This is a genomic window from Rhodococcus maanshanensis NBRC 100610 (assembly GCF_001894865.1).
Lineage (GTDB): Bacteria > Actinomycetota > Actinomycetes > Mycobacteriales > Mycobacteriaceae > Rhodococcus_G > Rhodococcus_G maanshanensis.
The window spans coordinates 1-53,847 of sequence record NZ_BCXA01000001.1; the positions used below are offsets into that span (position 1 = coordinate 1).

The following is a 53,847-nucleotide window of genomic DNA, read 5'->3' on the forward strand; positions in this document are numbered from 1 at the left end:
ACCTCGCCGAACGAACCTTCCGATGCGTGGACTGCGGTTACACCGACGGTCGCGACCGGAACGCTGCCAGGGTGATCCTGGCTGTGGCAGAACGCGGCCACACAAGTGTTGACGACCTCAGACAATCTGATCACCCCCTTCGGGGTGGATGATCCGGTTGCGGTCTGAGCTTGAAATCTTCTGTCCTAGGCAGGGGAAGTGTTAAGTCAGGCGGTTTCGGGCTCCACGTACCGGGGGAACACAGGCGACGGCGCCGGCAGCGGATTCCCCGCCGCGATCCGCACGCCGAGGCTCGCGAAGTCGCGGGCGTCCTCGGCCTGCCCGAGCAGGTCCAGGATCTTCGCCCCGGAGTCCGGCATCACCGGCTGGACCAGGATCCCGACGATGCGCACGACCTCAAGGGTCACGTAGAGCACCGTCGCCATCCGGGCCGGGTCGGTCTTGCGGAGCACCCACGGCTCCTGCTGGGAGAAGTACCGGTTCGTATCCGCCAGCACCGCCCAGATCGACTCGAGCGCCAGGTGCAGGGCCTGACGGTCGAAGTCCGCGCGCACGACCTCGAGCAGCGCCTCGGCCTTGGCCAGCAGCGCGTTGTCGTCGTCGGTGAGATCGCCGGGGGTGGGGACCTGGGCGTCGCAGTTCTTCGCGACCATCGTCAGCGACCGCTGTGCGAGGTTGCCCAGCTCGTTCGCCAGGTCCGCGTTCATCCGGGTGACGATGGACTCGTGGCTGTAGTTGCCGTCCTGGCCGTAGGAGATCTCGCGGAGCAGGAAGAAGCGCAGCGCGTCGAGGCCGTACTGCTCGACCATCTCGAGCGGGTCGACGACGTTGCCGACCGACTTCGACATCTTCTCGCCCTTGTTGTACAGGAAGCCGTGCACGAAGATGCGCTTCGGCAGCTCCAGGCCCGCGGACATCAGGAACGCCGGCCAGTACACAGCGTGGAAGCGGGTGATGTCCTTGCCGATGATGTGCAGGTCCGCAGGCCAGAACTTGCGGAAGGACTCGCCTTCGGTGTCCGGGTAGCCGGCGCCGGTGAGGTAGTTGGCGAGGGCGTCGACCCACACGTACATGACGTGCTCGGGGTGACCCGGCACCGGCACGCCCCAGTCGAAGGTGGTGCGCGAGATGGACAGGTCCTTGAGGCCGCCCTTGACGAAGCTGACGATCTCGTTGCGCCTGGTGTCGGGCGCGATGAACTCGGGGTGCGACTCGTACAGCGCGAGGAGCTTGTCCTGGTAGGCGGAGAGCCGGAAGAAGTAGGTGGACTCCTCGGTCCAGACCACGGGGGTGCCGGTCAGCATCGAGACCCGGGTCCCGTCCTCGAGCAGTTCGGTCTCGGCCTCGGTGTGGTAGGCCTCGTCGCGCACCGAGTACCAGCCCGCGTAGGTGTCGAGGTAGATGTCGCCCGCCTCGACCATGCGCTCCCAGAGCACCTTGCAGACGGCCTCGTGGTCCTCGTCGGTGGTCCGGATGAACCGGTCGTACGAGACGCCAAGGGCCTTGTCCAGCGCCTGGAACTCGTCGGAGTTCCTGGCCGCGAGCTCGCGGACGGGGATGCCCTCCTTGGCCGCGGTCTGTTGCATCTTGAGGCCGTGCTCGTCCGTGCCGGTCATGAAGAACACGTCGAAGCCGTCGAGGCGCTTGAAGCGCGCGAGGGCGTCCGAGGAGATGTACTCGTACGCGTGGCCGACGTGCGGGACGCCGTTCGGGTACGCGATCGCCGTGGTCATGTAGAACGGCGGCCGGGTGGCTTCGGGGCGGCTGGGTGCGGGTGACACAGTCATGGTGCGCCTACTCTATCTGCGTGCCAAGAGACCGTCCGGCCCCGGACCTGCCAGAGCCGCTCGCGCCCCTGATCGACTCCCACACCCACCTCGACGCGTGCGGCGCCACGGACGCCGCGTCGGTGGCCGAGATCCTCGACCGCGCGGAGCGGGTCGGTGTCGGTCGCGTGGTCACGGTGGCCGACGATCTGGCCGCCGCACGGTTCGCGGTGGACGCCGCGAGCTGGGATCCGCGGGTGTACGCGGCGACCGCCATCCATCCGACCAGGGCGAACGTGCTCGACGACGCGACAAAGGCCGAGATCGAGCGCCTGGCGGGCGATCCGCGGACGGTCGCGGTGGGGGAGACCGGGCTCGACTACTACTGGCCGGGCAAGCTGGAGGGCTGCGCCACCGTCGAGGAGCAGGTCGAGGGGTTCCGCTGGCACATCGACCTGGCCAAGCGGCTGCGCAAGCCGCTGATGATCCACAACCGGGAGGCGGACCACGACCTGCTCGCGGTGTTGCTCGACGAGGGCGCGCCGGAGACGGTCATCTTCCACTGCTTCTCCTCCGACGCGAACATGGCGATGGCATGTGTCGAGGAGGGCTACGTGCTCAGCTTCTCCGGCACGGTCAGCTTCAGGAACGCGCGCGAGCTGCACGAGGCCGCGAAGCTGGTGCCCGACGACCAGCTGATCGTCGAGACCGACGCGCCGTTCCTCACCCCGCACCCGTTCCGCGGCGCACCGAACGAGCCGTACTGCCTGCCGTACACGGTCCGCGCGCTGGCGCACACGCGTGGGCAGGACCCGCTGGAGCTGGCCCGGGCGTCGACCGCCACCGCCCGCCGGGTCTACCGCATCTGACGCCGAGTGTGCAGTGGGGGCACCTCCCTGCACGAAGTGCTTGGGGGAAGGTCGCATCGCCCGAGAGCGACCGGCGGAAACTGCACACTCGACGAGTAGATTGGGCCGCACAGGTGACGACGAATGCACGGGCTCACGAATTCGACTCCCGTCGACCGCGGCGTCGACGTCGTCGCCGTGCACGTCGCAGCATGGGAGATCGAGTGCTGCGCCCCGCCGCCCGAGGTGGGCCGCGAGGCGAGGTGGGTGCTCGCCTTCACCGCGGACGACGCCGAGCCGGAGATCTTCCACCGACCGGTTCGCTGGGACCGCATCGGCAGCAAGCTCAGTGCAGGCGGCATCAGCGCCTACTGGCGGGATGCGCCGGATGACCTGTCCGACCATCCCACCGGGCTGCGCGGGCGGTTGTGGGGGACGGTGCACGGCGCGGACGTCCCGGATGGATTCGTCGGTACCACCGGCACGGTGATTAGCGTGTATCTGCTGGACGAGCTGTACCGCGAGGACGAGGCGGGCGTGTGGCGCCCGCTACCGGGGACCGAGGTGCGGACCTCGGTAGGGAAGAGTCCCAGTTGGTTCGGTGGCAGTGGGACATTCGTGTCAGGGATGGACTGCCGCAAGCAGACCGGGGTGGTGATGGAGCTGGCGGTCTCGGGCTGACGCAGCCGCCGAGTGTGCAGTTGTTTGGGCATCGCCCGGGAGCGACCGACGACAACTGCACACTCGGCGAGCGGCGGGGGTTCGGCTTACAGCACCTTCTTGAGGAAGTCCTGCGTGCGCGGATTCTGCGGGTTCCCGAACAGCTCCGCGGGGGTGCCCTCCTCGACGACGAACCCGTCGGCCATGAAGATCACCCGGTCGGACACCTCGCGGGCGAAGCCCATCTCGTGGGTCACCACGACCATCGTCATGCCCTGGTCGGCGAGGTCGCGCAGCACCTGTAGCACCTCGCCGACCATCTCCGGGTCGAGTGCGCTGGTGGCCTCGTCGAACAGCATGATGTCCGGGTTCATGGCCAGCGCCCTGGCGATCGCCACACGCTGCTTCTGTCCACCAGAGAGATTGGCGGGCTTGGCGTTCGCCTTCTCGCCGAGACCCACCTGCTCGAGCAGTCTGAGCCCGGTGGCCCTTGCCTCCTCCTTGGTGGCTCGCTTGGTCTGCACCGGCGCCAGCATCACGTTCTCCAGCGCGGTCATGTGCGGGAAGAGATTGAAGTGCTGGAACACCATGCCGATGTGCTGGCGCACCTTGTCGATGTCGACCTTCTTGTCGGTCAGGTCGTAGCCGTCGACGATCACCGTGCCGTCGGTGATGTCCTCGAGCTTGTTCAGGCAGCGCAGGAAGGTGCTCTTGCCGGACCCGGACGGCCCGATCACGCAGACCACCTCGCCGTTGGCGATGTCCACGTCGATGCCCTTGAGCACCTCGTTGTCCCCGTACGCCTTCTTGAGGCCGGAGACCTGAATCTTGGTGGTGGGCGACGCAACCGGCGTCGCTGACGACTCCGTCATGCGTTGATCCTCTTTTCGAGCCGGTCGGACAGTTTGGTCAACGCCATGATGATGACGAAGTAGAAGATGCCGACGATCAGCCACATGTTGAAGGACTCGAAGTTCCTCGCGATGATGATCTTGCCGGTCTGGGTGAGCTCGGCGATGCCGATCACCGACAGGATCGAGGTGTCCTTGAGGGTGATGACCGCCTGGTTGACGAACGAGGGCATCATCGTGCGCACCGCCTGCGGCAGGACGACCTTGCGCATCGAGGCCATGTAGTTCATGCCGAGGCTGCGGGACGCCTCCATCTGGCCCTTGTCGACGGACTGGATGCCACCGCGGATGATCTCGGTGATGTAGGCGCCCGCGTTCAGGCTCAGTGTGATGACGCCCGCGGTGAACGCAGGCATCTGGAAGCCGAGCGCGGCCGGGATGCCGAAGTAGATGAAGAATGCCTGCACCAGCAGCGGGGTGCCGCGGAAGATGTCGACATAGGTGACGCCGATCGCGCGCAGGAACTTGCTGTGCGAGACCCGCAGGAACCCGAAGACCAGACCGAGCACCAGCGCGATCGCCAGCGACACCACGGTCAGCACGATGGTCATCCACAGGCCCTTGAGCAGCTGCGGGTAGGTGTCCTTGAGGAGCGAGAAGAAGTTGTTCCCGCCCTGGGCCTCCTGCGCACCCTCGCCGAGGTAGGTGTCGAGGATCTTGTCGTACTGCCCGCTGGCGCGCAGGTTCGCGAGCCCGGCGTTGAACTTCTCGATCAGTTCGGCGTTCTGGCCCTTGGAGACCGCGAACCCGTAGGAGTTGCCCGCCTCCTTCTCGCCGACCGCCTTGAGGCCGTTGCCCTGCGCGATGCCGTACAGCAGCACCGGGTAGTCGTCGAACACCGCGACCGAGTTACCGGTCTTGACGTCGTCGTACATGCTGGCGGAGTCGTCGAAGGTGACGGTGGTGAAGCCGTACTTGTCCTTGATGGACTCGGCGAACATCGCGCCCTCGGTGCCGGTCTTGATCGCGACCCGCTTGCCCCTGAGGTCCTCGTAGGACTCGATGTCGTCGTTCGACTTCGCGACCGCCATCTGGACGCCGGAGTCGAAGTAGGGATCGGAGAAGTCGAAGACCAGCTTGCGCTCGTCGGTGATCGACATGCCGGCGATGACGCCGTCGACCTGGCGCGACTGCAGCGCCTGGACGGCGGCGTTGAAGCCGAGCGGCTTGACCTGGTAGCGGAACCCCTGGTCCTCGGAGATGGCCTTGAGCAGGTCCATGTCGATGCCGACGAAGTCGCCCTGCTCGTTCTGGAACTCGAACGGGGCGAACGTCACGTCGGTGGCGATGACGTAGGTCTTGTCGGGGTCGGATTGCGCGTTGGCGGTTCCGGCTCCGAGGACGAGGGCGAGCAGGGCGAGGATGCCGATCACGACGGGTAGTCGGTCGAGTCTTCGGCGCGATTGTGTACGCATCCGCGTGAGCATTCCTGGTCACGATTGCGGGAGCAAACGACTCGGCCCTGTGTACCGATTTGAGACCTTTGTTTGCACTGGTCAGAGCCTCGCGGTTGCCAGGAGTCCCCGTGCTCGTTACCGTACTGTGATCGAACCGCGTCGGGAATACCCCCGACGACCGTCGGCCCTCAGGACTCCTCGTGTCACCTTTAGCTCGGATCAACAACGCCAACTCCCCGCTGCTGCGCGTGGTCGTCGGGGCCCTGCTCCTCACCCTGATCGCGGGTGGACTGCTCGCGGTGTTCCGCCACAAGACGGTCACCGTGGACGTCGATGGGGAGACGATCGCGTTGAGCACCATGAGCACCGAGGTGGTCGACGTCCTCGCAGACGCCGGCTACTCGGTCGGCGACAAGGACGTGGTGGCGCCGGCCGCCGACTCCGCCGTCGCCGACGGGTCGACGGTGGTCCTGCGTCGCGCCCGAGAGCTCGCGCTCACCGTCGACGGCGAGCCGCGCACCATCTGGACCACCGCGCTGACGGTGGACGAGGCGCTGCAGCAGCAGCGACTGGCAGGCGATGTCCACGTCTCCGCCTCCCGCTCGCAGCGTCTGCCGCTCGACGGCGCCGCACTCGACGTGGTGAGCCCCAAGCTGGTCAGCCTGATCGACGGGGCCGCGGCTCCTGCGGAGCTGCGCCTGGCCGCGCCGACCGTCGGTGACCTGCTGGCCGCCAAGGGCGTCCCGCTCGAACAGGCGGACACCGTCGTGCCAGCGCCCGAGACCAAGCTCGCCGAGGGCATGCAGATCGCGGTCACCCGCACGCGCACCGAGAACGTGACCGAGACGCTGCCGCTGGCACCGCCGGACCAGCGCATCGAAGACCCGACGATGAACATGAGCCGGACCATCGTCGAGAACCCCGGCGCCCCGGGCGTGCACGACGTCACCTTTGCGGTCACCAAGGTCAACGGTGCCGAGACCGGCCGCCAGCAGCTCGATGCCGTCGTCACCGCCCCCGCCCAGCCGAAGGTGGTCCGGGTCGGTTCGAAGCCCGGCACCGAGGTGCCGCCCGTGACCAACGGCGCCACCTGGGACGCCCTCGCGCAGTGCGAGGCGACCGGCAACTGGCACATCAACACCGGCAACGGCTTCTACGGCGGCGTGCAGTTCGACCAGAACACCTGGGAGCGGCAGGGCGGGCTGAAGTACGCACCGCGCGCCGACCTGGCCACCCGCGAGGAGCAGATCGCCATCGCGAGCAGGACGCAGGCGACCCAGGGCTGGGGCGCGTGGCCGGCCTGCACGTCCCGCCTCGGTATGCGCTGAGTGTCGGATTTCGCGGCAGCTCGGCAGAGGCGATAGGTTCATCTCGTGACAAACCCCGAGGTGAACCCCCTGTGACCAGCCCCGAGGTGGACCCCGCCGAGGGGAACCCGCGCGGCCAGGCCGCCCTGCTCGGCCCCATCGAGGTGCGCGCGCTGGCCGAAGAGCTGGGCGTGCGCCCCACCAAGCAGCTCGGCCAGAACTTCGTGCACGACGCCAACACGGTGCGCCGCATCGTGACCACGGCAGGCGTCGGGCGCGACGACGTGGTGCTCGAGGTCGGCCCCGGACTCGGTTCGTTGACCCTTGCTCTGATGGATGTGGTCGCCTCGGTGATCGCGGTGGAGATCGACCCGGTGCTCGCCGCCCGGCTCCCGACGACGGCGGCCGAGCGGGCTCCGGAACTCGCGGACCGGCTCACCGTGGTGGGCGCCGATGCCATGAAGGTGATGCCCGCCGACCTGCCCGCCGCGCCGACCGCGCTGGTCGCGAACCTGCCGTACAACGTGGCGGTGCCCGTGCTGCTGCATCTGTTCTCCGAGTTCCCCAGCCTGCGCACCGCCCTGGTGATGGTGCAGGCGGAGGTCGCGGACCGGCTCGCCGCCGTGCCCGGCAACAAGATCTACGGGGTGCCCAGCGTCAAGGCCCGGTTCTTCGGCGAGGTCCGGCGCGCGGGTGCCGTCGGCCGCCAGGTGTTCTGGCCGGTGCCGAAGGTGGAGTCAGGGCTGGTGCGGGTGGACCGCTACGCCGAGCCACCGTGGCCGATCGACGAGGAGCATCGGCATCGGGTGTTCGCCGTTGTCAATGCGGCCTTCGCGCAGCGCCGCAAGACGCTTCGTGCCGCGCTCGCCACCTGGGCGGGCTCGCCCGCCGAGGCCGAACGCCGACTGGTCGCGGCGGGGATCGACCCGTCCGCCCGCGGTGAGACGCTCGATGCGGCGGCCTATGTGCGACTGGCGGAGGTCGAGCCGCTCGACCCGATCGGATGACGCGGCGCTGACGTCGGAAGTGAGCTTCTTCGGAGCTCGCGTTCAACGAATTGCCAAGTGCGGCAGCGGTATGCGAAACGCGTTGGGCGGCATAGGTGTGGCCCATGCTCGGTGACCTGGTGTTTCCTGCCGCGTAGAGGCCGTCGATGACGGCGTCGTCCGTTCGCAACGCCCGGCCGGTGCTGCCGGGTGTCGATGCCGCCCTGGTTCCGAGATGCGTCGCCGCCTGGTCGTTGCGGGCATCGAACCGTGCGCTCGAGGTGAGGTCTTGGACGCCGCCGCTCTCGTGAGGCCGGCGACCGTCGAATAGTTCGGTGATTTGTTTGTGTTGAACGAATCATCATTTGCCGCAGGGATATTCGAATGCTGATGTGGGTCGGTGGCTTTGCCGGTAGGTTACCGCGCAGCGCCGGATCGGTGCTCTGACGGGTGGGTGAGATGCATCGTCGGGTAATTCGCTGGCGAAAGGGCTTCGTTATGGGTTCGGTTGAAGGATTGCTCTGGTACTACCTCATGGGTGGAAGTACGGACCCTGAGGGAATGGGGCCGTACCAGGGCTAGGTGTTTGCCCAGGCGGGTTGGTCGAGAGATTGCGACGACACGCTGTAGCTGGTCGGTGAACAACGAAGGACTCCCGTCGTGAAGTGGAGCTGCTATTACAGCCGCTTCACGAGGGCGGGAGACTCTCGTGGCTGCCTCGCACTGACATCGGAGCCGGCTCCATTGGCCCCCGTTGCGTTTAGCAAATTGCCAAGTGCGGCAACAGTATCCGGTCGTTCGTTCATGTGCATCACAAACTGATCGGAGTTCGAGATATGCACAGTTCCACGGCAGGTCGTCTTGCTTCCAGATTGTCGCCTCGGCCGTGCTGGTCGGTGGCCTCGCCGTCGGGGCAGGTGCTGCGTCCGCGGCACCCGCCGAAGCCCTCCCACCGGGAGGGTCCGTTGCCGTGGGCTTGCCCGACGGATCGGTGGATGGCTTCTTGGCGAACCCCCTCTATTTTCTCTTCAATCCGATCTTCGGGCTGGGTGGGAGTAGTCGGCCCTGCCCCGCTACCCCTGGTTGCGGCCAGATGTGAGGCTGAGTCGAATTTCACCCCGGTCGTGACCATGGCGCGGCGCTGACTTCCTAGACCGTGTTTCGAAAGTGGTTCCAGCGGTGGGAACCACACCAAGGCAGGCGTGTCGTGACAACTGAGAAACCGAGTTTCTGGGGAGTCCTGAGCTGTGTGGGATGTGCGTCCCCAATGGGTAGGCAAAACTCCGATGCAGGGTTGATCGAACCTGAGTCGTGTGGGGGCTCCAGTCGGTAGGGTCCGGCGCAGCGCCGGGTCGGCGCGGCTGACGGCCAAAAGAATTCGTCGTCGGTTCCCACTGCGAATGGAGTTGGAATGTCTCGTTCGATGAGGCGGCGTATCGCGTCGACCGTCACTGCGGCGGCGCTTCTGTCCGGTGGTCTGGCGACTGGTGCCGGCACCGCATCGGCAGAGAGCCCTCTGGACACCGGGAGTGCGGTCCTCGGGAACTTGATCTACGCGCCGATCGGTTCGGCCGATGTGGGCAGTGATCTCGCTGAGCTCGCGATTGCAAATCCGTACCAGACGATCATGGTGATTCTGGTCGGTGGGTCCGTCGCCATCGACAACATCGGATAGCCACGGTGTGCGAGTGTGGAAGCCCTGGCTCCCACACTCGCACACAGGCGCGGAGCGCCTACTTGAACCGGCGCAACCGCAGGCTGTTGCTCACCACGAACACGCTCGAGAACGCCATCGCCGCGCCGGCGAGCATCGGGTTGAGCAGGCCGGCCGCGGCCAGCGGGATCGCCGCCGCGTTGTAGGCGAACGCCCAGAACAGGTTGCCGCGGATGGTGCCGAGTGTCTTGCGGGACAACCGGATCGCGTCGGCGGCCGAGCGCAGGTCGCCACGGACCAGCGTGATGTCGCTGGCCTCGATGGCCGCGTCGGTGCCGGTGCCCATCGCCAGCCCCAGGTCCGCCTGGGCCAGTGCGGCGGCATCGTTCACGCCGTCGCCCACCATCGCGACCACCTTCCCGCGGGACTGCAGCTCCTTGACGGCGTCGACCTTGTCCGCCGGCAGGACCTCCGCCAGCACCGTGTCGATGCCGACCTGGTCGGCCACGGTCCGGGCGGCCGCCGCGTTGTCGCCGGTCAGCAGAACCGGTTCGAGACCCAGCCGCTTGAACTGCGCGATCGCCTCGGCGCTGGTGTCCTTCACCGCGTCGGCGACGACCAGCACGGCCCGTGCCGCGCCGTCCCAGCCGACCGCGATCGCGGTCTTGCCCGCGTTCTCCGCGGCCGCCTTGGCCTCGCTCAACTCCACCGGCAGGTGCAGCGACCAGTCCTCGAGCAGCGAGGTCCGGCCCGCGACGACGGCGTGCCCGTCGACGACGCCCTGGACGCCGCGACCCTCGACGTTCTCGAAGCCCTCCACCGACGGCAGCTGACCCTTTGCATCGGCCGCGGCGGCGTTTGCGATGGCCTTGGCGATCGGGTGCTCGGAGGCGTGCTCCAGGGCACCGGCCAGGCGCAGCGCCTCGGCGCGATCGGTGCCCTCGACCACGACCACGTCCTCCAGCGTCATCTTGCCGGTGGTGACCGTGCCGGTCTTGTCCAGCACGATGGTGTCGACCTTGCGGGTGGACTCGAGCACCTCGGGTCCCTTGATCAGGATGCCCATCTGGGCGCCGCGCCCGGTGCCGACGAGCAGGGCCGTCGGGGTGGCGAGGCCGAGCGCGCAGGGGCAGGCGATGATCAGCACCGCGACCGCGGCCGTGAAGGCGACCGACAGCGGGCTGCCGGTTCCGATCCAGTACCCCAGTGCGGCAACGGCGATCGCGATGGCGATCGGCACGAAGACCCCGGCGATGGTGTCGGCGAGACGCTGCACCTGGGCCTTCCCGTTCTGCGCGTCCTCCACCAGGGCCGCCATCTGGGCCAGTTGGGTGTCGGCCCCGATCCTGGTCGCCCGGACGACGAGCCTGCCGCCTGCGTTGACGGTCGCACCGACCACCCCGTCGCCCTCGGCGACCTCGATCGGGACGGACTCGCCGGTCAGCATCGACATGTCCACCGCGGATCGGCCCTCGACTACCAGGCCGTCGGTGGCGATCTTCTCTCCCGGTCGCACCACGAACAGGTCGTCGACCGCGAGTTCCGTTGCGGAAATGCGGGTCTCGACGCCGTTGCGGAGCATCGAGACCTCCTTGGCCCCGAGTTCGAACAGCGCGCGCATGGCGGCCCCGGCCCGCCGCTTGGACCGCTGCTCGAAGTAGCGGCCGGCGAGCACGAAGGTGATGACGCCGGCGGCGACCTCGAGGTAGATGTTGGCGGCCCCGTCCGTACGCCCGATGGTGAGCGAGAACGGGTGCGTCATCCCGGGTTCGCCCGCGGTGCCGAAGAAGAGCGCATAGAGCGACCAGAGGAACGCCGAGCCGGTGCCGATGGTGATCAGGGTGTCCATCGTGGCGGCGCCGTGCTTGAGATTGGCCCAGGTGGCCTTGTGGAACGGCAGCCCCGCCCACACGATGACCGGTGCGGCCAGCGTGAGCGAGAGCCACTGCCAGTTGGTGAACTGCAGCGCCGGGATCATCGCCATGGCGATGACGGGGACGGACAGGATCGCCGAGACGATCAGCCGGGTACGCAGGGCCGCGAGGGCCCTGGACTGCTCGTCCTCGGGCTCGGTGTCGGCACCGGTGTCGCGGTCGGCCGAGGGCGGCTGGGGGACGGTGGCCGAGTATCCCGCCTTTTCGACCTCTGCGACGAGGTCGGCCGAGGTGACCGCGGGGTCGAAGACGACCTTGGCCTTCTCGGTGGCGTAGTTGACGGTGGCGCTCACGCCCTCCATCTTGTTGAGCCGCTTCTCGATCCTGGCCGCGCAGGAGGCGCAGGTCATCCCGCCGATGGCGAGCTCGATGCTGGCGGTGCCGGTGGTCTCGGGAGCGAGGTACTCGGTGGTCATGTCAGTGGCCTTCGTGGGTGGAGACCGTGAATTCCGCTGTACGGACCACGTTCTCGTGCTGGAAGTCGAGGAACAGGCGGTAGGTGCCGTCGGACGGCGCCTGCGCGTGGAAACGGACGTCTGGTCCGGGCGGGGTGACGCCGTCGCCGGGCTCGCCCTGCGGGTGCACGTGCAGGTAGGCGAGGTCGCCGGAGCGCAGCGCGACCAGGTGCCCGAAGGCGCCGAGGTACGGCTGCAGATCGGTGACCGGCTTCCCGTCGCGGGCCACGGCAAGGGTCAGTTCTCCGCCTGCGGTGCTGAGATCGCCGGACAGGGTGACCTGGTAGCCGTCCACCTCGGCGACCCGGGCTTCCCGGGGCAGGGGGGCAGGCGTGAAGTCGCCCGCGACGTCGACGTTGCGGCCGAGCGTCAGCTGCGGGCCGCCGGTCGGCTGGAAGTCGGCGAACACGCGATAGGTGCCGCCCCGCGGCCAGTTCCAGTCGATGGACCAGGTGCCGTCCGCGGCCCGGACCGGGTGGACGTGGCGGAATTCGCTGGTGTCGCTGCGGACCACGATCAGGTGTAGCTGCTTCTCGTGCAGGTCGTCGTACTCGGTGACCGCGGTCCCGGACGGGCCGAGGACCCGGAAGGTCAGTGCGCCGGGGGTGTCGGCTGCGGCGGGCGCGGTGACCTCGGACAGGGTGTAGCCCTGCTCGGAGACCTGAAGGCCCGCGGGGGCGGTGGTGACGGCGGTGTCCGCGTCACCGTGTCCGCCGTGGGTGGCGGTGTCGTGGGTGTTCGACATGTCGATCGGGCTTCCTGTTGCCGCGCCCAGCCCGAGGGCCGCCGCGAAGATCACGGCGAGCCCTCCGGCGTAGGCGGTGAGTTTGATCGGGGTGTTCATGGCCGTCCCTATGCGGGAGTGGCCGAGTAGCCGGCCTCGTCGACGGCGCCGAGTACGGCCGATTCGTCGAGCGGGGCGGAGCTGGTGATGGTGAGCCGGCCGGTGGGGACGTCGACGGCGATGTCGGTGACCCCGCCGAGCTTGCCGACCTCGGCGCGGACCGAGCCCGCGCAGTGGCCGCAGGTCATGCCGGTGACGGTGTAGTTCGCGATGGTCATGTCGCTCTCCTCTGTGTGTGCCTCATACCAATGGGGGGTATGGGTTCTTGCATGGATGAAGGTACCCCTGGGGGGTAGTTCACGCAAGTCCCTGTCGGGTGTTGCGTGACATACCCATGGGGGGTATAAACCGAGGACGCGGCATTCGCCGTGACAGTCATCCGGAGTATCAGGAGGAGTGGTCGAGATGGATCGGACACAGGTACCGACGCAAACCCGAAAATGGTTGGCGCTGGGGTTGATTGCGCTAGCGCAGTTCATGGTCATCATGGACACGTCGATCATCGGGGTCGCGCTGCCGGAGATGCGCGAGGATCTCGGCTTCAGCCAGGGAAATCTCACCTGGGTGTTCAACGCGTACGTGGTGATGTTCGGTGGGATGCTGCTGCTCGGCGGGCGGCTGTCCGACCTGTATGGCGCCCGCCGGATGTTCAGCCTCGGGTGGCTCATCCTGCTGGTGGGATCGGCGGCCGCGGGTCTGGCGGGTGACGTGCCGACCGAGCTCGTGGGGCGGGCGGTACAGGGCGTCGGCGCCGCGCTGATCGCGCCTGCCGCGCTCACCCTGCTGATGATGCTGTTCGGGTCCACCCCGCGGGAACTGACCAGGGCGCTGGCCGTCTACGGCGCCGCGGCGCCCGCGGGCGGAACCGCAGGCGTGTTCCTGGGCGGACTGCTCACCGAGTACGCCTCGTGGCCATGGGTGTTCTACATCAACATCCCGATCGCGGTGATCGCGCTCGTTGCGGCGCCCGCGCTGCTGCCCGGCGGTCGCGGCGGTGCGACCGGCGGCGTAGACCTGCTCGGTGCGCTCACCGTCACGCTCGGCATCGGGGCGGCGGTGTTCGGCATCGTCCGTGCCCCTGAGGTCGGCTGGGCCGACGCGCAGACGTGGGGGACACTGCTCGCCGCCGCGGTGCTGATCGCGGGGTTCGTGGTGATCCAGGCCCGCCGGCGCGAACCGCTGGTCCGGCTCGCGATCTTCCGGACCCCCAACCTGGGTGCCGCCAATCTCGCGCAGTTCCTGCTCGGGGCCGCGTGGATCCCGATGTGGTTCTTCCTGAACCTGTATCTGCAGCAGGTGCTCGGCTACTCGGCGTTTCCCAGCGGCGCCGCCCTCATCCCGATGACGGCGCTGATCATGATCGGCATGATCGTGCTCGCGCCTCGGCTGATCGCGAGGTTCGGGCCGAAGCCGATGGTGGTCTCGGGTCTGGTCCTGCTGGCGGCGGGCCTGGCCTGGTTGTCGCTGGTTCGCCCGGATGGCAACTTCTGGGTCGACGTGCTGCCCGCGTCGTTGGTCTCGGCGCTCGGCATGGCGCTGGCCTTCATTCCCTCGCTTGGCACCGCGATCTCGAGCGCGCGGCCGGAGGAGGGTGGACTGGCGTCGGGCATCGTCAACACCAGCTACCAGCTCGGCTCCGCGCTGGGTCTGGCCGCCGCGACGGCGGTCGGCGCGGCGCTGGGGGCGAACGAGCTCGGGGATTCCGGCGCCCTCACGGACGGGTTCTCGGCTGCCTTCCTGGTCGCGGCGGCGGTCGCGTTGGCCGGGGCCGCCCTGGCCGGGCTGACGTTGCGCGGTTCGCGGGCGTCCGCGCCGGACGTCGAGTCGGTGACGGTCTGATGGCCCGGGGAGCGGTCCGGCTGGACGACCCGAGGATCAGGGCCGTGCTGCGCTGCGCGGCGGGCTGCCTGCTGGTCTCGCTGCGGGTCCGGCTGGATCGGCGTTCTGTCGGTAGCGCTCGCTGAGCGCCGGTACCGATCGGCTGCTCGCTGGCGCTCCTGCGGGACGTGAGTCCGCGCAGGAGCGTCAGCGTCCGCCGTCCCCGATGGTCGGGGGTGGATGGTGTTATCGGAGTACGGGAGTCGCCGACCACTGCGGATCACGGCCGAGGAGTGCGGCCAGCCGGTCGAGCGCGGGGGCGTCCGGGTCGAGGGGGCGGGCCGGGGCGAACAATGCGCCCGGCCCGCGCATGTCGGGCGAGTCGGGGTATCCACCGGCGAACTTCAGTGCGGTGGCCACCCGGCGTTCCGCGGGACGGTAGTCGATACCGATCGCCCTGCTCAGGTCCCAGCCGTGGGTGAGGACGTCGACGAAGTGGACGCCGATGGCGATCGAGCCGGATGCTGCCCCGGAGTTCGCGAGCGGAATGCTCCGATCGAGGACCGCGTCGTCGGTCAGGACGAAGGTGAGTTCTCTTGCGGCAGCGCCGAAATCGGCACGGGGGTCCGGAGTCGCCGGGGCGTCGCCGGTGAGAGGCGCGCTGGTGTCGTCGGCGGTGCCGGACAGGTGGGAGCACATCGCCCGGGCGTTGGCGTTCAGGTGGGAGATCACCGCACGGACATCCCACTCGTCGCAGGGGGTCGGGAGATCGAGCTGTTGTTCGCTCAGTCCGGCGATGATCCCGCCCGTCAGGGCGAGTGCCTCCAGGTAGTGCTCGCGCAGGTCCATGAACCCTCCTCTATAAGTACGAACGATCGTGCGGTTATTTGACCATGCGATCGGCGGGTGGATCAAGGGGGGCGAATGCGGCTGACCGGGTGCCGCGCGTTCAGCTCCGGCGGTAGCGCTCGCTCAGCATCGCGTGGTGCTCGGCCTGCTGCAGGCATTCCTCGCGGACCTCGGGCGGGCTGAGCACCGTGAAATCGACGCCGAACGCAGCGAGCCAGCCCGCGATGCCGCTGGCCGAGTCGCCGCGGAGCTCGATCACACACCGGCCGTCGTCGACCGCCTCGACCGCGCCCCAGAACTCGTCGACCATCGGCGTGATCTGCTCGATCGGGGCGTCCAACAGCACCCGCGCCGTGACCTGGCTGAACGCGCGGCTGATGCCGCGGGAGACGAACGCGGCGGCGTCGCCTGCCGGCAGCTCGCGCGGCGTGAACCGGGGCCCGCTGGGCGTTTTGGGCGTCATCCGGTCCACCCGGAACGATCGCCAGTCCTCGCGCGTGAGGTCCCAGGCGACCAGGTACCACCGCGCGCCTGCCCGGACCAGGCGGTGTGGTTCGACCTCCCGCCTGCTCTCGGTGCCGTCCGGGGTGCGGTAGTCGAAGCGCAGCCGCTCGTGGACGTGGCAGAGCGAGGCGATCGCGGAGAGCACCTTCGCGTCGACCGCGGACCGCGGCGCGCCCTGCGGCACCACGTCGATCCGCAGCGCGTCGAGGCGGTGCCGCAGCCTCGAGGGCATCACCTGCCGCAGCTTGGTCAGTGCGCGCAGCGACGAGTCGCCGAGGCCCTCGACCGATCCGGTGGCGCCGGACTGCAGGCCGAACGCGACGGCCAGCGCCTCCTCGTCGTCCAGCAGCAGCGGCGGCATCTCCGCGCCCGCGCCGAGCTGATACCCGCCGCCGACGCCAACGCTCGCGTTGACCGGATAGCCCAGGTCGCGCAGCTTGTCCACGTCGCGGCGCACCGTCCGTGGCGTCACGGCCAGCCGTTCCGCGAGGTCCGCCCCCGACCACTCCCGCCGCATCTGCAGCAGCGACAGCAGTCGGAGCAGTCTTGCCGAGGTTTCCCGCATGGCTACACCCTGCCAGCTATTGCGGACACTTGTGGTCCGCAATAGCCGGGGGCCGCCGGCCGATCAGCGCCGATGGGGAGGTTCTCGGGTCCACGCGCCGAGTGAGCCCCCGACAACCTCCCCTTCGATCGTGCGGATCACTGGCTGAAGACCGGGCGTGCCAACCGTTTTCCCCTGGAACGCCGAACGGCGCCGTCGGAGTGATTCCGACGGCGCCGTTCGAAAGCCGAGGCCGTTACCCCTCGAGGGAGCTCAGCGTCCTGGCCATGCCCCGCTCGACCGCCGCCGCGATGTAGGGCCGCAGCTCGGCCGCGGGCACGATCGCGTCCACCGAGCCGACCTCGCGGGCCCGCTCGATGTTGTGGATCGCCTCGAATTCGGCGGCCACCTCGCCGAGCTTCGACGACCGGACCGCGGAGCGCTCGGCGGCGAGCTCGACCCGCAGGCGGGTGCGTTCGGCGTTGTCCTCGGTCTCGGCCAGGCGCGCTTCGAGGTCACGGACCGCGGGATCCGCCGCGGTGCGGGCGTTGACGTCGCGGGTGAAGACGACGGCCGCGGCCGGCGCCCCGCCGAGCACCGAGGCGAAGGAGCCCTCGACCGCGAGCACCTCCATGTTCTCGTTCAGCGCGCCGGAGAACACCACGAACGCGCCGCCGTGGTACCGCGAGACCACCACGAACACGATCGGTCCGTCGAAGTTCACGATGGCACGGCCGATCTCGGCGCCGTACTCGAGCTGCAGGTTCCGCAGCGACTCCGGGGAGCCGTCGAAGCCGGACAGGTTCGCCAGCACCACGACCGGGCGATTGCCGCTGGCCGCGTTGATCGCGCGGGCCGTCTTCTTCGACGAGCGCGGGAACAACGTGCCGGACGTCCACTGGTCGGGTCCGTCGGTCGGGAACCAGCCCTTTCGGGCGATGGCGCGCGACTCGATGCCGATCACGGTCACCGCGTTGCCACCGAGGTGGGCGTCGAACACCACGGAGGTGTCGGCGTCGGCCATGTCGGCCCACCGTTCGAGCACCGCGTGGTCCTGGTCGACCACGGAGCGCATCACGGTCCGGATGTCGAAGGGCTTCTTGCGGTCCGGGTTGGTCTCCGCCGAGAAGATCTCGCCGACCGTGGTGAACTCGCTCGACGGGTGCACGTGCGGGAAGGTGCGGACGTCGCGGTCGATCGGGTCCGTGGACTCGGCCTTGCGCGGGAATCGTTCGCCCGCAGCGAGGTACGAGTGCTCGTAGTGCGTGAACAGGACGCCGATGGCCGCCGTCAGGTTCGGCGCCCAGTACTGCGCCTGCCCGTTCGGGCCCATCACCCGGTCGTAGCCGCCGATGCCGAAGTTGTCCTCCGCGGAGACACCACCCGAGTAGTCGAGTGACTGCTTGCCGGTCAGCACCATCGCGCTGTCCGGGGTCATCACCAGGATGCCCTTGGTGTGCATCAGCATCGTCGCCTCGGCGTTCCAGTAGGGCTGGGCGCCGACGTTGATCCCGGCGACGATGACGTTGATCTCGCCGCCGTTCTGGGTGAACGTGATGATCCGGCGCAGCCCGCGCGAGACCCAGTCCATGTTCTCGGTGCCGGATTCCATCGAGATGGTGGCGCCGGAGGAGAGGGCGAACCACTCGACGGGCACTCCGAGACGCTCCGCCATGTCGATCGCGGCGACCACCCGGGAGCACTCGGCCTCGGCCACGGTGCCCAGCGCCTTCGTCGGATCACCGAACAGCGCGACGCGGGTCATGCCCTCGGGATGCCGCTGGGTAGGCGTGGTCACCAGGCCGACGATGATGCCCGCCGAGTTCCGTCCGTGGGGGCGGTCGACCGGGACCAGCACGCCGGACTCGTCGAGGTCGTACTCGACGAACGTGCCGCCCGCCGACAGGGCAGGGATCAGCTCGTAGGGGTACACCGTGCCGCGGGCCTTGGAACGCTGCACCTTCTGCGTGTACGCGTCCAACGGCTTGAGCGGCTCGGTCGGCGGCTCGGTGACGGCGACCTGCAGGCCTGCGCCCGAACGGTACGAGAACCGAACCGCCACCTGGCGAGGCGCCTCGTTGGGCGTCTCCTGCAGGCGACCGATGATGGTGAGCTGCTCGAGTCCGGCGCCAACGGTCAGCGGCGCGACGTGCTGGGCGATCCGGGCGATCCGGTCGGCCGACACCTCGAACTTCGGCCACACGTAGAGCACAACGCGGTTGTTCTCGATGCGCTTGCTGCCGCGCTCGGCCTGGACCCGGCGGATGCCGTCCAGGCAGGCCACGACGGCCCGCTCGATGGCGGGCGCGGCGGCGATCTCGCCGTCCGCGTCCAGCTGCAGCGTCAGGTCCCGCACCTGCGCCATCGCGATCAGCCGCTCGTCGGTCTGGTTCTCCTTGGCGACGAGGCGGTACAGGTAGGTGTCCGCCGGGGCGGGCAGGCGGGTGCCGTCGAAGTTCTTGAGCCGCCACATGTTCAGGCGCTGAGCGGTGAGCGGGTGCATGTCGCGGATGATCTTGTCCTCGACCAGCCCCGAATCCGGCTCGGCCGCGGGCCGGAACGTCACGACGCGCTGCGCAGTGATGTCGCCGGGGGTCGCCACCGTGACGGTGATGCGGCGCCAGGACGCCGCTGCGCCGTGCTCCCGCAACACCGTGCGCAGCGACTCGGCGAGGGCGTCGCCGTCCGCGGGTGCGTCCGGCCAGACGAGGTAGAGGTCGATGACCTGATTGACGGGGGCAGGCCCGACCGCGGCGTCGACGGCGGCAAGCGCCTCGTCGAGGCGGGCCCGCTCGGCGGCGACCGAGACCAGGCTCAGCTGTTCGCCCGAGAGCTCGAAAGTGCCGGTGACGCAGGGCAAGCCATGGCCGTCGAGGGCCTTGACGTCGTGCAGGCCGCGGATCTTGTAGTACTGGCGGGTGACGACCTCCAGCAGGTCGCCCGGCAGCGACAGCGGGTCGGCGAGGAGACCGACCAGCGGCTCCGGCGTGTCCACCAGTGCGTCGATCCGCTCCGCGCGGTCGATCGCACCCGGACGCTCCGCGAGGTACTGCAGGCTGCCCCGCACGCCGTCGTAGACCTGCTCGCGGGCCTTGCGGATCGCCGGCTCGTCGAAGATCCGGAACTGCAGGTTGCGGGCGACGTCGCCGACGACCGGGTAGCGCAGCTGGGTGGCGAGGACGAGGCGGTCGAGCACCTCGGCAAGGGCGGGGTAGCTGTCCGTGCTGACGCGGCCGTCGTGCAGCCACTGCGCGAGTAGGCCCGCGACGATCGGGACCTGGGTCTCCATCCGCTGCTGCGCGACGAAGATCCGGTAGACGGCCTCCTCGAGCTCCAGCGTGCGCTCGAGGTCGTTGACGTCGTAGTGACGCAGCGATCGGGAGAGCTTGGCGCGGAAGGAGTCCGGCATCCCGTGGACGTCCACGTCGAGTGACTGCAGGAACGAGTGGAAGTGCTCGCGCGGGCTGTGCACCCGCTCGACGGTGTCCTCCTCGTCGACGGTCGGCCGGTTGCGCGAGAGCTCGCACAGGTCCGCGAACGTGGTCAGCAGGTTCAGCTCGGCGGCGACGAGCGTGTTGTCGGACTCGGGGAGCGACTCGCGCAGGGCGAGGTACTCGGCCAGCAGCGCGCGCGAGCGGGCGGCGTCGACGTCGAATCCGGTGATCATCGCGCTCAGCGCGTCGAGCCGCGCCAGCGCCTCGGTGAGGTCGTCGCGGTCGTGGGCCTCGGGGGCGACGAACTCGACCCGCGGGGCCTGGGTGGTCACCGTCTCCTCGGCGACCTGATCGACGCGCAGCAGCGGCGCGCCCGCGTCCACCTGGGCGTTGACCACGGCCAGCACCTCGCGGACGGTGCCGGCGTATGGAGCCCGGATCGCGGTCTCCATCTTCATCGCCTCGAGGACCACGAGGGTGTCGCCTGCCTCCACCTCGTCGCCGACGGCGACCGGGAGGGCGACCACCACGGCGGGCGAGGGGGCGCGCACGACGCCCGCCTCGTCCTGGCTGATCTGGTGGCTGATGCCGTCGACCTCGACGAGGTGATGGGCGGGGCCGGTCACCGAGACGATGTGGAACCGGCGGCCGCCGACCACGATCCGGCTCTCGAACTCGCTGAGCCGGTCGACGTCGACCTCGATCTCGCCGCTGTCGCCGTCGATCCGGTAGCGGTGCGGTCCGATCTGACCGACCACGAGCTGGTAGGCCTGGCCCTGGTAGCTGAGTTCGACGGGTCGTCCGACGTTGTGCTTGGCGCGCGGCCTGCCGCCGCGGGCGGCGGCGAGGAACGCGCCGCGCTCGTGGGCCTCCTCGGCGTCGTACACGCCGACGGCGGTGGCCAGCAGCGCCACGGCGGCGGCGGGCGTCGGGCCGTTCGCGGTGCCCGCGCCGGTGCGGTCGAGCCATCCGGTGTCCGCGCTGGCGGTGATCACCTCCTCGCGGTCCAGCAGGTCCAGCAGGAACGACTTGGTGGTGGTGCCGCCGTCCAGGACGACGGTGGTCTCACGCAGCGCGGTGCGCAGCCGGGCGAGGGCCTCGGACCGGTCCCGGCCCCAGGCGATGACCTTGGCGACCATGGAGTCGTAGTCGGGCGGGATGACATCGCCCTGGGCGATGCCGGTGTCCACGCGCAGTCCGGAGCCGAGCGGGAACTTGAGCAGGCGCACGGTGCCGGGTGCAGGGGCGAACCCGTTGTCGGCGTCCTCGGCGTTGAGCCGGGCCTCGACTGCGTGGCCGAACTCGGGCGGGCAGTCACCGACGAGCGGGTCGCCGCCTGCCACCTGGATCTGCAGCTTGACCAGGTCGATGCCGGTGGTGGCCTCGGTGATCGGGTGCTCGACCTGCAGCCGGGTGTTGACCTCGAGGAAGGTGAAGACCTGCTGGGAGGGCTGGTACAGGTACTCGACGGTGGCGGCGCCGCAGTAGCCGGCCGCGCGCACCAGGTCCGCGGAGACGCCGCGCAGGTGGTCGGCCTGCTCCTTGCTCAGCAGGGGAGAGGCCGACTCCTCGATGACCTTCTGGTTCTTGCGCTGGATGGAGCAGTCCCGCACGCCGGGGGCCCAGACGTTGCCGTGCGCGTCGGCGATGACCTGCACCTCGACGTGGCGGGCCTCGGTGACCAGGCGCTCGATGAACACGACGGGGTCGCCGAAGGACCGCTCCGCCTCGCCCTGGGTGCGCTCGAGGGCGAGCTCGAGCTCGTCCTCGGCGAAGACCTTGCGGATGCCACGGCCGCCGCCGCCGGAGCGGGCCTTGATGATCAGCGGGTAGCCGATGGCCTGCGCGTGCCTGCGGGCGTCGGCGCGGGTCTCGACGGGGCCGCCGGACCACGGCGCGACCGGGACGCCGACCTTCTCGGCGAGCAGCTTGGCCTCGACCTTGTCGCCGAGCAGACGCATGGCGTCGGCGGAGGGGCCGATGAAGGTGATGCCGAGGCGGGCGCAGAGGTCTGCGAAGGCCGGGTCCTCGGCGACGAAGCCCCAGCCGACCCAGACGGCGTCGGCCCTGGCCTCGATCAGGGCGCGCTCGAGCTCGGCGTGATCGAGGTAGGGGGTTGCGGCCGTGGTGGACGGCCGCAGGGTGACGCCCTCGTCCGCCTGCCGGACGAACATCGCCCGACGCTCGGCCTCCGTGTGCAGCGCGATCGTCGTGATGCCGTACGGGTGCTCGGCATTGAGCTCGCGCACTGCCCGGATCAGGCGTACCGCCGCCTCACCCCGATTGACCACCGCTACACGTTTGAACATCCTCGCCCACCGTTTCTCGAATATGTGTGTCGACTGCGCCGCGCCCACGCGACCGTCCGCCGTCCCGAACCCCATGAGGAGTGCCGAAGCGGTGTGCAGTCCGGACCGGTTGGCCTGGGACATGCCCGACCGAGTGCGGTTGGGACCCGAAACCTCGTGTGGAAACGAAGTCGAGGCGCGAGCGAATTCGATCCGGTCACGCGTAATCCTCGCCCGGCCTGGCGTCCCAAGTCGACCCTGCCGGTACGCAAGCATGCAGTATTTCCCCGACATTGTCATGTCGCGTCCGTCGCCGCCGATGGATCGATCAATGTCGTTGCAGTGCAGCGAGATTCGATTCGGCTTCGATGGGGTCCGGAGGGCGAATCGGTACTACCAACCGGTAATAAGATTGATACTGGCGAGTAGGTATAACGCGTACTCGCGAGTAGGAAATCATTTACTCGCGAGTAGGGTTACCGGCAGGCGAAGTTTCCATATTGAGAAAGATGCTGTTACGGCGAGTATCGATTCCCTGGCGAGAACACATGATCTTGATATCTGCAGGTGAATGGATTGTGGCCCCGCGTGCCAAATCAAGTTGATCTTGGCGGGCGTCCGGCAGGCCCTGGACCTGGACATTTGCTCAAGTGGAATCCGATTTCCGAATGATGTAGAACGGGTCTCAAGCGCTACTGGTTCGTGATCTTTCTCACAGAATAACTGTGAGAAATCGACACACCTGGAACGCCGGAATGACAGGTCCCCGGGGGACCGGATCCGCACGGTTCCGGGCACGGGATTTCAGGAAAGAGGCGTCAATGCTGCTGCCGATGTCACCCACCGACTCGATGTTCTTGCTGGGCGAGTCCCGAGAGCATCCGATGCACGTCGGGGGTCTGGCGCTGTTCACGCCGCCGGAGGGTGCGGGGGCGCGGGACGTGCGGGCGATGCTCGACGCGGCCTTCGCCAGGGGCGAGGTGTCGCCGTTGCTGCGCAAGCGGGCGCGGCGATCGGTGACCTCGCTCGGTCAGTGGGGCTGGGAGACCGACTCCGAGATCGACCTCGGCCACCACGTCAGCCACGAGGCGCTCCCGGCGCCAGGCGGGGTCACGGAGTTGCTCGAACTGGTGTCCCGCCTGCACGGCGGGCTGCTCGACCGCAGCCGCCCGCTGTGGGAGATGCACCTGATCGAGGGCCTCGAGGACGGCCGGTTCGCGGTGTACACGAAGATCCACCACGCCCTTGCTGACGGCGTGTCCGCGATGAAACTGCTGCGCAGCGCGCTCAGCGAGGATCCGGAGGCCCGCGAGATGCCCGCCCCGTGGGAGCCACTGGTGCGGGAGCGTCCCGCGCTCACGCTCGTCCCGGACGTGTCCGAGGGGGCCGTGGTCGAGCCCTCCAGGAGTGGCCCCCTCGACCTGGCGTCGGCGGTCCTGCGCGTCGCGCGTGGCGCCGTCGGCGAGGCCGTCGGCCTCCTGCCCGCGCTTGCGGGCACGGTCGACCGGGCCAGGAACGACCGCGGCGGTTCGCTCTCCTTCGCCGCGCCCAGCAGCATCTTCAACGTGCAGATCGGGGGTGCTCGGCGGTTCGCGGCGCAGTCATGGCCGATCGAGCGGCTGCGGCTGGTCGCGAAATGCGGCGACGCCACCATCAACGACGTGGTGCTGGCGATGTGCGCGGGCGCGCTGCGCGCCTACATGGACGAACTCGACGCGCTGCCCGCCGACCCGCTGATCGCGATGGTGCCGGTCTCGTTGCGGCGTGAACAGCCGGAGGCCAAGGCGGGCAACGAGATCGGGCTGCTCATGTGCAATCTCGCCACGCACCTCGACGATCCGGCGGCCCGGCTCGACACGGTGCGCACCGCCATGCGCGAGGGGAAGGACTCGATGCGCACCATGAGCACGGCGCAGGTCCTGGCCACCAGCGCGCTCGGTGTCGCCCCGTTGGCGCTCGGCATGTTCGGCCTCGGCGGGCCGATCCGCCCCGCGAACGTGATGGTCTCCAATGTGCCCGGTCCCGGGACACCCCTGTACTGGAACGGCGCTCGGTTGAGCGCGCTCTACCCGCTGTCGATCCCGGTCGACGGGCAGGCCCTGAACATCACCTGCACCAGCACCGACGACGAGATCGCGTTCGGGTTGACCGGCTGCCGCCGCAGTGTGCCGCCGTTGCAGCCACTACTCGGATATCTCGACGACGAGCTCGCCGCGCTCGAGCGAGCCGTCGGTTTGTGAAACCGCAGAGGGAAAGGACGATGCAATGCAGCTCACCGCACATGACCAGTCCCTGTTTCCAGATGATCCCGCGCCACACCGGGTCCGCTCTGCCGTGGCCATCGCGATGGGGTCGGCCGTTCCCGCCACGGCGTCGGCCGTCCTGGTGACCGGGTCCGGCACCACCGGTGTGCTGACCGGAGCCTTCACCATCGCCTGCGTGGCGGTGGCGGCCCTGATCATCTAGGCCCGGCTCACTCGATCGGCCCGGCCAGCATCCACCGGTGACCGAAAGGGTCCACCAGGGTGGCCCCGCGATGGCCGTTCTCGGTCGCCGGCTCGCGTTCGACGGTCGCGCCCGTCGCCCGCGCCCGCTCCAGGATGGCGTCGGTGTCGGTGACCGGCAGCATGAGGCTCACCCCGGAACGGCCGGGGGCGGGCGCGGTGAAGCCGATCTCCGGGAACTCGTCGGCCAGATACAGCGTGCCGTCGCCGATCGCCAGCTCGCAGTGCCCGACCCGGCCGTCGGGCATCATCACCGGCTCGCCGTCGACGCGGGCGCCGAAGGCCTCGGCGTACCACTCGATCGCGCGGCGGGCGTCGGGCACGGACAGGTAGGGCAGGGCAGCGGGCCGCGGCACCACGGTCCGCTGCAGGTCGGGGTCGCGGGGATCGGTCATTTCGGCTCCTCGGTGGGTAGGCGGCGTCCACCACCATGGTGGTCCCATCGGCGCGGTCATCGGACCGCATTTGTTCCACTACGCTGGTGCCTTGTGCTGTCCGCTGTTCCTCGCCCGGTGATCGTCCGGGCACCGTCGAAGGTCAATCTGCACCTCGGCGTCGGTGACCTGCGCGAAGACGGCTATCACGAGCTCACCTCGGTCTTCCAGGCGCTCTCGCTGCACGACGACGTCGAGGTCAGCGACGCCGACGAGCTCTCGGTCGCGGTGCACGGCGAGAGCGCGCGGGTGGTGCCGACCGACCGGCGCAACCTGGTCTGGCAGGCGGCCGAGCTGCTCGCCGAGCGGGCGGGCCGGGACCCCGCGGTCGCGATCACGATCGCGAAGGGCATCCCGGTCGCGGGTGGCATGGCGGGCGGCAGCGCCGACGCCGCGGCGACGCTGGTCGCCCTCGACGAGCTCTGGGAGCTCGGCCTCGAGCGCGTCGATCTGGACGAGTACGCGGCCCGGCTCGGCAGCGACGTGCCGTTCTCGCTGCGCGGCGGCACCGCGATCGGTACCGGTCGCGGGGAGAAGCTGCTGCCGGTGCTGTCCCGCAACACCTTTCACTGGGTTCTCGCGCTCGCCAAGGGCGGGCTGCGGACCCCGGACGTGTTCCGCGAGCTGGACTGGCTGCGGGCCGAGGGCGCCCCGCCCCGGCTCGGGGACCCCGACGAGCTGATGCACGCGCTGGCCGTCGGCGATCCCCATCAGCTCGCGCCCCTGCTCGGCAACGACCTGCAGCCCGCGGCGCTGTCCCTCAAGCCGGAGCTGCGCCGGACCCTGCGGGCCGGCACCGCCGCGGGTGCCCTGGCCGGCATCGTCTCTGGCTCGGGGCCCACCTGTGCCTTTCTCTGCGCGGACGCCGACGCGGCCGTGGCGGTCAGCGCGGAACTGGCGGGCGCGGGCGTCTGCCGGACCGTGCGAACAGCCCACGGACCGGTGCCCGGTGCCCGCGTGATCGACGACAAGACGGAGCGCTGATGGCGAATCTGATCAATCTGGAGCAGGTCTCGAAGTCGTTCGGGATCAAACCGCTGCTCGACTCGGTGTCGCTCGGCGTCCAGGAGGGCGAGCGGATCGGTGTCGTCGGCCTCAACGGCGGCGGCAAGACCACCATGCTCGAGGTGCTCGCAGGCCTCGAGCCGCCGGACTCCGGCAGGGTGAGCCGGGTTGGCGGACTGCGGATGGCCGTGGTCACCCAGCGCGGCGTGCTGCCCGCGGGCTCGACCGTCGCGGACGTGGTGCTGGCCCCGCTCGGGGTCGCCGAGCACGAGTGGGCTGGCGACGCGCGGATCCGATCGATCCTCGCGGGCATCGGCGTCGACTCGGTCGGCCTGGAAGCGAAGGTCGACGGGCTGTCCGGCGGCGAGCGGCGCCGCGTCGCGCTCGCGGCCGCGCTGGTCCAGGACCTCGACCTGCTGGTGCTCGACGAGCCGACCAACCATCTCGACGTCGAGGGCGTGCAGTGGCTGGCCGAGCATCTCGTCGGCAGGCGCAGTGCCCTGGTCGTGGTGACCCACGACCGGTGGTTCCTCGACACCGTCGCCACCCGCACCTGGGAGGTCGTCGGCGGCAATGTCGAGACCTACGAGGGCGGCTACGGCGACTGGATCTTCGCCAGGGCCGAGCGGGCCCGGCAGGCGGACGCGGCCGAGGACCGGCGCCGGAACCTGGCCCGGAAGGAACTGGCCTGGCTGCGCCGTGGCCCGCCGGCCCGGACCTCCAAGCCGCGCTACCGGATCGAGGCGGCCGAGGCGCTCATCGCCGACGTGCCGCCGCCGCGCGACAACGTCGCGCTGGCCTCGTTCGCGCAGCGTCGGCTCGGCAAGGTCGTCATCGAGCTCGAGAACGCCACCATCTCGACCCCCGACGGTCGGGAGCTCGTGCACGACCTGACGTGGCGGCTTGCCCCTGGCGAACGCATCGGCCTTGTCGGCGTCAACGGCTCCGGCAAGACCACGCTGCTGCGTACCCTTGCCGGCGAGATCGCGCCGTCGACGGGCAAGCGCATCGAGGGCAAGACGGTCAAGATCGGTTGGCTCCGACAGGAACTCGACGATCTCCCGACCGACATGCGGGTGCTCGAGGCGGTCAAGGACGTCGCCGAGCGGATCGTGCTGGGAGACCGTGAGGTCTCGGCCGGTCAGCTCGCCGAGCGGCTGGGCTTCACCCCGGCCCGTCAACGGACCCCGGTTGGCGACCTGTCCGGCGGCGAGCGCCGCAGGCTGCAGCTCACCCGTGTGCTGATGTCGGAGCCGAACGTGCTCTTGCTCGACGAGCCGACGAACGACCTGGACATCGACACCCTCCAGCAGCTCGAGGACATCCTCGACGGCTGGGCGGGGACGATGGTCGTGATCAGTCACGACCGGTTCCTGATCGAACGGCTCTGCGACTCCACCTGGGCGCTGTTCGGCGACGGCAAGCTCACCAACCTGCCCGGCGGCATCGCGGAGTACCTGCGTCGGCGCGAGCAGGTCGTGGCGATCGCGGCTCCTGGGCCCGCGCCGGTGACGACGCCGACCACGGCGCGCGACGGCGCGGCCGACCGGGCCGCCCGCAAGGAACTGAGCAAGCTGGAGCGTCAGGTCAGCAAGCTCGACGAGCGGGAGACCACGCTGCACGCGGCGCTGGTCGAGGCCGCCACGGACCCGCAGCGGTTGCAGTCGCTCGACGCGGAGCTGCGGCAGGTGCTGGCCGACAAGGAGGCCGCGGAGGAGCGCTGGATGGAGTTGGCCGCCGAGCTGGAATGAACCGGGGCTCACCCATTCCGGTCTCCTCGCCGAGCGAAGGCGACTAGTCTGCGATGCAGGTCAGTATCTGTGCATGAGTCCCGTCATGGAAGGCGTGCATCATGGATCTGGAGGCCGTCGCCGAGATCTGCCGACTCAAATACCGGTACACCCGCGCGCTGGACACGAAGGATTGGGCCACGTTCCGCGACACCCTGTTGCCCGACGCGACGGCGACCTACGGCGAGCATCTCCGGTTCGAGGATCGCGATGCGCTGGTCTCCTTCATGGAGATCACGCTCGCCCCGCACGTGCTGACCGAGCACCTGACCGGGCAGCCCGAGATCGAGGTGGACGGTGACACCGCGTCCGGGGTCTGGGTGCTCTCGGACACGGTGATCATCCCGGAGGACGGGATGCTGCTGCGCGGTGCGGCGTTCTATCACGACCGGTACGCCAGGGGCGCGGACGGACGATGGCGCATCTCGCACACGGGCTACGAGCGCACCTACGAGGTGGTCATCTCCCTCGCCGACATCCCGAGCTTCCAGGTCACCTCGAGCCGGTGGGCGCTCTCGGTGACCCCGTCCGCCACCCAGGCCACCGCCTGACGGAGGCCCGCGGGTCGAATCGTGCTCGGAGCGAGGACCTCTCGGTCGGTGGTGTGTCCTCGCGGTGCGCGGACCCGCGGTCGGGCCTAGGGTTCTAGCGTGCCCGACATCGCGCCCCGGTCCTCGTTCGCCGACACCCGCGCGTGGCTGCGCGCCCTGCCTGCCCTCACGGCAACCGCGGTGGCGGCCGATGCCCTGGACCCGTCGCCGACCCCGTCGCCGTTGTTCCTGCGCTGGCTCGAGGACGCGGTCGCGGCGGGAGTGCCGGAACCCCAGTCCGCCGTGCTGTCCACGACGGAGGACGACGGCCGGGTCGATGCCCGGGTCCTCATCCTCAAGGATGTCGACGAGCGGGGCTGGTGGTTCTCGGGCTCGGTGGACTCGCCGAAGGGGCGTCAGCTGGCGGCGAACCCCTCGGCGGCGTTGACCTTCTACTGGGCCGGAGTGGGCAGGCAGGTCCGGGTGCGCGGCCGGGCCGAGCCGGGGGAGGCGGGGGTGAGCGCGCGGGACTACGTCGAACGGTCGGTGACCGCCCGTGCGGTGGCCGCGGCCAGCAGGCAGAGCGAGGTGCTGGCCGATCCGGCCGAGTACGACCGAGCGGTCGCCGAGATGGTCGCCCGGATCGAGGCCGATCCGGGCACCGTCGCGCCGGCCTGGCAGGCTTGGTGCCTGGTCCCGGACAGCGTGGAATTCTGGCTCGCCGACCCGGGGCGCAGACACCAACGGTTGCGGTACCGGCGGCCCAGGTGGCCGTCCGCGGGGTGGTCGACCACTGAGTGGATTACGGACGTCCTGTGGCCGTGACCGAGAACATTTGAACGGGAGTGTGCATGAGCTTCATCCGGACCAACGTCGCAGGCGGCGTCGGCGAGATCGTGCTGGACCGACCGAAGGCGCTCAACGCCCTCGACCCGAGCATGATCCGCGACCTGTACGAGCCGCTGCTGCGCTGGCGCGACGACCCCGCGGTCGAGACGGTCCTGGTGACCAGCGGTTCCGAGCGGGCGTTCTGCGCGGGTGGCGACATCAAGGCCGTGCGGGAGGCGGTGCTGCGCGGCGATCGGGAGTTCGTGCACGGGTTCTTCGCCGACGAGTACCGGCTCAATCTGCTGATCGGCGAGTACCCGAAGCCCTACATCTCGCTGATCGACGGCGCCGCGATGGGCGGCGGGCTCGGCATCTCGGTGCACGGCTCGGTCCGGGTGGTGACCGAGCAGGCGGTGCTGGCGATGCCGGAGACCGCGATCGGGTTCTTCCCCGACATCGGAGCCAGCCACTTCCTGCCGCGGCTGACCGGCGCGGCCGGGATGTACCTCGGGCTCACCGGTGCAAGGGCATCGGCGGGTGACGCTGTCGCATTCGGGCTGGCGACGCATTTCGTGCCGAGCGAGCGGCTGGCGGAGCTGGCCGACGCGATCCGCGGTGGGTCGGCCGCCGAGGCGCTGGAGAAGTTCGGCGAGCAGGCCCCCGACGCGCCGCTGGCCGCGCGGCAGGCGGAGATCGACGAGGTGTTCGCGCAGGGCACCCCTGCGGACATGCTGGCCCGGCTGACCGGGGACGACGAGTGGACGGCGCAGGCGAGGACCGCGCTGACCGCGGTGTCGCCGACCGCCGCCTTCATCACCGCGGAGCTGATCCGGCGCGGCGCGGGCGACGGGCTGTCGCAGTGCCTCGATCGTGAGCTGGCGCTGACCGGCCCGGTGACCGCGGGGCCCGACTTCGCCGAGGGCGTGCGGGCGGTGCTGGTCGACAAGGACCGCAACCCGTCCTGGTCGCCGTCGAGCCTCGCCGAGGTGGACCGGGACGTGATCGCCGCGCTGTTCGACTAGCCCCGCCCGCCCCGCCGAGTGTGCAGTTGCTGTCGTCCCTTCCCGGGCGACGCCCCGGCAGATGCACACTCGGCGGGGGTCGGGGGCGCGCGGATAGCATCGATTCCGCCATCCCAACCGGAGGAGCCAGCAATCGTGATCACCGAGATCCTCGCCCGTGCGGCGCTGAGCCCGATCCCGTCCGCCCGGGCGATCGCCGCGAAGATCCTGCCGATGCGCGAGCACCGGATCGAGGGCAAGCGGATTCTGCTGACCGGGGCGTCGTCCGGGGTGGGGGAGGCGGCCGCGCGGCGCCTCGCCGCCGAGGGCGCCGAGCTGATCCTCGTCGCGCGCGGCGCCGAGGCGCTCGAGGCCGTGCGCGACGAGATCGTGGGTGAGGGCGGGACCGCGCACGCGGTGCCATGCGACCTCACCGATGCCGACGACGTGGACCGGCTCCGGACCCTCGTCCGCGACGAACTCGGCCCCGTCGACGTGCTCGTCAACAACGCGGGCCGGTCGATCCGCCGGCCGGTCGAGGACTCGCTCGACCGGTTCCACGACTTCGAGCGCACCATGGCCCTGAACTACTTCGGCCCGGTGCGGCTCACCCTCGCGCTGCTGCCGGAGATGCTCGAGCGAGGGCAGGGACACGTGGTCAACGTGGCCACCTGGGGCGTGCCGGGCGGCGTCATGCCCAAGTTCGCGGCGTACCACGCGTCGAAGTCCGCGGTCAGCGCGTTCGGGCGCGACCTTGGCGCCGAGCTCGAGGGCCGCGGGGTGTCCGTGACGACAGTGCACTTCCCGCTGATCCGCACCCCGATGATCGCGCCGACCAAGGACTACGACTCGATGCCCGCGCTCGCCCCGGAGGACGCGGCGTCGTGGCTGGTCACCGCGATCCGCACCCGGCCGGTCGAACTGCTCCCGACCTATGCGGAGCTGCTGCGGTTCCTGGACAACTTCGCCCCGACGGTCACCGACGCCCTCGTCAGGCGTGCCGGGATCTGACCGCCGCCGGTCGAGTGTGCACCTATCGGGGCATCGCCCGAGTGGCGGCGACCGCAGGTGCACACTCGGCGGGGCCGGAGCGGGGGAGCCGCAGCGCCAGCCTGACGCCGCCGAGCGGGCTGTCCACCAATTCCACGGTGCCGCCGTGCAGTTCGGCCTGCTGGGCGACCAGCGCGAGCCCGAGCCCGGACCCCTCGGAGCCGGAGCCGGTGCCGCGGACGAAGCGCTCGAACACCGACGCCCGCTCTAGCTCGGGCACTCCGCTCCCGTCGTCGTCGACGGTGATGACGGCGTCACCGTCGGTGTCGGTGCGGACGGAGACCAGCACCCGTCCGGCCCCGCCGTGCCGGACCGAGTTGGTGATGGCGTTGTCGAGCACCAGCCGCAGTCCGGTCGGAATGCCGCGCACCACAACGGGTTCGGGCGCTGCGAACCCGATGTCCAGGTCGGGGTGGGTGCGCTCGGCCGCCTGGACGCAGCGGTCGACGAGCTCGGCCAGGTCCAGCTCCTCGTGGTCGGCGACGTCGGAGAGCTCGCCGACCGCCAGCCGTTCGAGGTCGGTCAGGGTCGTCTCGACCTGACGTTGGGTGGAGAGCAGGTCGCGCAGGATCTCCTCGCGCTGCTCGCCGGTGAGCCGCATCGTCGAGAGCACCTCGAGGTCGGTCCGCATCGACGTCAGCGGGGTGCGCAGCTCGTGCGCGGACACCGCGGCGAAGTCGCGGGCGGACCCCAGCGCCTCCTCGGTCCGTTTCTGGGCGGCGGCGATCCGATCGAGCATGTGCCCCATCGCCTCCGACAGGTCCTCGGCCTCCCGCGCACCGCGCACGCTCGGGCGCGCGGCCCGGGGATCGTCGCCGATGTCGTGCGTGGCGTCGGCGAGCAGCCGCAGCGGGCGCACGGCCCGGCCGGCCAGCAGCCAGCCCAGCCCGCCCGCCGCCGCGATCGCCACCACGGCGGCGATCGCGACCGCCACCTGCTGCTGGCGGATGGCCTGGGTCAGCGGGTCCTCCGGGACGGTCAACGCCAGGAAGGCGCCCGGTTCTCCTGGGACCGCGACGTCGCGGATGCGGACCGCGGTACCTGCCAGCAACTCCGTTCTGGTCGCGTCCTCGGCCGCGGTGGCCTCTGCGGATCCTCCTGACACGACGGCAGGCAGCGGAAGGGCCGGTGCCACGTCGATTATTTCGGCCGAGATCGTGTCGGCCGGGACCGTGTTGACCGGGGCCGACAACGTCACCGAGTCGAGTGTCCTGTCGATCTGCTCGGAGCCGTTCACCCGCAGGAACACCGCGATGGCGGCGCCGATCGCGACGATGACGACGGCCGCGGACAACGCCGACACGATGGCGACCCGCGCCCGCAGCGACAGCGACCGCCTCACGGTTGCGCTCGCAGGACGAACCCGACGCCGCGGACTGTGTGCAGGACTCGTGGCATCGAGTTCGCCTCCAGTTTCTTGCGTAGATACGTGACGAAGACGTCGACCACGTTGGTATCGGCATCGAAGTCGTAGCCCCACACCAGGCGGAGCAGCTGGGGGCGGCTGAGCACGACGCCCGTGTTCTCCGCCAGCGCGCCGAGCAGGTCGAATTCGCGCTTGGTCAGGTCGAGCCTGCGGCCCGCGACGTGGGCGCGCCGCCCCGGCAGGTCCACCTCCAGGGCCCCGACCGTCACGGTCCCGGCGGGCGCCGCGGACCGGGGTGCCCGCCGCAGCAGCGCCCGCAGCCGGGCGACCAGTTCACCGAGCTCGAACGGCTTGGTCAGGTAGTCGTCCGCGCCTGCCTCCAGGCCCGCTATCCGGTCGCCGACGGAGCTGCGCGCACTGAGCACGCAGATCGGCACCTCGTTGCCCATCGCCCGCAGCGCGGTGACCACGCCAACGCCGTCGAGGCCAGGCATGTTCACGTCGAGGACGATCGCGGCGGGGCACTCGTCGGACACGGCCCGCAGGGCGGAGGCGCCGTCCGTCGCGTTCTCGGTGTGAAACCCGGACAGACGGAGCCCCCGCTCCAGCGAGGCCAGGACCTTGGGGTCGTCGTCGACGACGAGGATGCGGGCGGTATCGGTCACCGCATCCATGGTGCCAGGGCCGCGAAGGTGTCCTAGCAGACGCGAGTCACGGTCACGGCGCCTGCCGGGGCGTTCTCGTCCATCTCAACGGTCAGCATCTGTACATCCGCGGGCAGTTCGTCCGCCGGGACGCCGCGCGCGATGGTGCCGTCGGCGATCATCCTCTGCGCCTCCTCGTCGGTGAGCACCTGCGTGAGGACCAGTCCCGGCTCGCCCGCGGGGGTCGCAGGGGCAGAGGTGACGGCGGGCATCGCGGTCCCGTCGGCGATCAACCGCTGCACCCCCTCGGTCAGGACGTCTGTGAGCGGCTGTCCCGGCTCGCCGGCGGGGGTCGCCGGGACAGTTGCGACGGCGGGCATCGCGGTTCCGTCCTCGATCATCTTCTGCAGCGCCTCCGGGCTGAGCTCGACGGCCGTGGCCGCACAGGTCGCCGCGTCCAGCTGTGCGCCTGCCACCGCGGGGCCGGACTGCTGGACGGCGACGGCGCCGCCCTGCGGGATGGAGTCGTTTGCCCACGCGACGCCGGGGACGGTGACGGCGGCGACGGCCGCGATGCCCGCGGCCGCGATGCCTGCGCGTGCGCGGAAGGTGCCGGCAGTGAGGGACTTGCGCATGGGAACTCCTTGGGTCGTGTCGTAGCCCCGGTGGCTTCGACGTGACCCAAGGTATGGACGAAAAACTCGGCGCCCGTTAGCGAATCATTAGGGGTTCGTTAGACCCGCACCGGCGTCGTCCGACGCTGGATCCGCAGCCACACCGCGAAGCCCCAGACCACGAAGCCCGCGTACACCAGGTACAGGATCGCCGACGGGTAGTAACCGGCCTTGAGCAGCAGCGGGACACCGACGACGTCGACGCCGATCCAGATCAACCAGAACTCGGTCCACCCGCGGGCCATTCCGTAGGTGGCGAGCATCGAGCCCATGAAGATCCAGGCCTCCGCCCACGGGCCATAGGACCCGAGCCGGGCGAAGATCTGCGCGAACGCCACGGTGCCTGCGGCCATCGCGAGGACCAGCAGGAGCCGGTCCCGTGGCGGCGCCCACCGCGGCAGCACCGCCTGGCCGGACTCGTGCCGCGACCGCAGCCACTGCGTCCAGCCGTACACGCTCACGGTGATGAACATCAGCTGGCGGCCGGCCTGGCCGTACAGGTTCAGCTCCTGCGGGGTGTGGAACAGCGCGCCCATGAACACGGTGAACAGCAACGCATTTCCGGCGATGCCGACCGGCCACGCCCACACCACGCGCTTCATCCCGCCGATCGCGGACGCGATGCCGAAGGTGTTGCCGAGGATCTCGCGCCACAGGATCGTGGCCCCGCTGATGTGCAGTTCCGCATCGAACAGGGTGAGCAGCGGGTTCACGGAGCTAGTCGGCGGTCGCGACGAGCGGCTCGAGGGTCAGCTCGGGAAGCTCCTTCTGCAGGTACTGCAGCCGCCACTTGTCGCTGATCAGTGCGAGCATCACGCCGTCGGATCTGGTGAAGACCTCGACCCCGCGCTGGCGGCCCAGCTCGGTGGCCGACTCGGCGTCGGTGCGGCGAGCAAGCGCGTACGGCAGGCCCTCCATCCTGGCCTCCACCGAGAACTCCGCCTTCATCCGCGCGGCCACCACCTCGAACTGCATCGGGCCGACGGCCGCCATCACGGGCGCCGCGTCGCCGCGAATGTCGTTGCGCAGCACCTGGACCACGCCCTCGGAGTCGAGCTGCTCCACGGCGCGGCGGAACTGCTTGTACTTGCTCGCGCTCTCCGCGCGCAGCACAGAGAAGTGCTCGGGCGCGAACGAGGGGATCGGCGGGAACTCCACCTTCTTGTCCGTGAACAGGGTGTGGCCCGGGGCAAGGGCGGTCGCGTTCACCAGGCCGACCACGTCACCCGGGTACGCCGACTCGACGGTGGAACGCTCGCGGCCGAACACGGTCTGCGCGTACTTGGTGGTGAAGGGCTTGCCGGTCTGGGCGTGCGTCACGACCATCCCGCGCTCGAAGACGCCGGAGACGATCCGCATGAACGCCAAGCGGTCTCGATGGCTCGTGTCCATACCCGCCTGCACCTTGAAGACCACCGCGCTGAACGGATCGGTGACCTCCCGTGCGGCGCCCTTGAGGTCGTCGCGCGGGCCGGGAGCCGGCGCGAGCGCCACCAGGGTGTCGAGGATCTGCCGGACACCGAAGTTCAGCATCGCGGAGGCGAAGATGACAGGGGAGGTCTGCCCGGCCAGGAACATCTCCTGGTCGTGGTCCTGCCCGCTGGCCGAGAGCAGCTCGCTCTCTTCGACCGCGGTGTCCCAGTCGGAGCCGTCGCGTGCTGCTGCTGCGGCGGCGTCGAGGATCTCCTCGGGCGCGATCGTGGCGCCGCCCGCGGTGCGGGTGAACCGGATGTACTCCTGCGGGGCGCCGTCCTCGCCGCGCCGAAGCAGGCCGCGGAAGTCGCCCGCGATGCCAACCGGCCAGTACAGGGGGGTCGGGGTCAGGCCGATCCGCTCGTGGATCTCGTCGAGCAGCTCCAGCGGGGTCTGGCCGGGGCGGTCCCACTTGTTGATCACGGTGATCACGGGGATGCCGCGGTGGCGACACACCTGGAACAGCTTGAGGGTCTGCGGCTCGAGGCCCTTGGCGGCGTCGATCAGCATGACCGCGGCGTCGACGGCGGTGAGCACCCGGTAGGTGTCCTCCGAGAAGTCGGAGTGACCCGGGGTGTCGACCAGGTTGATGACGCTGATCGGATCGTTCGGCTCGGACTCGCCGGACTTGTAGTTGAACTGCAGCGCCGTCGAGCTGACCGAGATGCCGCGGGCCTTCTCCATCTCCATCCAGTCGGAGACGGTGGAGCGGCGACCGGCCTTGCCGTGCACGGCGCCCGCCTCCGAGATCATCTTCGCGTGCAGCGCGAGGGCCTCGGTGAGCGTGGACTTACCGGCGTCCGGGTGCGAGATGACCGCGAAGGTCCGTCGGCGGGCGGCCTCGGCGGCCAGGCCCTTCGGCGTCGCGGGGGTCCCGGCTGAGGCGACCTCCGCGATGGCGTCGGGTGAGGTGGAGGCGGACGCCGACGCGGGCTCGGTGGTCACCGGGATTCCTTACTGATATGAGACGGACGAAAAGTGGCGAAACGCCAATATGCCAGGTTACCCGTGCCGGTGGCGCCTATGCTCGGGTACACCCCGAACCTGGCCGTGGCCCCGCGGGAGAAACGGCCGAACTGCGTTTCCAGAAGTACCAGTGAGGGCTCTGGGGCCCTCGGCGCGGTGTGCACCGCGCCCGGCCGCCTCGTCCCTCCACCGTGCGGAGGAGGGCGTCATGAGCCGGTTCACCGATGAGATGTATGCCAACGCTGCGGACAGTCCCCATGGGCTCGTCACCGGGGAACCCGACAGTCCGCGCCGCCAGGTCTGGAGCGAGATCCACGCGGCGGCCCGCGCGATGGCGGGTGCCCTCGCGGACACCGGCATAGGCCCGGGCGACGCGATCGGGATCCTCGCCGGTCAGCCCGTGGACATCGCGCCGTCCGTGCAGGCCATCTGGATGCGCGGTGCCTCGGTGACCATGCTGCACCAGCCGACGCCGCGCACGGACCTGACCGTCTGGGCGGAGGACACCGAGACGGTCATCGGCATGATCGCGGCCAAGGCGGTCATCCTCGGCGCACCCTTCGACGCGGCGGCCCCGCTCCTCGAGGAGCGGGGCATCAGGGTCGTCACCATCGCGGACCTGCGCGCGGGACCCGATGTCGACCCGGTGCAGACCTCCGAATCCGACATCGCGTTGCAGCAGCTCACATCGGGATCGACGGGGTCACCCAAGGCCGTGCAGATCACGCACGGGAACTTCTACACGAACTCCTGCGCGATGCTCTCCCGGATCAAGTTCTCGGTCGACGACGACGTGATGGTGAGCTGGCTGCCGCTGTTCCACGACATGGGCATGGTCGGTTTCCTCACACTGCCGATGCAGATCGGTGCCGAGATCGTCAGCATCACCCCGATGGACTTCCTCACCTCGCCGCTGTTGTGGGCGGAACTGATGGGCAGGTACCGGGGCACGGTCACCGCCGCACCGAACTTCGCCTACTCGCTGCTCGCCAGGCGGCTCGCGCAGGCAGGGGACGGCGTCGTGGACCTGTCGACGGTGCGCTGCCTGCTCAACGGTGCGGAGCCGGTGGACGCCGACACGATGCTCGCGCTCGCGGAGGCGGGGGCACGATTCGGGCTGGATCCGGCGGCGCTGGCGCCGACCTACGGGATGGCGGAGGTGACCCTCGCGGTCTCCCTGCCCCAGCCGGGGCAGGGATTGGTGCTCGACCTGGTGGACCCGGACCTGTTCGAGGCGGGCGGCCTTGCGGTACCGACCGACCGGGCCAATGCCCGCCGGCTCCCGACGCTCGGTCCGCTGGTGTCGGGCCTGGAGGGGCGCATCGTCGGCGAGGACGGGCGGGTGCTCCCACGCCGTGCGGTCGGCATCATCGAGCTCAGGGGCGGGTCGGTGACCCCCGGCTACCTCACGGTGGAGGGGCGCAAGCCCGCGCGGGACGCGGATGGGTGGTTCAACACCGGGGACGTCGGCTACTTCACCGAAGAGGGTCTGATGGTGGTGTGCGGGCGTGTCAAGGACGTGATCATCATGGGCGGGCGCAACGTCTACCCGACCGACATCGAGCGGGCCGCGTGCACTGTCAGGGGGGTCCGGCCGGGCAACGCCGTCGCGGTGCGGCTCGACGCGGGGCAGAAGCGGGAGTCCTTCGCGGTCGCGGTGGAGACCAACGACCACGAGGACCCCGAGGAGGTCAAGCGGATCGAGCACGAGGTGGTGCACGCGGTGGTCTCGGAGGTCGGCGTGCGACCGAGGACGGTGGCCGTGCTTGGTCCGGGCAGCATCCCGAAGACGTCGTCCGGCAAGCTGCGGCGCGGGCGGTCGGCCGCCCTGGTGAGCGGGGCGTAGTCCGGCGACGCGTCGGCCGGGCGGACTATTCGCGGATGCTGACCTCGGAGGTCGAGCCGTCGAATCTGAACGATCCGGCCGGTCCTCTGCAGGACATGGACTTGCCGTCGAGGGCCGTGCACGACAGCTCCCCGACCGTGAGCGTCGAGCCCGGCGGCAGCAGCTGGCCCGCGATGAAGGCACCGGCCACGTTGACGACCTTGCGGACCCCGTCGGGCTCGATGACGATCGCGTCGGCGGGCGCCCGCACGTTGGTCTGGGGGTCGACGATCGGCGGGTCCGTCTTCGGCAGCGGGAGGTCACACAGCATGTGCGGCGCCTGGTTGTCGGCCTGGTTGGGGTTGAACCAGCAGCCCGCGGCCCCGGACACCAGGTGGAACACGTGCTTGCCGTCACCGATCGCGTACTCGGCGGGGTCGACCTGGACTCCCTCGGCGGCGGTGGCGACCCCGGCGGTGGTCGAATTCGCGCAACCACTCATCAAGACCCCGGCCACGAGCACGAGCCCGGCACCTGCTGCGCCGCCCCACCGAACCACTACGCCCCCTGTGTCATTCTCGATCACCACACCATCGCGGCGTCCGCCGCGTAGCCCAGATAGTAGCCAGCCCGGTTCGATCAGTGCAGCTGGTTCTGTGCGGCCTCTAGCCCGGCGCGGAGCAGCAGCTCGACGGCGTCCGCGGCTTCCTCGCACACCAGGTCCAGTTCCTTGCGCTCGACCGACGAGAACGGCTTGAGCACGTAGTCCGCGGGATCCATCCGACCGGGCGGGCGGCCGATGCCGACGCGGGCACGCAGGTAGTCCTTGGTGCCGATCGCGCTGGAGATCGAGCGCAGGCCGTTGTGCCCGCCCTCGCCGCCGCCGAGCTTGAGCCGGAGCGTGCCGAAGTCCAGGTCCAGCTCATCGTGCACGACGACGAGATTCGCGGGTTCGACCGAGAAGAACCGGGCCAGGGCGGCCACCGGCTTGCCGGACAGGTTCATGTACGAGCGCGGTTTCGCCACGATCACCTGCCGGCCCGCGATGCGCAACGTGACCGCGTCCGAGCCGCTCTTCTTGTGCGCGGTGAACCGGGCCCGCTCGCGGGCGGCCAGCGCGTCGACCACCATGAACCCGATGTTGTGCCTGGTGCGTTCGTACTGCGGTCCTGGATTTCCCAGCCCGACGACGAGGGCAGTTGATTCGGAAGGCTGGCTCAACGCGGTCGGCTCTCGGTCGTAGGGGTGGGGCCGCGAACGGCAACGGCGCGCCGTCCCTCGCGGGATGGCGCGCCGTTGACGTTAGCGCTGCACTGATGTGTGCGGTGGAGCAGGCTCAGCTCTCGGTGGCCTCGGCCTCGGCCTCGCCAGCCTCCTCGGCGGGGGCCTCGGCGCCCTCGGCGCCCGCACCCTCGGCCTCGAGGGCCTCGGCGGTCGGCGCGGCGACGATGTTGACGATCAGCAGCTCCGGGTCACCCTGCAGGGTGGCGCCTGCGGGCAGGGTCAGGGCGGAGGCGTGGATCTGGCTGCCGACCTCGAGGCCCTCGACCGAGACCTCGATGGACTCGGGCAGGTTCATGGCGTCGGCCTCGACGGAGACGGTGGTGGCGTCCTGGGCGACCAGGCTGCCTGCGGCGGCATCGCCGGTGACGACGACGGGCACCTCGACGGTGACCTTCTCACCCTTCTTGATGACCAGCAGGTCCGCGTGCTCGATGTAGTTGCGGATCGGGTGGACGACGACCGACTTGGTGAGCGCGATCTGCTCCTTGCCCTCGATGTCGAGGGTGAGGACCGCGTTGGTGCCGTGCGCGCGCAGGACCTTGGCGAACTCGCGGGCGTTCAGCGCGAGGTGGCGCGGCTCTTCCTGGTGGCCGTAGAGGACCGCGGGGACCTGGCCGTCGCGGCGGGCGCGGCGGGCAGCACCCTTGCCGAACTCGGTGCGGACGGCGGCTTCGAGGCGATTGGCATCGGTCGACATGGAAAAACAGCTCCTACGGCTCACATCAGATTTGAATTCGGTGGCATTGCGGTGTTCTCGACGGGGGCGGACGACGCGCACGGCCCGGAGCGCAAACTGCTCGAAAGGTAGCCGTAGCCGCGTCGATCACGGTGAGCCAACGAAGTGGTTCACCCTCGCCGAGACAACGCTGGCCAGCATACCGGAGACCGGCGATCTCCCGCCAATCGACCTCGACACGCGCCCCGCGCGAAATCGCACGGGTTCGGGATGGCCGTTAGGTTTGGACGGAGATGGAAGACCACGACAACTCCCGGGAGTGCCGATGACTGACGTGACCGCCGCGCTGGCGCCGCTGGGCGTGCTCGCCCCGTTTGCCGGCCACTGGGCAGGCTCCGGCGAGGGGCACTACCCGACGATCGAGGATTTCGCGTACGACGAGCAGGTCAACCTGACGCCGATCGGGAAGCCCTTCCTGACGTACCTGTCCCGGACTCGCAAGACGGGCGGCGGGCCGCCGATGCACACCGAGAACGGTTACCTGCGGCTCACCGGAGGGGACAGCGTCGAGCTGCTGGTCAGCCAGCCCACGGGATTCGTCGAGATCCATCAGGGTGACGTCCGCGACGGCGTGCTCGAGATGACCACGGTGACGCTGAGCCGATCCCCGAACGCCAAGCCCGTCCACGAGATCCGCCGACGCTGGGTGGTCGAGGGCGATCTGCTCACCTACGACCTGTGGATGGCACACGACACGACGCCGCTCACCCACCATCTGCACGCCGAGCTGCGCAGGCAGGAGTAGCTCCGCTACAGCGCCGCGACCGCCTCGACGAGCCGCTCGAGGTCTTCGAACGAGTTGAAGCAGTGTGGCGACGCCCGCACCACCGCGTCCAGGTCCCGGTTGCTCATGTCGACCAGCGTCGAGCCGCGGCCGCTGACCGTCACCGTGATGTCCTTGGCGGCCAACGCTTCCCGCACCGCCGCCGGGGCGACCCCGTCGACGGTGAAGGAGACGATGCCGCTGCGGGCGCGGCCGAGGTCGCGCACCGTCGCACCGGGGACCGTCGCCAGCCCGGCGCGCGCGGCCTCGGCGCGCTCGGCCACCGCGGCGCTCACCTCGTCGATCCCCAGTTCGAGCAGGTAGCGGACCGCCGCACCCAGGCCGAGCCGGCCCGCGACGCCGCACTCCCAGAACTCGAACCGCGAAGCGTCCCCGGCCATCCGGTAGCCGTCGGTCGCCGTCCACTGCGCGCCGTGCAGGTCGAGCGCGGCGGGTTCCAGGGTGCGGGCCAGTTCGGGGCGCACGTAGAGGAATCCGGTGCCCCGCGGGGCCCGCAGCCACTTGCGGCCCGTCGCCGAGAGCGCATCGACGCCGAGCGCGGTGACGTCCACCGGGATCTGGCCGACCGACTGGCAGGCGTCGAGCAGCACCAGCGCGCCGACACCGTGCGCCAGGTCCACCACCTCGCGGACGGGATTGATCAGCCCGCCATTGGTCGGCGCGTGCACCAGCGACACCAGCCGAACCCGCTCGTCGAGCATCCCGGAGAGGGCGTCGAGGTCGATCTCCCCGGTCGGCGTGGACGCCACCACCTCGACGACCGCGCCGGTCGCACGGGCGCGCTGCAGGGCCGCGATGGCGTTGCTGGCGTACTCGACCTCGGTGATCAGGACCCGATCGCCCGCGGCGAGCGGCACCGCGTAAAAGAAGTCCGTCCATGCCCTGGTCGCGCTCTCCACCAGCGCGAAGTCGCCTGCCTGGGCGCCGAGCAGCTCGCCGAGCGCGGTCTTCACCTCGGCCAGGTCGGCGGCGCGCTCCCCGGCGGCGAGGTACCCGCCGATCTCGGCCTCCCGTCGCAGGTGGGCGGTGACCGCCTCGAGCACCGGCTCGGGGGACAGCGACGACCCGGCACTGTCGAGGAAGACCTTGTCGAGGCAACCGGGCGTATCGCGGCGCAGGCGTTGCTGATCGAGCATCTTCAGACCCTCCCGGCTGACTGAGCTGGCATTGTCTGTCGGACAGTACCGTCGCCGCGGTCGGCGCGACGGGTGCGCGATCGGCGATCGCGGTTTAGTGTCGGTGACGGTCTCTATTGTCGAATTCGTACTTGCCGAACACGCGCCGCCGACGATCGGAGCAGCTGATGGCGATGGCAGTGGATTCGCGCCGGCTCACCACCCGAGCCGCCGCGGAGGCGTACGTCGGTGGTGTCTGTTTCAAACTCGGCCCACCCCGGCTCATCGGTGCCGAACTGGAATGGCTGACCGCTCGTGACGACCCCGCGCGGAGCCGGCCGGACCTCGGCGACGTCGCCGCTGCGCTGGGGCCGCACGCACCGACATCGATTGCCCCCTCTTCACCCGCTCTGAGTCTGCCGAGCGGAAGCGCCGTCACCATCGAACCCGGCGGCCAGATAGAACTCTCCAGCGCGCCCCTGTCCTCGGCCGAGGACCTGTGTGTCGCGCTCGCCGCAGACGAGGCCGTCCTTCGTCGCCTGCTGAGGGCGGCGGGCATCACCGTCCATTCCCGTGCCGCCGACCGGTCCCGCCAGGCCGAGCGGCTGCTGCGACTGCCTCGGTATCGGGCCATGGAGGAACGGTTCGACGGGATCGGTCCCTTCGGCAGGCTGATGATGTGCAACACCGCGGCCACCCAGGTGAGCGTCGACGCAGGGGCGGACCCGGCCGAGGTGGCCGCCCGCTGGCGGTTGCTGCACGACGCAGGCCCCGCGTTGCTCGCGGCCTTCGCCTGTTCGCCTCGGCTGCGCGGAACGCCGGACGGTGGGTGGGCCTCGCAGCGGATGCGGACCTGGCTGGAGCTCGACCCGGAGCGGACGCGGCCGCTGCACACCGCCGATCCGATCGCCGACTACGGCAGCTGGGCGCTCGACGTGCCGCTGCTGTGCGTGACCGGTGGGCGAGGCGCGGATTCCGACGGCGACTGGTCGGCGCCGCCGGGCGCCACCTTCGCGGACTGGATCGCCGGGGCACTGGATTCCGAGATCGACAGGCGGCCGGACCTTGCCGACCTCGACTACCACCTGACCACGCTGTTCCCTCCCGTCCGGGCCGCGGGCCACCTGGAGGTGCGGTACCTGGACGCGCAGCCGGGCGATCTCTGGCGGGTGCCGATCGCGGCGCTGGCCGCGCTGCTCGGCGACCGGGGCACCGTCGCGGAGGCCACCGCGATCGCGGCGCCGACCGCAGGACGGTGGCGTGACGGCGCCGAGTTCGGGCTCCGCGACGGCGAATTGCGGCGCGCCGCAAGCGAACTGCTGTTCCTGGCCGCAGCGCGGTCGTCCCGGTTCGAGGAGGAGCTCGCGGCCGCGGCCGAGCGATGTTGTCGCGGAATCAACCCAGCAGAGGAGTACCACCGATGACCGCAGGCCCCTCGACTCACGCAACGGCGCCAGAGGCCCCGACGCCCGAGGTCCTGCGTGCCCAGCTCGCGACGGTGCTGGCCCGTGCCCGCGCCCGCAGCGCGGCCCTCACCGACTGCGTCGACGAGTCGGAACTGATCGCGCAGCACTCGCCGCTGATGAGTCCGCTGGTGTGGGACCTCGCGCACATCGGCAACCAGGAGGAGCTGTGGCTGGTTCGCGACGTGGGTGGCCGCGAACCGGTGCGCCGCGACATCGACGAGATCTACGACGCGTTCAAGCACGCGCGGGCGGACCGCCCGGCGTTGCCGTTGCTGAACCCGGCGGAGGCGCGCGGCTACGTCGCGGAGGTCCGGGACAAGGTGTGGGACATCCTCGACCGTTCGCCGCTGGCGGGCCGGCCGGTCGAGCGGGACGGTTTCGCATTCGCGATGATCGCCCAGCACGAGCAGCAGCACGACGAGACGATGCTCGCCACCCACCAGTTGCGAAGCGGCCCAGCGGTCTTGCGCGCCGTCCCCGCGCCGGACCCAGTGCACGCGGTGACGCCGGAGGAGGTGGTGATCCCCGGTGGTGAGTTCACCATGGGCACCTCAACGGACCCGTGGGCGCTGGACAACGAGCGGCCCGCCCACCAGGTCAATGTCGCGACGTTCGCGCTCGACGTCGCTCCGGTCACCAATGGGCAGTACCGGGAGTTCATCGCGGACGGTGGGTACGACCGTGCCGAGTTGTGGAGCGAACGCGGTTGGGCACACCGGCGGTCGGCCGGTCTGACCGCGCCACAGTTCTGGGAGCGGGACGGGGCGGGGGACTGGTGGCGGAGGTCTTTCGGGATCCTCGCGCCGCTGAACCCGAACCAGCCGGTGGTGCACGTCTGCTACTTCGAGGCGGAGGCGTACGCGCGGTGGGTGGGCAAGCGGCTGCCCACCGAGAGCGAGTGGGAGAAGGCCGCCAGGTGGGACCCGGCGACCCGACGATCGCGCCGATACCCCTGGGGCGATGAGGAACCCGGCTCCGAGCACGCGAACCTCGGGCAGCGGCACCTCGAGCCCGCGGGTGTCGGGGCGTACCCGCGGGGCCGGTCCCCGCACGGCGTGGATCAGCTGATCGGCGACGTCTGGGAATGGACCTCGTCGGACTTTCTGCCCTATCCGGGCTTCGCGGCGTTCCCGTACCGGGAGTACTCGGAGGTCTTCCACGGCGGCGACTACAAGGTGTTGCGCGGCGGGTCGTTCGGCACCGACCAGGTGGCCTGCCGGGGCACCTTCCGCAACTGGGACCATCCCGTGCGGCGTCAGATCTTCGCGGGATTCCGCTGCGCGCGTGATGTGACGGAGAGCGCCTAGATGTGCAGGCACCTGGGCTATCTGGGCCCGCCGCGCGCGGTGGGAGAGGTGATCACAGCCGGATCGCACAGTCTGCGCGACCAGTCCTGGGCGCCGCGGGACATGCGCAGGGGCGGCACGATCAACGCGGACGGATTCGGTGCGGCGTGGTGGCAGGGCGATCCGGGATCGCCGGACGGGGTGCAGGCCTACCGGAATCCGGTGCCGATGTGGGCGGACCCCGCGGTCGACGGGGTGCTCGGTCAGGTCCGTTCTGGTGCCGTGCTCGCGGCGGTCCGCTCGGCCACCGTCGGCATGCCGCTCGAGCGCGCCGCGTGCGCCCCGTTCACCGGCGACGGGTGGGCGCTGAGCCACAACGGTCGGATCGTGGGCTGGCCGGTTTCGATCGCCGGGCTCGCCGAGTGGCTGCCTGCCGTGGAGTTGCTGCGGATGCCTGCGTTGACGGATTCGGCGTTGCTCTGGACCCTGGTGCGGCGCCGACTGGATGCGGGCGCACCGGCCGCCGCCCTGGCCTCGGTCACCGCCGACGTCCTCGAGGCCGCGCCCGAATCGCGGCTGAACCTGTTGTTGGGCAACGGGACGACGCTGTGGGCGACCACCGTGTACCACTCGCTGTCGGTGAAGGTGGACGAGACCAGCGCGATGATCTCGTCGGAGCCGATCGACGACGACCCGGGCTGGCAGCCCGTACCGGATGGCCGCCTCGTCGAGGCACGACCGGGACACCTGAACATCACCGAGTTGGGAGATCACCTATGAGCGAACCGACCCTGGAGATCCACCTTGCGCCGGAGCAGCTGCTCGGGTCCCTGCGCGAGGACGCCCTGATCGGGCTCACATCGACACCGAAGTGGCTGCCGCCCAAGTGGTTCTACGACGCCAGGGGTAGTGAACTGTTCGAGGAGATCACCCGGCTGCCCGAGTATTTCCCGACCCGCACCGAGCGGGAGTTGCTGCGGGCGAGCGCTGCGGACATCGCGGAGGCCACCTCCGCGCAGATCCTCGTCGAGCTGGGCTCGGGTTCCTCGGAGAAGACCCGGTTGCTCCTCGGCGCGATGACCGAGCACGGAACGCTGGAGCGCTACGTGCCGCAGGATGTGTCGGAGGCCGCGTTGGTGTCCGCAGTCGGGCAGCTCGCCGACGAGTTCCCGTCACTGACCGTGCACGGCATCGTCAGCGACTTCACCGACACCCTGCACAACCTGCCGCGGGGCGGTACGAGGATGATCGCGTTTCTGGGTGGCACCCTCGGCAATCTGGTGCCCGACGAGCGGGCCGAGTTCCTGGCCTCGATCGCCGAGGTGCTGGACGAGGGCGAGCAGCTGCTGCTCGGCGTCGGACTGGTCACGGACCCGGCGGTGCTGGTTCCCGCCTACGACGACGCGGCTGGGGTGACCGCACAGTTCAACCGGAACGTCCTGTCGGTGCTCAACGAGCAGCTCGGCGCCGACTTCGATGTGGATCGGTTCCGGCACGTGGCGCTGTGGGATGAGACGAACGAGTGGATCGAGATGCGGCTGGAGGCCGCGGAGGCGATGAGCGTGTGCCTGCCGGGCATCGGCCTGGACGTGCGGTTCGGCGCGGGGGAGCAGATGCGCACCGAGATCTCGGCGAAGTTCCGGGTCGAGGGCATCGGCAAGGAGCTCGACGCCGCGGGCTTCGGCAGCGATCGGGTGTGGACCGATCCGGACGAGCGGTTCGCGCTGATCCTGGCGGACAAGAAGTAGGCCCGCGCCGGACCCGCACAGATTCGTGTGGGTCCGGCGCGCCACAGCCTAGGACTGAGAGTTGAGGAACAGTCCCAGCCCGATCAGGGCGCCTGCGCCGCTGAGCAGGCCGGCTCCGAATCCGGCGACCTTGGCAACGGTGCCGAGCATGGCGAGGTCGGCGTCGGAAGATCCCATGGTGTTCTCCTTATGGCGGTTGGGTGAGTGATGCACGTCTCAGTGCGCCGCCATTGTTGACAGAGAATTCGTTCGGCCCGGCCACCTGTCTCGGTGACTGAGACCCCCACAGGGGCCCGGTGAAGGTGTCCGGTGGGGTTCGCCTCCCGAGGCGACGACAACCGCCGCGACGCGGCTACCCGGCCGGGCTAGGAGCCGCAGTGGTGGTGGTCGGGACGGTGGTGGTCGTTGCCGCCGCCGCGGTGGTGGGGAGTGTGACGGTGTCCGGCACCGAGTCCTGCGAGACCGACGGGGCCGCAGCCTCCGCGGCGGGGGCCGCGCTCGGCGTCGCGGCGGGTGTCGATGCCGATCCGGTTTCCGATGCCGCCGGTGTGTTGGTGGTCGTCGCGCCGGTCGTGGTCGTAGCGCCTGTCGTGGTCGGCGCGGCGGGCTTGGTCGTCGTGACAGTGCCCGCCACGGGCGCGGTGCTCGGTGCGGTCGGGGTGGCCGAGGCCGTGGCCGACTCGAGCGCGGCCGCCAGGCTGCCGGCATCCGGCTTGGCCGACGGATCGACGGGTTGACCGTTCTGCGCCTGCTGCGCGAGATGCGTCAGCCACGCCGCCGCGTACTCGGCGGAGGTCAGCGGCTTCCCGTTGGTGGCATCGTTGTCGCGCCAGTAGTCGAAGTGGTGACCGACGTCCTTGGCGAGCGTCAGCTGGTAGGGATCGCTCAGGACGACCGGGATGGTGTTCTGGTTCGTCGTGATGAGTCCGATGATTTCCTTGAACACCTTCTGTGGGAGGTAGGCCAGCGGGGACATCTCGTCGGCGGAGATCGACTGGGCCTTCGCAGGGGCCTTCGTGGCCTCGCCTGGCTTGTACGACGGGGAGGACACCGTCAGCAGCACGTCGAGGAAGGTCTGGTCGCCCTTCATCCAGTCCGGCTGGGACCGTACTTCCGCGAACGCATTGAACGCGATCTGGCTGAGCGCGACAGCGACGTCCTGTCCCGTCGCAGGCGTGAGGCCCTCACGCTCGAGGGTGTCGACATTCAGCTGCCTGCCCACGTTGATCGCGAGCTGCAACAGCGAGATGTTCTCCGGCACCGCGCAGGTGAAATCCTTCTCGGAGCAGAACGACGCAACCTTGCCGCCCAGCGCGCCGAAATCGTCGCCGCCGGTATCCGGGAGCGCGCCCTGCCCCGTGGTCGGGTTGGTGCCGTTCTGGAACTGCCGGTCGAATCCGTCCGGATTGGCGAATGGGTTCTTGGCCCCGGGGAACGGGCCCTGACCGTTCGCCCGTCCCGCGTCGGCCAGGATGACCACGCCGACGACGTTGCCCGGGTTCACGATCCCGTATCCGCCGTCGGTGTCCGCGTCCTGGTGGCCGACATCCATCGCGACCCGCCGGGCGACGTCAGCGCCCTCGCTGTAGCCGACGACCGCGAACTTGGTGTCGGGGCACGCAACCCGGATCGCGCGCATCACCGATTCGGTGTTGGCCACGCCGGTGGCGACGGCCTCCTCGTAGCTGCTCATGTTCGCTGGGTAGGCGATGTAGACGGCGGCGTACGCGTTCGGGTCGACGACACCGTTCGGTGCGTTGATCACCGGATCGACCCAGTGGCTGCTGTAGTCGCTCGACAGCGCGGCAGGCAGGGCCTCGCCGTTCGCTCCGACCAGCATCTTCGTGGTGCCCGCCACGGGCGTGTCATTGCGGCCGGCGATCGAGACGGTCACCATGTCGTGGCACTCGGTCACCGAGGACGTGAGCTCGGTATCCGCGGTGCGCGGCGCAGGGGACAGGGCCCAGGTCAGCCCGAGTATCGCCGTCACCCCCACGACGGCGGGCACGATGGCGGCCGAGCCTATCCGATGGCGTGCAATGAACCCGCGAACTGTCATGTCGTCTCCCCATTCCGACTTCGAGGCACGCGTCGGTACTACCCCCCGAGCGGTGCGTCACATCACCAGGTACATCGTCACACGGGGCGGCAGTGCTACACGCGAGTCTCACCGATTGATTCCGCTACAGCGTCAGCTGCATGAACGTCATGTCCAGCCAGCGCCCGAACTTCATCCCGACCTCGGGCATCACGGCGACCGTCCGGAAGCCGAACCGCTCGTGCAGTGCGATCGAGGTGGTGTTGCCGGACTCGATGCTCGCCACCATCACGTGCACACTGCCTGCCCGGGCCCGCTCGATCAGCGACGTCATCAGCTCGGACGCGATGCCCTTGCGATGGTGGTCGACGTGCACGTACACCGAGTTCTCCACCGTGTACCGGTACCCGCTCTTGGCTCGCCACACGCCATAGGACGCGTACCCGGCCACCCGCCCGTCGGATTCGGCGACGAGCACCGGGTACCCGGCGCGGCGGCGCGACTCGAGCCACTCGCGACGGTCCTCGACGTCCACCGTCTCCTCGTCCCAGATGGCGGTGGTGTTGAGCACCGCCTCGTTGTGGATCTCGAGGATGCCGGGCAGGTCGTGGTGGTCGGCGTCGCGGATCAACAGGCTCACCGGACCATGGTGCCGTACTCGGCCACGATCCGGCGTGTCGCCGTCGCTCCCCGGGCTCAGTGCTTCATGGCGTCCGCAGGGAACCGCACACCGGTCAGTTGCTCGGACGTGGTCCACAACCGCTTGGCCAACTCGACATCGGAGGCCTCGGGGGTGCGGCCGACCAGCGTCGGGTAGCCGCGAATCTCGTAGAACCCGTCGGGTCCGACGTAGCTTCCGCCGGGCAGGTCCCGGCTCGTCGCGAACAGGGTCGGACGGGCGCCCGCATCGGCGTCCTGTGCGATCAACTTGTTGCCGAGCGACATGACGGCGCCGGCGAGACGGTTGCCGGAGTGACTCTGCAGGTTCGTTGCTGCCCAACCCGGATGGGCGTTCAGCGCTCGCACGGGCGATCCGACCTCACGCAACCGGCGCTGCAGCTCGAGGGAGAACAGCAGATTGGCGATCTTGGACTGGCCGTAGGCGCCGCTCCGGTCGTATTTGCGTGACTCCCAGTTCAGGTCGCCGAGATCGATCGTGCCGCGGCGGTGTGCCTGCGAGGCGAGCGTCACCACTCGGTCGGTGATGTGCGGCAGCAGCAGATTGGTCAGCGCGAAGTGGCCGAGGTGGTTGGTGCCGATCTGGCTCTCGAAGCCGTCCTTGGTGTGCCCCTCGGGGACCATCATGATCCCGGCGTTGTTCACCAGGACGTCGATGTCGCCACTCCAGTCGTCGGCGAAACGTCGCACCGAGGAGAGGTCGGCGAGGTCGAGGGCGCGCACCTCGGTGGTGCCCCCGATGCCACGAGCGGCTTCGGTCCCGCGGGGGACGTCACGTACGGCCAGCACAACGCGGGCGTCGACGCGGGCGAGCTCGCGGGCGGTCGCCAGACCGAGGCCGCTGTTGGCGCCCGTGATGACGACAGTGCGCCCCTGGAAGGAAGGCAGGTCTGCGGAGGTCCATTTGTGGGTTGTCATGCGCTCCAATGTAGGCATCGACTACAAAGTAGTCAACGACAACATTTGGGTCCGATGTCGGCTATCCTGCTCAGACCATGAATTTCACACGCGCGCGCTCCTATCACCACGGCGACCTGCGCGGCGAGCTGATCCAGCGGGGAGAGGCGACGCTGCGGGAGGCGGGCGTCGACGGGCTGTCGCTGCGCCAGCTCGCCCGGGACATCGGGGTCAGCCATGGTGCGCCCAGCCGACACTTCCGCGACAAGCAGGCGCTGCTCGACGCGATCGCGCTCTCGGGGTTCGAGCGACTCGGCGGGGTGTTCGCGGCCTCGGTCTCCGAGGGCGCTTTCGAGGCCCGGCTGGAGGCCGTGGCGCGCGCCTACCTCCGATTCGCGACCGAGAACCCGGCATTGCTGGAATTGATGTTCGCCCGCAAGCACAGCCCCACCGGTGGAGTCGAGCTGCCCGCGGCGGCCGAGCGTGCGTTCCGCATGCCGATCGCGCTCATTGCGGAGGGGCAAGCGAGTGGTGACCTGATCGAGGGCGACGCGACGCAGATCGGACTCGCGGCCTTCGCGGGAATGCAGGGGCTGGTGACCTTCGTCAGCTCGGGGTTCGTGTCCGTGGAGCTGGGGGAGCGCCTGATCGGCGAACTCGTCGCGCAAACGATGAACGGCCTGCGCCCCCGGGATTAGCGGGGCGCAGGCCGTCCAGGACCCGCAATGGGGTGTAGGGCTTGGGTATCAGCCGTCGAGGCCGCGGCGGGTCTTCTCCAGCGCGGCCAGCATGCGCAGGATCGACGCCTTCTGGTTGCCGAGATCGGTGAGCCGGGCGCGGGCGGCCAGTCCCTGGCCTGCCTCCGCGACGGTGATCTGCTCGTCGACCGACGCGAGCTGGTCGAGCAGACCGGTGACGCGCGCTTCGAGGGTCGCCATGTCGACGGACGTGGTCGGTGCCGACGCAGCCGGGGTCGAGGCCGAGGAGGCGGCCTTCGGGGCGGCGGCGCGACGCGGCGCGGATGCGGGCGCGGTCTCCGCGACGACCGCGGCCGCGCGCGGGCGCAGGGCCTTGCGGACCAGTGCCGGGTCCGGCGGGGTCTCGAGCTTGATCTGGTTCAACGCCGCGCGGGCGTCGCGGGCGGTGACGCGCCACTCGCGCTCTTCCTCGTCGTCGGACTGCAGCGTGCCGCCGAGCGGGCGCAGTCCGTACATCCCGAGGAAGCGCCGGGCGCCGTCGATGATCTCTTCGTTCTCGCGGCAGGTTCCGCAGCGCGGCTCGTTGCGGTAGGCCTCCACCGCGTCGGTGTCCCCGCACCAGACGCAGGCGCCGGGAACCCATCGCCTGGCCGTCCGCATCGTCGTTGTTCCGGACTGGCCATCGAGTGTCTGCGCGTCAATCACGACGCATGACAATAGGGCAGAGCGAAGTGGCCCTCGACACCGGCTGGCAACCAACCTGCGGTTCTGCATTCCGGCGTGATCAATCTCATGTTCATCTCTCGGCGCGGCGCGGCGTGACCGGGTCAAACGCTTGCCGCGCAAGAGGTTCCGGCACCCGTCGGGCCGCTGATCGGACCCGGTCGAGGGCAGGGGTCACCTCTGCGGTGGGGGCGGAGGCGCGTCGCCCGGGGCGAGCTGGGCACCGATCTTCCGGAAGATCGATTCGGCCGCGTTCTTGTACAGGCCGGCCTCGTCGAAGGCCTCCTGGTCGTAGGTGACGGCGACGGCGATCGCGACCTTCTTCGACGGCAGGTAGGCCTCCGCCGCCGCGTACCCGGAGAACAACGGATTCTGCAGCAGCCAGTCGCCGGAGATGACGATCCCGAGCCCGTAGGTGTACCCCTCCGACATCGGGGAGCAGGTGGGGCACCCGGGCAGGGCCGTCGTCTTGCCGCGCAGGTCCGTCGACACCATCCGCTGATACGACTCCGAGGACAGGAGCTTGCCCGTGCCGATCGCGACCGCGGTGTCGTGCAGGTCGAAGATGTCGGTGGTCTGGACGGCGCCGCGGGTGATGGTCCAGGACGGGTTCCAGTAGGTGGATTCCTCGTAGAACGGTGCGCCGGCCGGGATCTTGAGGGCCTCGCGACGCTCGGAGCTGAAGGCGTGCAGGGCGGGTTGGGCGATGGCGGCAGTGCCCGGGTCAGTGGTGTTGGTCAGTCCGAGCGGGCCGAGCACCCGCTCCTGCATGAGCTCCGTCATCGGCTTGCCGGTGATCTTCTCCAGCGCCAGTCCGAGGATGACGTAGTTGGTGTGCGCGTAGTTCCAGTTCGTCCCCGGCTCGTAGATCAGCGGCTTGGCGGTCGCGGGGGCGATGAGCTCCTCGGGCGTCCACCTGCGGAACGGGTCGGCGTAGATGGCGTCGTCGAACTCGGGAGCGCCCAGGACGTAGTCGGGGTAGCCCGAGGTCATCTGGGCGAGCTGGCCGAGGGTCACGAGGTCGCCGTGGGGGATGTACGGCAGCCAGGTCGACACCTTGTCGTCGAGGCTCACCTTCTTCTCGTCGACGAGCTGGAGCAGCAGGGTTGAGACGTACGAGATGGCAACGGCGCCGTTGCGGAAGTGCATGTCGGTGGTGGCGGGCACGCCGGTCATCGACTCGCCGACGGCCTCGGTGAGGATCTCCTTGCCGTCGACGGTGGCGCGCACGATCACCGCCTTCAGGTGGCTCTCGGACATCGCCTCGCGGACGATCGTCTTCACGGCCTCGGCCTGCGCTGGGTCGGCGGGTGACGGGGGCGGCGACGAGGTGTCCGTCGAGGTGCACGCGGCGACGAGGCCGACCAGGCTCACGAGCACGAGGACGCGCCGAATCATCGCCATAGCTGATCTTGGCAGACCCGGCGGCCTCGCTGCCTGCTTTTCTAGGCCGGGGCCCCCACCACATCGGTCGCCCACTCGACCAGCGGCCGCATCGACTCCCAGGCCTTGCGGACCTCGGTCGCCGTGCGCCTGCTGTCGATCCACTTCGGTGAGGCGTACAGGCGACTGGCCGTCAGGGTCTTGTGACGCAGCAGCTCGATCCGCGGATGCTCGACGGAGAACCCGCGTGGCGTCGTCTTGAGCCGGTCGCCGCCGATCTCGAATTTCGCGGCCTCGAGGTCCCGGGTGATCGTCTCGAGCTGCCCGCCCCGGAGGTCGCTGTCGATCGCGGCACGAAAGCGCGCGACCCGATCCGGGTCGGCCTGATAGAAGCCGCCGGCAACGAAGAGCCCGCGGGCGTCGAGCTGCACGTAGTAGCCGAGGCCGGGCCGCACCGCGCAGAAGCCGCCCTGATGCGTCTTGTACGGCGACTTGTCCTTGGAGAACCGGACGTCGCGATACGGGCGGAACACCTTGCCTGGCCCGAAATCGGGCTCCAGTTCGGCGAGCAACGCGGCCATCGGCGCGTGCACGGTCTCGTCGTAGACGGCCTTGTGCGCCGTCCACCAACTCTTGCTGTTGTCCGCCTCGAGGTCCTCGTAGAAGTCCAGGGCGGCGACGGGGAACCCGGAGAACGCGGTCATGTGAAAAGGCTAGCGCCT

The 53,847-nt window shown here is 69.8% G+C and carries 48 protein-coding genes; 22 read left to right on the forward strand and 26 right to left on the reverse strand.

Annotated elements, in window-relative coordinates:
• Positions 1 to 206: 206 nt before the first annotated feature.
• Entirely contained in the window at positions 207 to 1,787 is a 1,581-nt protein-coding gene (gene metG / locus RM1_RS00005) for a methionine--tRNA ligase (protein ID WP_072749432.1), read from the reverse strand.
• A 20-nt stretch (positions 1,788 to 1,807) separates the two neighbouring features.
• Between metG and RM1_RS00010 the strand changes: the two genes are divergently transcribed.
• Together RM1_RS00010 and RM1_RS00015 are read left to right on the forward strand one after the other, a co-directional pair.
• Positions 1,808 to 2,635, forward strand: a complete 828-nt coding sequence (locus tag RM1_RS00010; RefSeq protein ID WP_072749433.1) for a TatD family hydrolase — start codon at positions 1,808 to 1,810, stop codon at positions 2,633 to 2,635.
• Positions 2,636 to 2,758: 123 nt separating this feature from the next.
• Positions 2,759 to 3,295, forward strand: a complete 537-nt coding sequence (locus RM1_RS00015; protein WP_072749434.1) for a DUF6578 domain-containing protein — start codon at positions 2,759 to 2,761, stop codon at positions 3,293 to 3,295.
• A gap of 86 nt (positions 3,296 to 3,381) precedes the next feature.
• Here the strand turns inward: RM1_RS00015 and RM1_RS00020 are convergent, their stop codons facing one another.
• Both RM1_RS00020 and RM1_RS00025 read right to left on the reverse strand, forming a co-directional pair.
• On the reverse strand, positions 3,382 to 4,146 hold the full coding sequence (locus tag RM1_RS00020; RefSeq protein ID WP_027501120.1) for an amino acid ABC transporter ATP-binding protein: 765 nt from the start codon (positions 4,144 to 4,146) through the stop codon (positions 3,382 to 3,384).
• On the reverse strand, positions 4,143 to 5,600 hold the full coding sequence (locus RM1_RS00025) for an amino acid ABC transporter substrate-binding protein/permease (RefSeq protein WP_092667791.1): 1,458 nt from the start codon (positions 5,598 to 5,600) through the stop codon (positions 4,143 to 4,145). Before RM1_RS00025 ends, RM1_RS00020 begins: the two co-directional genes overlap by 4 nt.
• A 182-nt stretch (positions 5,601 to 5,782) precedes the next feature.
• Here RM1_RS00025 and RM1_RS00030 point away from each other — a divergent pair, with 182 nt between their 5' ends.
• The 3 genes from RM1_RS00030 to RM1_RS00040 all read left to right on the forward strand — a co-directional run bounded on the left by RM1_RS00030 (position 5,783) and on the right by RM1_RS00040 (position 9,550).
• A complete protein-coding gene (locus RM1_RS00030) occupies positions 5,783 to 6,910 on the forward strand; it encodes a resuscitation-promoting factor (protein WP_072749436.1) in 1,128 nt (375 codons plus the stop codon).
• A 71-nt stretch (positions 6,911 to 6,981) separates the two neighbouring features.
• Positions 6,982 to 7,896: a 16S rRNA (adenine(1518)-N(6)/adenine(1519)-N(6))-dimethyltransferase RsmA gene (gene rsmA, locus RM1_RS00035; protein ID WP_072749437.1), complete on the forward strand. Its 915-nt coding sequence runs from the start codon at positions 6,982 to 6,984 to the stop codon at positions 7,894 to 7,896.
• 1,390 nt (positions 7,897 to 9,286) lie between these two features.
• Positions 9,287 to 9,550: a hypothetical protein gene (locus RM1_RS00040; protein ID WP_143069417.1), complete on the forward strand. Its 264-nt coding sequence runs from the start codon at positions 9,287 to 9,289 to the stop codon at positions 9,548 to 9,550.
• A gap of 58 nt (positions 9,551 to 9,608) precedes the next feature.
• On the opposite strand, the gene RM1_RS00045 is transcribed toward RM1_RS00040, so the two are convergent.
• From RM1_RS00045 to RM1_RS00055, 3 genes are read right to left on the reverse strand one after another with little or no spacing between them, the layout of a single operon-like run.
• Positions 9,609 to 11,879: a heavy metal translocating P-type ATPase gene (locus RM1_RS00045; RefSeq protein ID WP_072749439.1), complete on the reverse strand. Its 2,271-nt coding sequence runs from the start codon at positions 11,877 to 11,879 to the stop codon at positions 9,609 to 9,611.
• Position 11,880: 1 nt separating this feature from the next.
• Positions 11,881 to 12,762, reverse strand: coding sequence for a DUF8832 domain-containing protein (locus tag RM1_RS00050; RefSeq protein WP_072749440.1), 882 nt, complete (start codon positions 12,760 to 12,762; stop codon positions 11,881 to 11,883).
• A gap of 8 nt (positions 12,763 to 12,770) precedes the next feature.
• The gene (locus RM1_RS00055; RefSeq protein WP_027501113.1) at positions 12,771 to 12,980 is read right to left on the reverse strand and encodes a heavy-metal-associated domain-containing protein; all 210 of its coding nucleotides are present in this window, start codon (positions 12,978 to 12,980) and stop codon (positions 12,771 to 12,773) included.
• 187 nt (positions 12,981 to 13,167) lie between these two features.
• On the opposite strand from RM1_RS00055, the gene RM1_RS00060 reads away from it, so the two are divergent.
• Positions 13,168 to 14,601 carry an MFS transporter gene (locus tag RM1_RS00060; RefSeq protein WP_072749441.1) on the forward strand — a complete coding sequence of 478 codons (1,434 nt, stop codon included), beginning with the start codon at positions 13,168 to 13,170 and terminating at the stop codon, positions 14,599 to 14,601.
• Positions 14,601 to 14,726, forward strand: coding sequence for a hypothetical protein (locus RM1_RS26955; RefSeq protein ID WP_281252109.1), 126 nt, complete (start codon positions 14,601 to 14,603; stop codon positions 14,724 to 14,726). The genes RM1_RS00060 and RM1_RS26955 overlap by 1 nt, the downstream gene beginning before the upstream one ends.
• Before the next feature lie 100 nt (positions 14,727 to 14,826).
• On the opposite strand, the gene RM1_RS00065 is transcribed toward RM1_RS26955, so the two are convergent.
• The 3 genes from RM1_RS00065 to RM1_RS00075 all read right to left on the reverse strand — a co-directional run bounded on the left by RM1_RS00065 (position 14,827) and on the right by RM1_RS00075 (position 22,220).
• Positions 14,827 to 15,429, reverse strand: coding sequence for a TIGR03086 family metal-binding protein (locus tag RM1_RS00065; protein WP_072749442.1), 603 nt, complete (start codon positions 15,427 to 15,429; stop codon positions 14,827 to 14,829).
• Between the two features lie 100 nt (positions 15,430 to 15,529).
• Complete coding sequence (locus RM1_RS00070; protein WP_072749443.1) at positions 15,530 to 16,498, reverse strand: helix-turn-helix transcriptional regulator; 969 nt, start codon at positions 16,496 to 16,498, stop codon at positions 15,530 to 15,532.
• A 235-nt stretch (positions 16,499 to 16,733) separates the two neighbouring features.
• On the reverse strand, positions 16,734 to 22,220 hold the full coding sequence (locus RM1_RS00075) for an ATP-binding protein (protein WP_072749471.1): 5,487 nt from the start codon (positions 22,218 to 22,220) through the stop codon (positions 16,734 to 16,736).
• Positions 22,221 to 23,020: 800 nt separating this feature from the next.
• Here RM1_RS00075 and RM1_RS00080 point away from each other — a divergent pair.
• Together RM1_RS00080 and RM1_RS00085 are read left to right on the forward strand one after the other, a co-directional pair.
• A complete protein-coding gene (locus tag RM1_RS00080; protein ID WP_072749444.1) occupies positions 23,021 to 24,439 on the forward strand; it encodes a WS/DGAT/MGAT family O-acyltransferase in 1,419 nt (472 codons plus the stop codon).
• A 25-nt stretch (positions 24,440 to 24,464) separates the two neighbouring features.
• A complete protein-coding gene (locus tag RM1_RS00085; RefSeq protein ID WP_072749445.1) occupies positions 24,465 to 24,665 on the forward strand; it encodes a hypothetical protein in 201 nt (66 codons plus the stop codon).
• A gap of 7 nt (positions 24,666 to 24,672) precedes the next feature.
• On the opposite strand, the gene RM1_RS00090 is transcribed toward RM1_RS00085, so the two are convergent.
• The gene (locus RM1_RS00090) at positions 24,673 to 25,098 is read right to left on the reverse strand and encodes a VOC family protein (RefSeq protein ID WP_072749446.1); all 426 of its coding nucleotides are present in this window, start codon (positions 25,096 to 25,098) and stop codon (positions 24,673 to 24,675) included.
• Between the two features lie 93 nt (positions 25,099 to 25,191).
• On the opposite strand from RM1_RS00090, the gene RM1_RS00095 reads away from it, so the two are divergent.
• The 6 genes from RM1_RS00095 to RM1_RS00120 all read left to right on the forward strand — a co-directional run bounded on the left by RM1_RS00095 (position 25,192) and on the right by RM1_RS00120 (position 31,302).
• Entirely contained in the window at positions 25,192 to 26,121 is a 930-nt protein-coding gene (locus RM1_RS00095) for a 4-(cytidine 5'-diphospho)-2-C-methyl-D-erythritol kinase (RefSeq protein WP_072749447.1), read from the forward strand.
• Positions 26,121 to 27,893: an ABC-F family ATP-binding cassette domain-containing protein gene (locus RM1_RS00100; RefSeq protein ID WP_072749448.1), complete on the forward strand. Its 1,773-nt coding sequence runs from the start codon at positions 26,121 to 26,123 to the stop codon at positions 27,891 to 27,893. Before RM1_RS00095 ends, RM1_RS00100 begins: the two co-directional genes overlap by 1 nt.
• A 101-nt stretch (positions 27,894 to 27,994) precedes the next feature.
• The gene (locus RM1_RS00105) at positions 27,995 to 28,483 is read left to right on the forward strand and encodes a nuclear transport factor 2 family protein (protein ID WP_072749449.1); all 489 of its coding nucleotides are present in this window, start codon (positions 27,995 to 27,997) and stop codon (positions 28,481 to 28,483) included.
• Between the two features lie 99 nt (positions 28,484 to 28,582).
• Positions 28,583 to 29,287 (forward strand): pyridoxine/pyridoxamine 5'-phosphate oxidase, encoded by a 705-nt coding sequence (locus RM1_RS00110; RefSeq protein WP_072749450.1) that lies wholly within the window; start codon positions 28,583 to 28,585, stop codon positions 29,285 to 29,287.
• Positions 29,288 to 29,307: 20 nt separating this feature from the next.
• A complete protein-coding gene (locus RM1_RS00115; protein ID WP_092667781.1) occupies positions 29,308 to 30,312 on the forward strand; it encodes an enoyl-CoA hydratase/isomerase family protein in 1,005 nt (334 codons plus the stop codon).
• 132 nt (positions 30,313 to 30,444) lie between these two features.
• A complete protein-coding gene (locus RM1_RS00120; protein WP_425528686.1) occupies positions 30,445 to 31,302 on the forward strand; it encodes an SDR family oxidoreductase in 858 nt (285 codons plus the stop codon).
• Between the two features lie 22 nt (positions 31,303 to 31,324).
• Here RM1_RS00120 and RM1_RS00125 read toward each other — a convergent pair whose 3' ends face one another.
• The 5 genes from RM1_RS00125 to RM1_RS00145 all read right to left on the reverse strand — a co-directional run bounded on the left by RM1_RS00125 (position 31,325) and on the right by RM1_RS00145 (position 36,395).
• The gene (locus tag RM1_RS00125) at positions 31,325 to 32,683 is read right to left on the reverse strand and encodes a HAMP domain-containing sensor histidine kinase (protein ID WP_072749453.1); all 1,359 of its coding nucleotides are present in this window, start codon (positions 32,681 to 32,683) and stop codon (positions 31,325 to 31,327) included.
• A complete protein-coding gene (locus tag RM1_RS00130) occupies positions 32,680 to 33,381 on the reverse strand; it encodes a response regulator transcription factor (protein ID WP_072749454.1) in 702 nt (233 codons plus the stop codon). Before RM1_RS00130 ends, RM1_RS00125 begins: the two co-directional genes overlap by 4 nt.
• Before the next feature lie 23 nt (positions 33,382 to 33,404).
• Positions 33,405 to 33,986 carry a hypothetical protein gene (locus RM1_RS00135; RefSeq protein WP_072749455.1) on the reverse strand — a complete coding sequence of 194 codons (582 nt, stop codon included), beginning with the start codon at positions 33,984 to 33,986 and terminating at the stop codon, positions 33,405 to 33,407.
• Between the two features lie 98 nt (positions 33,987 to 34,084).
• Positions 34,085 to 34,738, reverse strand: a complete 654-nt coding sequence (gene pnuC, locus RM1_RS00140) for a nicotinamide riboside transporter PnuC (RefSeq protein WP_072749456.1) — start codon at positions 34,736 to 34,738, stop codon at positions 34,085 to 34,087.
• 4 nt (positions 34,739 to 34,742) lie between these two features.
• Positions 34,743 to 36,395, reverse strand: coding sequence for a peptide chain release factor 3 (locus RM1_RS00145; protein WP_072749472.1), 1,653 nt, complete (start codon positions 36,393 to 36,395; stop codon positions 34,743 to 34,745).
• Positions 36,396 to 36,672: 277 nt separating this feature from the next.
• Between RM1_RS00145 and RM1_RS00150 the strand changes: the two genes are divergently transcribed.
• The gene (locus tag RM1_RS00150; protein WP_072749457.1) at positions 36,673 to 38,310 is read left to right on the forward strand and encodes a fatty acyl-AMP ligase; all 1,638 of its coding nucleotides are present in this window, start codon (positions 36,673 to 36,675) and stop codon (positions 38,308 to 38,310) included.
• 25 nt (positions 38,311 to 38,335) lie between these two features.
• On the opposite strand, the gene RM1_RS00155 is transcribed toward RM1_RS00150, so the two are convergent.
• The 3 genes from RM1_RS00155 to RM1_RS00165 form a co-directional block, all read right to left on the reverse strand.
• The gene (locus RM1_RS00155; RefSeq protein WP_143069418.1) at positions 38,336 to 38,791 is read right to left on the reverse strand and encodes a hypothetical protein; all 456 of its coding nucleotides are present in this window, start codon (positions 38,789 to 38,791) and stop codon (positions 38,336 to 38,338) included.
• Between the two features lie 137 nt (positions 38,792 to 38,928).
• Positions 38,929 to 39,510: an aminoacyl-tRNA hydrolase gene (pth, locus tag RM1_RS00160; RefSeq protein ID WP_027501093.1), complete on the reverse strand. Its 582-nt coding sequence runs from the start codon at positions 39,508 to 39,510 to the stop codon at positions 38,929 to 38,931.
• Positions 39,511 to 39,625: 115 nt separating this feature from the next.
• Positions 39,626 to 40,270, reverse strand: a complete 645-nt coding sequence (locus RM1_RS00165) for a 50S ribosomal protein L25/general stress protein Ctc (RefSeq protein ID WP_072749459.1) — start codon at positions 40,268 to 40,270, stop codon at positions 39,626 to 39,628.
• A 304-nt stretch (positions 40,271 to 40,574) separates the two neighbouring features.
• Between RM1_RS00165 and RM1_RS00170 the strand changes: the two genes are divergently transcribed.
• Complete coding sequence (locus RM1_RS00170; RefSeq protein WP_072749460.1) at positions 40,575 to 41,054, forward strand: heme-binding beta-barrel domain-containing protein; 480 nt, start codon at positions 40,575 to 40,577, stop codon at positions 41,052 to 41,054.
• A gap of 5 nt (positions 41,055 to 41,059) precedes the next feature.
• On the opposite strand, the gene RM1_RS00175 is transcribed toward RM1_RS00170, so the two are convergent.
• Complete coding sequence (locus tag RM1_RS00175; RefSeq protein ID WP_072749461.1) at positions 41,060 to 42,229, reverse strand: aminotransferase class V-fold PLP-dependent enzyme; 1,170 nt, start codon at positions 42,227 to 42,229, stop codon at positions 41,060 to 41,062.
• A gap of 167 nt (positions 42,230 to 42,396) precedes the next feature.
• Here RM1_RS00175 and egtA point away from each other — a divergent pair, with 167 nt between their 5' ends.
• From egtA to egtD, 4 genes are read left to right on the forward strand one after another with little or no spacing between them, the layout of a single operon-like run.
• The gene (egtA, locus tag RM1_RS00180) at positions 42,397 to 43,632 is read left to right on the forward strand and encodes an ergothioneine biosynthesis glutamate--cysteine ligase EgtA (protein WP_072749462.1); all 1,236 of its coding nucleotides are present in this window, start codon (positions 42,397 to 42,399) and stop codon (positions 43,630 to 43,632) included.
• On the forward strand, positions 43,629 to 44,981 hold the full coding sequence (egtB, locus tag RM1_RS00185) for an ergothioneine biosynthesis protein EgtB (protein WP_072749463.1): 1,353 nt from the start codon (positions 43,629 to 43,631) through the stop codon (positions 44,979 to 44,981). Before egtA ends, egtB begins: the two co-directional genes overlap by 4 nt.
• Positions 44,982 to 45,740 (forward strand): ergothioneine biosynthesis protein EgtC, encoded by a 759-nt coding sequence (gene egtC, locus RM1_RS00190; protein ID WP_072749464.1) that lies wholly within the window; start codon positions 44,982 to 44,984, stop codon positions 45,738 to 45,740.
• Complete coding sequence (gene egtD, locus RM1_RS00195) at positions 45,737 to 46,708, forward strand: L-histidine N(alpha)-methyltransferase (protein WP_027501086.1); 972 nt, start codon at positions 45,737 to 45,739, stop codon at positions 46,706 to 46,708. Before egtC ends, egtD begins: the two co-directional genes overlap by 4 nt.
• 48 nt (positions 46,709 to 46,756) lie before the next feature.
• On the opposite strand, the gene RM1_RS26960 is transcribed toward egtD, so the two are convergent.
• From RM1_RS26960 to RM1_RS00210, 4 genes are all read right to left on the reverse strand, one after another.
• Positions 46,757 to 46,885, reverse strand: a complete 129-nt coding sequence (locus tag RM1_RS26960; RefSeq protein WP_027501085.1) for a hypothetical protein — start codon at positions 46,883 to 46,885, stop codon at positions 46,757 to 46,759.
• A gap of 175 nt (positions 46,886 to 47,060) precedes the next feature.
• A complete protein-coding gene (locus tag RM1_RS00200; protein ID WP_072749465.1) occupies positions 47,061 to 48,767 on the reverse strand; it encodes a cutinase family protein in 1,707 nt (568 codons plus the stop codon).
• A 124-nt stretch (positions 48,768 to 48,891) separates the two neighbouring features.
• Positions 48,892 to 49,380 (reverse strand): GNAT family N-acetyltransferase, encoded by a 489-nt coding sequence (locus tag RM1_RS00205; protein ID WP_072749473.1) that lies wholly within the window; start codon positions 49,378 to 49,380, stop codon positions 48,892 to 48,894.
• Positions 49,381 to 49,442: 62 nt separating this feature from the next.
• Positions 49,443 to 50,342 carry an oxidoreductase gene (locus RM1_RS00210; protein WP_072749466.1) on the reverse strand — a complete coding sequence of 300 codons (900 nt, stop codon included), beginning with the start codon at positions 50,340 to 50,342 and terminating at the stop codon, positions 49,443 to 49,445.
• A 77-nt stretch (positions 50,343 to 50,419) separates the two neighbouring features.
• Here RM1_RS00210 and RM1_RS00215 point away from each other — a divergent pair, with 77 nt between their 5' ends.
• Entirely contained in the window at positions 50,420 to 51,019 is a 600-nt protein-coding gene (locus RM1_RS00215; RefSeq protein WP_072749467.1) for a TetR/AcrR family transcriptional regulator, read from the forward strand.
• A gap of 48 nt (positions 51,020 to 51,067) precedes the next feature.
• Here the strand turns inward: RM1_RS00215 and RM1_RS00220 are convergent, their stop codons facing one another.
• From RM1_RS00220 to RM1_RS00230, 3 genes are all read right to left on the reverse strand, one after another.
• Positions 51,068 to 51,724 (reverse strand): hypothetical protein, encoded by a 657-nt coding sequence (locus RM1_RS00220; protein ID WP_072749468.1) that lies wholly within the window; start codon positions 51,722 to 51,724, stop codon positions 51,068 to 51,070.
• A gap of 192 nt (positions 51,725 to 51,916) precedes the next feature.
• A complete protein-coding gene (locus RM1_RS00225; protein ID WP_072749469.1) occupies positions 51,917 to 53,146 on the reverse strand; it encodes a serine hydrolase domain-containing protein in 1,230 nt (409 codons plus the stop codon).
• Between the two features lie 41 nt (positions 53,147 to 53,187).
• Entirely contained in the window at positions 53,188 to 53,829 is a 642-nt protein-coding gene (locus RM1_RS00230) for a DUF2461 domain-containing protein (protein WP_072749470.1), read from the reverse strand.
• Between the last annotated feature and the right edge of the window lie 18 nt (positions 53,830 to 53,847).

Coding starts and splice junctions, on each gene's coding strand:
- RM1_RS00225 (WP_072749469.1), bottom strand. CDS start 53,146: ATGGCGATGATTCGGCGCGTCCTCGTGCTCGTGAGCCTGGTCGGCCTC.
- RM1_RS00045 (WP_072749439.1), bottom strand. CDS start 11,879: ATGACCACCGAGTACCTCGCTCCCGAGACCACCGGCACCGCCAGCATC.
- RM1_RS00020 (WP_027501120.1), bottom strand. CDS start 4,146: ATGACGGAGTCGTCAGCGACGCCGGTTGCGTCGCCCACCACCAAGATT.
- RM1_RS00065 (WP_072749442.1), bottom strand. CDS start 15,429: ATGGACCTGCGCGAGCACTACCTGGAGGCACTCGCCCTGACGGGCGGG.
- RM1_RS00150 (WP_072749457.1), top strand. CDS start 36,673: ATGAGCCGGTTCACCGATGAGATGTATGCCAACGCTGCGGACAGTCCC.
- RM1_RS00155 (WP_143069418.1), bottom strand. CDS start 38,791: ATGAGTGGTTGCGCGAATTCGACCACCGCCGGGGTCGCCACCGCCGCC.
- egtA (WP_072749462.1), top strand. CDS start 42,397: ATGGCGATGGCAGTGGATTCGCGCCGGCTCACCACCCGAGCCGCCGCG.
- RM1_RS00025 (WP_092667791.1), bottom strand. CDS start 5,600: ATGCGTACACAATCGCGCCGAAGACTCGACCGACTACCCGTCGTGATC.
- RM1_RS00210 (WP_072749466.1), bottom strand. CDS start 50,342: ATGACAACCCACAAATGGACCTCCGCAGACCTGCCTTCCTTCCAGGGG.
- RM1_RS26960 (WP_027501085.1), bottom strand. CDS start 46,885: ATGGGATCTTCCGACGCCGACCTCGCCATGCTCGGCACCGTTGCCAAG.
- RM1_RS00105 (WP_072749449.1), top strand. CDS start 27,995: ATGGATCTGGAGGCCGTCGCCGAGATCTGCCGACTCAAATACCGGTAC.
- RM1_RS00080 (WP_072749444.1), top strand. CDS start 23,021: ATGCTGCTGCCGATGTCACCCACCGACTCGATGTTCTTGCTGGGCGAG.
- RM1_RS00070 (WP_072749443.1), bottom strand. CDS start 16,498: ATGCGGGAAACCTCGGCAAGACTGCTCCGACTGCTGTCGCTGCTGCAG.
- RM1_RS00050 (WP_072749440.1), bottom strand. CDS start 12,762: ATGAACACCCCGATCAAACTCACCGCCTACGCCGGAGGGCTCGCCGTG.
- RM1_RS00135 (WP_072749455.1), bottom strand. CDS start 33,986: ATGCGCAAGTCCCTCACTGCCGGCACCTTCCGCGCACGCGCAGGCATC.
- RM1_RS00015 (WP_072749434.1), top strand. CDS start 2,759: ATGCACGGGCTCACGAATTCGACTCCCGTCGACCGCGGCGTCGACGTC.
- egtD (WP_027501086.1), top strand. CDS start 45,737: ATGAGCGAACCGACCCTGGAGATCCACCTTGCGCCGGAGCAGCTGCTC.
- metG (WP_072749432.1), bottom strand. CDS start 1,787: ATGACTGTGTCACCCGCACCCAGCCGCCCCGAAGCCACCCGGCCGCCG.
- RM1_RS00075 (WP_072749471.1), bottom strand. CDS start 22,220: ATGTTCAAACGTGTAGCGGTGGTCAATCGGGGTGAGGCGGCGGTACGC.
- RM1_RS00165 (WP_072749459.1), bottom strand. CDS start 40,270: ATGTCGACCGATGCCAATCGCCTCGAAGCCGCCGTCCGCACCGAGTTC.
- RM1_RS00230 (WP_072749470.1), bottom strand. CDS start 53,829: ATGACCGCGTTCTCCGGGTTCCCCGTCGCCGCCCTGGACTTCTACGAG.
- RM1_RS00175 (WP_072749461.1), bottom strand. CDS start 42,229: ATGCTCGATCAGCAACGCCTGCGCCGCGATACGCCCGGTTGCCTCGAC.
- RM1_RS00100 (WP_072749448.1), top strand. CDS start 26,121: ATGGCGAATCTGATCAATCTGGAGCAGGTCTCGAAGTCGTTCGGGATC.
- RM1_RS00060 (WP_072749441.1), top strand. CDS start 13,168: ATGGATCGGACACAGGTACCGACGCAAACCCGAAAATGGTTGGCGCTG.
- RM1_RS00090 (WP_072749446.1), bottom strand. CDS start 25,098: ATGACCGATCCCCGCGACCCCGACCTGCAGCGGACCGTGGTGCCGCGG.
- RM1_RS00085 (WP_072749445.1), top strand. CDS start 24,465: ATGCAGCTCACCGCACATGACCAGTCCCTGTTTCCAGATGATCCCGCG.
- RM1_RS26955 (WP_281252109.1), top strand. CDS start 14,601: ATGGCCCGGGGAGCGGTCCGGCTGGACGACCCGAGGATCAGGGCCGTG.
- RM1_RS00130 (WP_072749454.1), bottom strand. CDS start 33,381: ATGGATGCGGTGACCGATACCGCCCGCATCCTCGTCGTCGACGACGAC.
- RM1_RS00055 (WP_027501113.1), bottom strand. CDS start 12,980: ATGACCATCGCGAACTACACCGTCACCGGCATGACCTGCGGCCACTGC.
- RM1_RS00170 (WP_072749460.1), top strand. CDS start 40,575: ATGACTGACGTGACCGCCGCGCTGGCGCCGCTGGGCGTGCTCGCCCCG.
- RM1_RS00200 (WP_072749465.1), bottom strand. CDS start 48,767: ATGACAGTTCGCGGGTTCATTGCACGCCATCGGATAGGCTCGGCCGCC.
- egtC (WP_072749464.1), top strand. CDS start 44,982: ATGTGCAGGCACCTGGGCTATCTGGGCCCGCCGCGCGCGGTGGGAGAG.
- RM1_RS00215 (WP_072749467.1), top strand. CDS start 50,420: ATGAATTTCACACGCGCGCGCTCCTATCACCACGGCGACCTGCGCGGC.
- RM1_RS00040 (WP_143069417.1), top strand. CDS start 9,287: ATGTCTCGTTCGATGAGGCGGCGTATCGCGTCGACCGTCACTGCGGCG.
- egtB (WP_072749463.1), top strand. CDS start 43,629: ATGACCGCAGGCCCCTCGACTCACGCAACGGCGCCAGAGGCCCCGACG.